This window comes from Pseudomonas sp. Irchel 3H9 (assembly GCF_900187495.1).
GTDB classification, from domain to species: Bacteria; Pseudomonadota; Gammaproteobacteria; order Pseudomonadales; family Pseudomonadaceae; genus Aquipseudomonas; species Aquipseudomonas sivasensis.
The window spans coordinates 115344-172773 of sequence record NZ_FYDK01000006.1; the positions used below are offsets into that span (position 1 = coordinate 115344).

Sequence of the window (57430 nt, forward strand, 5' to 3'; positions counted from 1 at the left end):
GTACAGCCCCCACGATTCCTTTGCCTTCGTCGTGCCCGACGATGCCGACCACAAGATCTACCTGCTGGACCGCTTCTTCGACCCGCCCATGGACATCTATCAGAACCGTCTGACCACGCCGTTCAACATCTGCGCCCATGCGCGCGCCACGGTGCTGATACACGAGATCACCCACATCAAATCGCTGACCGAAGACCTGGCTTACTTGGACAGCATGCGGCCCTTCCCGGACCTCATCAACGTTGCCATCAACGGCGCCACGCTGATGAAAACCGACCTGGATAACCTGCGGGATAACGCACTGTCGATCTCCACACCTGCCAGCATGCTGTTCAGAACCTGGGATGCGTTTTCCCAGCAATGGGAGGATTTCGGCAGCCGCCGCTTGACCGCGCCGTTGCGCGATAAAGTCCTGAGCACCACCGGCGCCCGCACACTGGAGGAGGCGCGATCGGTGTTTATGAGCAACAGCGACAAGCGTATCGACACGATTCTGGCCAACGCCGACTCGGTGACCTGCATGATCAGCGAGCTGGGGCGCAGTCTGGATGCGGGAGCCTGAGCAGGCTCCCGGCGGGGTAGATCAGTCTTTCTGGTCGCGCAGGATATTGCCAGAAGCGCCGTCGATACGTGCTTCATAAACGGTGCCGTCGGACTTGCGCCCTTTGACTTCCCAATAACCGTTGTCGTCGGCTTCAGCGGCGTAGACCTCGACATAGCCTGCCTTGGTCTTGGCCACCTCGATGGCCTTCTCGATGGTGATCCAGCCCGCACCCGGTTTATCGGCCAGCGCGGCGCCGGCGCTGAGCAGCGCAGTGGTTGCACACAGGGCGACTAAGGTTTTCTTCAGCATTTTCGTTCTCCATTGTAGGAATGTCCTGAATTTTTTAGGCGCCTCCAAACGAGAATAAGTTCCAATTGATGTGCAATCGCCATGATGGATGTTCTCGCGATGCACCCTGGGGGTTAGAATGTGGGAAATCAGGATGAGTTAATGAGCGAAAAGTCCCTTTCAGAAGCCGAATATGACGCCATCACCGACGCCGCTGCGCATTGGTGCATGCGTATGCATGCAAGTGATTGCACCCCCGGTGAACGTCAGGCTTTTGCCCAATGGCACGATTGCGACCCGCTGCACGCCTTCGAATACGCCGCGATGCTGGAAATCTGGGACGTCGCCGACCATCTGCCCCGCCACGAACCCACCGCCTTGGTGGTGCCGTTCAAACCGCGCAGTCGGCTACGTACCTACGCCGCTGCGGCAGCCATATGCCTGGCAGCCTTACCGGTGGCGGCCTTTACCGGTTGGGAAGCGGGCTGGCTGCCCAATGCCTACGAGCGCTTTGAAGCCGCCGATGGTTTGCGCCAGGTGACGTTGGGGGATGGCAGTCAAGTGGAGCTGAACCTCGGCACTGAACTGGTCTACAGCAACTACAAGGACCAACGTCGGGTCACGCTGAAAAAGGGCGAAGCGTTTTTCAAAGTCAGCCACGACCGTGAGCATCCGTTCGTCGTGCGTGCCGGCGAAGGCCAGGTGCAGGTGACGGGCACGCAATTCAATGTGTGGAAATATGGCGATCAGGTGCGGGTCATGCTGCTTGAAGGCGCAGTCCAGATTTCCAGCGACCGGATCCACGGCAGCGTGCCGCTTACCCCCGGGATGCAGGCCAGCTATCAACTGGGCGACGCCACACCGCGCGTCGCCACGATCAGCCCCAACGACAGCGCGCTGGCCTGGCGCCAGGGCAAGCTGATCCTCGACAACCTGGCCCTGGTCGACGCGTTGCCGCTGATCAACCGCTACCTAAACAAACCGGTGATGCTCGCAGATGCCAGCACCGGGGCGATTCGCATTGGCGGGATCTACAACATCAATGAAGTCAACAACCTCATCCCCTCCCTGCCCAAGGTGCTGCCGGTCTACCTGACCCAGAACCAGGATGGCAACCCCGTGCTCAACTCCATTCCGCGTCAATCCCCCAAAGGCTGAGCCTGATCCACATCCCCGGGCCTCTTTGCGCCCGCAGTGTCCATTTTTGAAACACACGGCGCCTCTGAAGCGCCCGTACTGTGCGGATTCATCGATTTGTCATGGGCGGTGTTACAGCGGTGATACAACAGGGTGAATCGTTTGTGGTACGGCCGCGTGCGCGTGCCGTGACCGCAGGTGTATCAGCCATGAAACAGCACTGACATCACTTTGCCCTCGATTTACTCCAACCTATTGAAAACAAACACTAAATAAAAAGCGGCACGGCTTCTGCTCTATCCCTTACAGCGCTGTTTAGGGTCAGCGCGAAGAATAGGGAATGCCGCCGTGATCACACTCACTCAAGGTCCGATGAACGTACTGCTGATCAGCTGTGTACTCAGCGTCGGCATCAGTGTTCCAAGCTTTGCAGGCGATGGCGTGATCGTGACAGGGCGCAACGTACAGGCTCACATGTACGGTCGCGCCGCCTTCGGTAAAGACCCCTACCCCACCACCGCCAACGCCAATCCCAGCCGCGACATCATCGGTGCAACCGGCGAGCTCAGTGATATGGATATCGGCGGCATCAGCAGCGGCTCCAGCATCGTCGGCGCGATTCCGACGAACAACACCTTGACCGGCCTGCATGCCACGCAAAACAGCATGTCCACCCTGGGGGCCGGCTCTGCCGCCGGCCACGGTGCGGGCAGCAGCATGGGTGGACAGATCAGCGACTCGATCCAGCGCGGCATGGCGCCGCTGAACAACATCGGCAGCATGATGGGGGGCAAGTAATGAACCGCTCCCTGCTCGTTCTCGCCCTGCTGGCCGCCGCTCCGGTCTTCGCCGACAACACCGCGGTGATCAACAACAGCGGTCAACAATACGAAGGTGTCGTGTCGATCAACCAGGCGGCCGGCAACCAGCAACAAATGTCCAACAGCCGTGCCATTGCGCTCGGTGGCCAGGCCACCAACGTCAACATCCAGCGCCAGAACGGCAGCGTCGACCCGTCCCTGAACGCCAAAGCGGCGATTCATGGCACCTCTTTTACCAACGGCAACGGTGTGCTGGGTATCAACCAGTCGGCCGGGGCCAATAACCAATCAGTCAATGCCGTGCGGATCAGCATTAACCCTGGCCCGCAAAGCATTGATGACAGCGTCCTGTTGCAACAGAACTCGACGCAGTTGACCGACTCAGGGCTCACCCCCACCACTGGCAGCCGCCAGGTCGCTACCAGCGACCAGGCCTTCACAGGCAGCCGAGGAGTGATTCAGGTGAACCAGAGTGCCGGGGTGGGGAACCGAGTGGCTAACACCCTAGGCATCACTATCAAGTAAACGCTTGGTAGTACTCGTTAGACCGTACCAACACTTAACCAACTAATTAGAAGCAAGGAGAAACACCATGAAACCTCAAATGGCTCTGAAACCAATGGTTTTCGCTCTCGCCGCACTCATGGCTGCTGCTGCTCAGGCAGGTGGTGGTTGGCACCCTGCGCCTCAACCAACCGGCGTTGTTGCCTCTGTCGTTACAGACGTACAAAACAGCGGCGGCAACAAGTTTGACGACACCAAAACCGAAAACAATGCCTCTGCCGACAACTCGGTAAACGGCAACAGCGGCAACACCGGTGTTAACGTTCAGTCGGGCAGCGGTAACCAGGCAGACAACTCCGGCGCCATCTCCAGCGCCAAGGGTGACTTTGCAACAGTATTCGCTGTCGTCGATGTCAATCAAAACAGCGCGCTGAACAACTTCGTCAACAAAGGCACCCAGAACAACGCCTCTGCGGATAACTCCCTTAACGGTAACTCCGGCAACCTGGGTTACAACGGCCAGGCCGGTCAAGGCAACCAGGGTAAAAACAACCTGGCAATCACCACTGCTGATGGCAAAAACATCGCAGCGGCCGCCAACACCGAGCAAAACTCCCTCGCCAACAGCTACCTGAACACTGCCGCTACCAGCTACGGGTATGGCCATGGCAAGGCTCAATACGTGTCCAACAACTCCAGCCTCGACAACTCGGTTAACCGCAACTCCGGCAACGTGGGTGTGAACCTGCAATCCGGCTCGGGCAACCAAGGCAGCAACAGCCTGTCGATCGGTCAAGGTTGCACCGTCTGCTCCAGCGGCGTGCGCTTCTGATCCAACGGGGCCTTGGCAACAAGGCCCTTTTTTATTCCAGTGTCCAGCAGGTCACACGATCATGCGCCTCGCGACCCTCACCCTCCTGATGTTACTCACCGGCCCAACGTGGGCAGGCAACATGGCGATCTCCGCCCTGCCTGGCGGTGCAGTGATCTACAAGAAGGTCGAGAGTATTCGTGAGCGCCGGTTCGCCAACCTGGTGGAACAGAAAACCGATTTCAGCTGCGGTGCTGCGGCACTCGCCACCATTCTGCGCCAGGGTTACTGGCTGGACGTGGACGAAGATCACGTCATCAAAGGCATGTTGGTCAATGCAGACCAGGACCTGGTACGTACCCAGGGCTTTTCCATGCTGGACATGAAGCGCTACCTCGAAAGCATCGGCATGCGTGCCCGGGGCTACAAGATCGGACCAGAGACCCTGGTCACCGTGAAGATCCCTGTGGTGGTGCTGCTGGAAATTCGTGGCTACAAGCACTTCGTGGTGATGCAGCGCGCGGACAAGGACTGGGTCTATATCGGCGACCCGGTATTGGGCCACAAGCGCTATTCGCGTGACGACTTCCTCAAGGGCTGGAATGGCATCGTCTTCGCTGTGCTGGGTGAAGGTTACGACAAGGCCAATGCCTTGCTCGACCCGCCTACTCCGCTGACCGCCAAGAACCAGTTGAATGAGTTCAGGCCCGTAGGCGATGCCGAGCTGATGGACTTCGGTTTTATCCAGAGCGACTTCTTCTAAGAAGCGCAATAAGGGGCAGGACGCTCCAGGAGCAGAAGATGAACACTTCCCGTTGGCTGACGGTCATGTGTCTGGCAGCCTCAATGCCCGCTTATGCTTCATCGGGGTTCAAACCGATCGAACTCAAGGATTCGGAAATGGCCGACCTGCGCGGCCGCTACGTCATGCCGGGGCGCATCATTAGCTTCGGCATTGTCATGAGCAGCACGTGGACCAACGCCGTGGGTGACACCATCACCGGCAAGGCCAGCATGCAGGTCGACTCGTCGACCATCACCCCACAATTCTACGTACAGACCACCGGCTCGACCGGCAACGGGACCAACCCGAACACCGGTACCGGCACAGTCACAGGCGGCGCCGGGCTGGGCAGTGGCCAAGGCGTGACCCAGAGCGTGCGAACCGCTGGCGATGGCAACACCGCCTATAACAACGTAGGCATTACCGTCGAGAACGGCTTCGCGCCTTCCAACGCGGTGCAATCGGGGCAAGTACTGGTCGCCGGCGGTACCGTTACCGGGGACAGCGCAGCAGGTCGAGTCAGTGTGTCGGCCAACAATGGCGGCTTGCAGATGGCGATCCAGGCCAACCATAACCAAGGCAACAGTTTGCAGCAGATCGGCGGCGGTACTGTGCTGCAAGGTACGGTTTTGACCGGCAACACCAACTTCGTCAACAACATGACCCAGCTCAACGTCGTGATGAATAACAACGGTTTGAACAACGGTGCGCTGAACTGCAACTTGGACCAACTCAAAGGCCTACGCACCCTCGGTTATTGAACTACGCTGACCCTCGACACTTACGCATTAGAAAAGGACGGCTTATTTCATGCATCGATCGTTATCGCTTCATGCGGTGGTCTGTTTAAGTACGCTCTTGCCTGCATCCGTTCTGTATGCCGCGCCAGACGCCGATATAGAAACGCTCAAACAGGAACTTCTAGAACTCAAGCAGCGGTATGACGTTCAGCAAAAAGCTTTGGCGGTACTGGAACAACGGGTACGACAGGTCGAAGATCAACCGTCGGCACCGGCGCCCAAGCGCCTGGCCAAATCCCCGGCAGACTTTCAGAAAGCCAGTGGCGCGACGGTCGCAGGCACGGGCGCCGCAGCAGCATCCGGCGGCGCCGGTGGCGGCGGCGGTAGTTCCTACGGCCAGTCCCTTAAGGACGACTCGGCCCCTGCGCAAAGTGTGAGTAACCTCTATAACGAAGCCAGCGGCTTTTTCGGGAATGGCAAGTTCAGCTTTGAAACCGGCATTACCTATGCCCGTTACGATGCTCGCCAGTTGACCCTCAACGGCTTCCTGGCGCTGGACTCGATTTTCCTCGGCAATATCAACCTGGACCGGATCAAGTCCGATAACTGGACCCTGGACCTGACCGGGCGCTACAACTTCGATAATCGCTGGCAGTTCGACGTGAACGTGCCCGTGGTGTACCGCGACTCCACCTACCAGTCCGCCGGCGCCGGCAACAACGGCACGGCGACGTCGGAAGCCTCGGTCACGCGCGACCCGACCATCGGCGACGTCAACTTTGGTGTGGCGTACAAATTCCTCGACGAAACTCCCAATCTGCCGGACGCCGTGGTGTCGGTGCGGGTCAAGGCGCCTACGGGTAAAGAACCGTTTGGTATCAAGCTGGTCAACACACCCGGCAACGACAACCTGTTCGTGCCGGAAAGCCTGCCTACGGGTAACGGGGTCTGGTCGGTCACGCCGGGGATTTCCCTGGTCAAGACCTTCGACCCGGCGGTCTTGTTTGGCTCGCTGTCGTACACCCACAACTTCGAGGGTTCGTTCGACGACATCAGCAGTGACGTCAACCAGAAGGTCGGCGGCAAGGTCAGCCTGGGCGACAGCTTCCAGTTTGGCGTCGGTGTGGCCTTTGCCCTCAATGAGAAGATGAGTATGTCGTTCTCGGTGTCGGACCTGGTGCAGCGCAAGAGTCGGCTCAAGCCTAATGGCGGCGACTGGCAGTCGGTGGTGTCCAGTGATGCGAACGCCGGGTACTTCAACGTGGGGATGACGATCGCGGCATCGGATAATTTGACGATCGTGCCGAACCTGGCGATTGGGATGACGGATGATGCGCCGGACTTTACGTTTAGCCTGAAGTTTCCGTATTACTTTTAACTGATCCGACGGTGTATTCCTGAGGCAAAGGAGCTTGCTCCCGATAACGTAATAAAAGGAAAAGCCCCGCAACGATGAGGGTCGTTGCGGGGCTTTTCGGTTTACCCGCCCTAGCGGATCTGGTGTTTGTGCAGCAACCGATAGAACGTTGGCCGGGAAATTCCCAGGACGCGGGCAGCGACACTCAAGTTATCGCTGTGCCGGTTGAGCACATCGCACAGCGCCTGGCGTTCGGCGCGGTGTTTGTAGTCTTCCAGTGTAGACAGGGGTGGCGAAATTGCCTGTTCGCTGATCAATCCCAGATCAATAGCCTCGATCTGCCGCCCTTCGGCGAGTACCAGGCCACGACGCACGCGGTTGGCCAACTCGCGCACATTGCCCGGCCACGGGTGTTGCCCCATCGCCACCAGCGCGTCTTCGCTGAAACTGCGCGGACGGCGGCCGGTTTCCTGGCTGTAGAAGCGTGAGAAGTGGTTGGCCAGCATCGCTACGTCGCCATGGCGCTCGCGCAGCGGCGCAGTGACCACTTGCAGCACATTGAGTCGGTAGTACAAGTCCTCACGAAAAGCCCCCTTGGCCACAGCGGCTTCGAGGTCGACGTGAGTTGCCGCCAGTACCCGCACATCCACGGGGATAGGCTGGCTACCGCCGACGCGCTCAACCTGTTTCTCCTGGAGAAACCGCAGCAGATTGGCTTGCAGCTCCATGGGTAAATCGCCGATTTCATCAAGGAACAGCGTGCCGCCATGGGCCGCTTCGATGCGCCCGACCTTGCGCTGATGGGCGCCGGTGAAGGCGCCCTTCTCATGGCCGAACAGTTCGGATTGGATGAGGTGTTCAGGAATCGCGCCGCAGTTAATCGCGACAAAGGGCTTGGCGTGCCGTTGGGATTGGCGATGCAGGGTCTTGGCCACCAGTTCTTTACCGGTGCCACTGTCACCACGGATCAAAACCGGGGACTCGGTGGGTGCGAGCTTGGCCAATAGCTTGCGAAGTTCGCGAATCGGCCGACTGTCGCCGAGCAGTTCGTGCTCCGGCTCATTTACCGGGGCATTGCCCTTGCCGCGCAAGCGCGCCATGCCAAAGGCCCGGCCGAGGGTAACCTGCACGCGCGCGACGTCAAACGGCAGGGTATGGAAGTCGAAGAACCACTCGCAGACAAAATCACCGACATTCTGCAAACGCAGCACATCCTGGCTGAGCACAGCGATCCACTCGGTGCCGCTGCGGCCAATCAATTCCTTGACCGCTTCCGGGCGCTCCAGGTGATAGGGCTGTAACCGCAGCAAACCCAAGTCACACGACCGGTCGCCCACCGCCTCCAAAGCACAGCTGTCCACCTCCCAACCTGCCGTGCGCAAACCGGGCAATAGCCCATGGCAGTCATCACAAGGATCGACCACGAGCAAGCGGCGTTGCGCAGGTGTAACAACCATGACTATTCCTTGGCGCCAAAATTGTTGATTGCTGGAGGTAAAGTTATTTAGAAACAACGGTTTGTGGCGCTCAGCGCTAACACTAGCAAAATCTTGACGCGGGCCTTGTACCGTTTCGCTATAAGTGCGGGCAAAAAGCCACCCACTGTCGCGTCCATCAAAAAAAGTTGGGCACGGCTAAAACTTTCATTCAGCTTTCAAAACAGCCGCTTACATGACAGTCATCAGGAAAAGTTAAAATTTGTTGCTCTAACATGTGACCCGTACCCCGTCATCGTGCATCAGTACAAGTAACCCGCCGCACGGTCAGCCCAACCGCCGGTACTCACTTGAATGGGCATTTAGAGAGAGACCCACATGAACGCCCCGCTCCGCATCAACGAAGCTCTTTTGATCGCAGACCGTGCTTTTCAGCCCTTTCAGTGCGTGGCCTGGCACGATGGCAACGGCGCCTTGAGCCTGAGCGTCATCGACCGCACCAATACCCGTATTGGCAGCAAACAACTGTCATCGAACACCTACAGCGACCCGGCGCAATTGGAAGACCTGCTGTTGCAGGCCCGTGCCGAACTCGACAAAGATGGCTACCAGTTGCAGTCCTGGGCCATGCCTAAGTAAGTTGCTGCACCAACTTCCGATCACTGCAAGACACTGATCGGAAGTTGGGCAACTGAACTTAAGACGTTTATCGCGCGGCGAGAATAAACCGCTCGATTGCCTCTGCAGCACCGTCATCAATATTACTACCGGTGACCACATTGGCCTGGCGCTTGACGGTTTCTTCCGCCTGCCCCATGGCAATCGATAATCCGGCTACCTGAAACATCGCCGGGTCATTTCCCCCATCGCCGATGGCCGCCGTCTGCTCCAGCGGGACCCCAAGGTGCGCCGCAAGGGTCTTCAAGGCCTCGCCTTTATTGGCCAGCATGGCCGTCACATCCAGATAAATCGGTTGCGAACGCGATACCTGCGCCAGGCCTTGCACCTTGGGCTGTAAACGCGCCTCCAGTTCCACCAACAACTGCGCGTTGTTGCTGGCGGCGACGATCTTGTCGATCCGATCCAGGTACGGCTCGAAACTCTCCACCACCACTGGCCCATACCCCAGGCCATGGGCTTCGCGCGGTTCCATCGGGCCTGGCGGGCCACGGCGCAGCCAATCACCGTCGGCAAATACCCATGGTTCCACGTCCGGCTCGGCCGAGAACATCGCCAGTGCGACCAGCGCCGCCTCCGCCGGCAGATGGTGGGCAACCAGGATGCTGCCATCCGGGTTGATCAAGGTGCCGCCGTTAAAACCGGCTACCGGCACATCGATCCCGAACGTCTCGATCAGGTGCAGCATGGCTTTGGGCGGTCGCCCGCTGGCGAGGCTGAAAAACACCCCCGCCTCGCGCAACGCACTGACCGCATCGACCGTACGCTGGCTCAGACGGTGATCTGGGTGCAGCAACGTGCCGTCCACGTCGCTGAGGATGAAACGGATGGGATGAATCGCGGCATCACTCATCCCAGGGTGTGCCAAGTGCGACCATCGCGGGCCAGCAACGCATCTGCAGCAGCAGGACCGTCTTCACCGGCCTTGTAAGCCTGGATTCCATCGTCTTCCTTCCACGCATCGAGAAATGGCTGCACGGCACGCCAGCCGTTCTCGATATTGTCGGCCCGCTGGAACAAGGTCTGATCGCCGGTCATGCAGTCGTAGATCAGAGTTTCGTACCCGGTCGACGGTTGCATCTCGAAGAAGTCCTTGTAGGCAAAGCCCAACTGAATGTTGGCCATATCGAGGGTCGGCCCTGGCTTTTTAGCCAGCAGGTCAAACCACATGCCTTCGTTGGGCTGGATCTGGATTTTCAGGTAGGTGGGCTTGAGCTCATCAACCTCGGTATCGCGGAACTGCGCATAAGGCGCCGGTTTAAAGCAGATCACGATTTCGGTGTCGCGCACGCTCATGCGCTTACCGGTACGCAGGTAGAACGGCACGCCGACCCAGCGCCAGTTGTCGATCATCACCTTGAGGGCAACGAACGTCTCGGTGCTGCTGTCGGGCGCGACGTTGGCTTCTTCCCGGTAGCCCGGCAACGACTTGCCGCCGATTTCGCCGGCGGTGTACTGCCCACGCACCGAGTTGGCCCGCGCATCTTCCAGGGACCACGGCCGTACCGCGCCAATCACCTTGGCCTTTTCACCGCGCACAGCGTCGGCACCAAATGCGGCGGGCGGTTCCATGGCCACCATCGCCAGCAACTGGAACAGGTGGTTCGGCACCATGTCCCGCAGGGTGCCGGTTTTTTCGAAGAAATTACCCCGGGTTTCCACACCAACGGTTTCGGCGGCGGTGATTTGCACATGATCAATGTAATGGTTGTTCCAGAACGCCTCGAACAGCACGTTGGAGAAACGGCTGATCAGGATGTTCTGTACGGTTTCCTTACCCAGATAATGGTCAATGCGGTAGATCTGCTTCTCGCTCATCACCTTGAGCAAGCTGGCGTTTAGCGCTTCGGCGGTGGCGAGGTCGGAGCCGAACGGCTTTTCGATCACCACACGCCGGAAGCTGTCATCAGTCTCCGTCAACAATCCGGCACTGCCCAGGCGCTGCACCACTTCACTAAAGAAGCGAGGCGCAGTGGCCAGGTAGAACACAGCGTTGCCGGTGCCGCTGTCGGCGATTTTCTTGCCGATGTCGGCGTAGGTGCTGTCGTCGAGGAAATCACCCTCGACGTAGCTAATGCCTTTGGCCAACTGCGCCCACAAGTCCGGGTCCAAAGCGTTCTCGCCATTACCCTTGACCTTGCTGGCAGCCTCGGTGCGAATGAAGTCCTCGAGTTTCTTGGCGAAGTCGGCATCACTGATGGCGTTGTGATCAACGCCCACAATGCGCAGCCCATCGCCCAACAGGCCATCACGACTGAGGTTGTACAGCGCCGGCATGAGCAGGCGCTTGACCAGATCGCCATGGGCGCCAAACAGAAACAGCGTGGTTGGGGGTGCGGGTTCGGCCTTGGGTTTCTTGCCGTTAGCGGTCATTTTTTGGAAGTCTCCACATGACCACCAAAGCCGAAGCGCATGGCAGACAGCATCTTGTCACCGTAGGTGCTCTGCTGGCGCGAGCGGAACCGCGCGAACAACGAGGTGGACAGCACCGGTACCGGCACGGCTTGTTCCATGGCGGCTTCGATGGTCCAGCGGCCTTCGCCACTGTCGGCGACGGAACCCGAGTAGTTTTCGAGTTTCGGGTCGGTGGCCAGGGCGTCGGCGGTCAGGTCCAGCAACCAGGACGAAACCACACTGCCACGGCGCCAGACTTCGGCGATATCGGCAACGTTGAGGTCGAAACGCTGGTCTTCCGGCAGGTTGTCCGAGTTCTTGGTCTTGAGGATGTCAAAACCTTCGGCGAACGCCTGCATCATTCCGTACTCGATGCCGTTGTGGATCATCTTGACGAAATGCCCGGAACCCGCAGGACCGGCGTGGATATAACCCTGCTCGGCGCGCGGGTCTGCGGAGGCGGAACGGTCCTTGGTGCGCGGGATATTGCCCAGGCCCGGTGCCAGTGCGGCGAAGATAGGGTCGAGGCGTTGCACGGTCTCGGTATCGCCACCGATCATCATGCAGTAGCCGCGCTCCAGGCCCCAGACGCCGCCAGAGGTGCCGACATCAACGTAGTGCAGGCCCTTTTGCGCCAACGCCTTGCCGCGACGAACGTCATCCTTATAGTTGGTGTTGCCGCCGTCGATGATCACGTCACCGTCTTCGAGCAGCTCACTGAGTTCATTGATGGTGTTTTCAGTGGGGTCGCCTGCTGGCAACATCACCCACACGGCGCGAGGCTTTTGCAGCCCGGCAACCAGGGCTTTCAAGTCGGCAACGCCAGTGGCGCCCTCCTCGCTCAAGCCTTTGACAAATGCTTCGTTACGGTCGAAAACAACGGTGGTATGCCCATTGAGCATCAGGCGCCGTGCAATATTCCCGCCCATGCGGCCTAGTCCGATAATCCCCAGTTGCATGTGCTGATGCTCCTAACTACTAAATAAATGTGTGACATAGTTTATAGCGCAATGAGGCTAATGAGGGTTAGTCAGGGGCAGATCCATGTAGTTTCATGACAAAAAAGTTGCCATCGTTTCAGCATCACAGCACCAAAAGTCACAGGACCACCAAAAATAAAAAAGTTCCATTGCGCTGAAAAAGAATTCAGAATTGCTTCCGACTGTTGCCGAGAACCTCGACTCAAGCGTTCTGGCACACCGCGACACACCGGCTATTTGCGAGGTAAGCAATGAGCACTGCACAGATGACCCGTCCTCCCCAGACCCTCTACGTCACGCTCCGTCGCGATGAACTGCGCCAGTTGAAAGACGAACGCGAGCAGTTGCAGCAGGAGGTCATGCGCCTGCGTGCTCATATCATTCAAGCCCAGCTGGATCAGCCTTACGGCGCTCAACCTGCGCTCTGCTGAGCCCTGTCATGACTTTGTAAGATAACGGCTACACAAATCTCACAAAGTTTTCACACGCACTTCCCGATACTCCCGCCCACAAGGGCCACCCCAATGCAAGGGTGGCCTCTATTGCGCGCAGCCCTGCGCGTGATTGAAAAACTACCGGGTTGGAGCGCTGGATGGCGATGTTCGAACGCAGCACTAAGTCTGCGAAAGGCTTTGATTGGGCCGGTCTTGGCTGGCTATTCCTGTTTTTCTGGTACTTCTCCGGCATCACACAACTGCTGATCCAGCTCAGCGGCACGTCCGGCTTCAGTGGTTTTCGCCAAGCGTTCTTCATGAGCGCACTGTGGCTCGCCCCCCTGCTCGTTTTCCCACGCCGTACGCGCTTGCTCGCCGCCCTGATTGGCGTGGTGCTGTGGGCCTGCTCCATGGCAAGCCTGGGTTACTTCTTCATTTACCAGCAGGAGTTTTCCCAAAGCGTCATCTTCATCATGTTCGAGTCGAACATCTCTGAAGCCGGTGAATACGCCACCCAATACTTCGCTTGGTGGATCGTGCTGGCCTTTATTGCCCACACCGCCGTCGCGGTTTTCCTGTGGACCCGCGTGCGACCGGTGTACCTGCCGCGCGGCCAAGCCCTGGTGGCGGCAACGGCGATCCTGGTGGCCATTGTCGGATACCCGCTGGTCAAGCAAATTGCCCGCAGCGACACCCTGGACGACGCTATCGACCGCTTTGAATCGCGCATTGAGCCTGCCGTGCCTTGGCAGATGATCGTCGCCTATCGCCGCTACACCGAACAACTCGACAACATGCAAGGCATGCTCGACAGCGCCAGCCAGATTGCGCCCTTGACCAATCTCAAGGACACCATGGCCGGCCAGCCCTCGACCCTGGTGCTGGTCATCGGCGAATCCACCAACCGCCAGCGCATGAGCCTCTACGGTTACCCGCGCAACACCACGCCGGAACTGGACAAGCTGCGCGACCAACTGGCGGTGTTCGACAACGTCATCACCCCGCGCCCCTACACCATCGAAGCGCTGCAACAGGTGCTGACGTTCGCCGATGAAGAGAACCCGGACCTGTACCTGAAAACCCCGTCGATTGTCAGCGTGATGAAACAGGCCGGCTACAAGACTTACTGGATCACCAACCAGCAGACCATGACCAAGCGCAACACCATGCTCACGACCTTTTCCGAACAGGCCGACGAACAGGTGTACCTGAACAACAACCGCAACCAGAACGCACGCCAATACGACGGTGACGTCCTCGCGCCATTCTCCAAGGCCCTGGCCGATCCAGCGGAGCGCAAGTTCATTGTGGTGCACCTGCTCGGCACCCACATGAGTTACCAGTACCGCTACCCGCCGACGTTCGACAAATTCACCGATCGCCAAGGCGTACCGGCAGGCATCAGCGATGATCAATTGCCCACCTACAACAGCTACGACAATGCCGTGCTGTATAACGACTTCGTGGTGTCGAGCCTGATCAAGGATTACGCAAAGACCGATCCAAACGGCTTCCTGCTATACCTGTCCGACCACGGTGAAGACGTATTCGACTCCGCCGGCCACGCCACACTGGGGCGTAACGAAGGCAAACCGACTGCGCCGATGTACACCATTCCCTTCATGGCCTATGCCTCGCCGAAATGGCGTGAGAGCCATGACTGGAGTTTCGCCGGCGATCTGCAACGCCCTTACACCAGCTCGCAGTTGATCCACACCTGGGCCGACCTGGCCGGGCTGAGCTCCGATGAAATCGACCGCAGCAAAAGCCTGGTGAGCGACAGTTTCAAAGCACGTCCGCAACTGATCGGCAACCCGTACTTGCGCCAGCAGAAGGCCCTGATCGACTTCAGCCTGATCAAGCCGAAGAAGGTTGGACCGACCGATGTGGTGCTCCAGGAAGCGCCGGGTTCGTAACAGAAAGATAACAATCATTCTCGTTTAACCCTAAAGTTCCGCTCCTCCTTTCGTCTTTGAGCCAAGGCCTTCCCTTTCCGGGGTGGCCGCAAAGACGACAAGGAGTCTCACGCGATGTTCGCGCCAATTACCCGTTCCATGACCCTCACGCTCGGCCTGTGCAGCGCCGCGCTGAGCCCGGACCTGCTGGCTGAAACCGACCCCGAACAGACCCAACTCGAACTCGGCGCCACCCGCATCACCGCCGAAGGCCTGGGCGCGACCACTGAGCACACCGGTGCCTACACCACCGGTTCGATGAGCACCGCCACCCGCCTCAACCTGTCCGTGAAAGAAACCCCGCAGTCGATTTCGGTGATCACGCGCCAGCAGATGGACGATTTCAATCTCAATACCTTGACCGACGTGCTGCGCCAGACCACCGGTATCAACGTGCAGCACAACGACTCAGACCGCGTGTCCTACTCCTCTCGCGGCTATGGCATCACCAATTTCCAGATTGACGGGATGCTCAACACCTTCGGCTACATGAAGTCCGACGCTGACACCATCATCTACGACCACATCGAAGTGGTGCGCGGCGCCACGGGCCTGACCACCGGAGCGGGCGACCCTTCAGCCACTATCAACATGGTGCGCAAGCGCCCCACCGCCCAGTGGCAGGCGAAAACCGGCGTAAGCGCGGGCAGCCATGACAACTATTACAGCTACGTGGACGTGGGCGGCCCGCTGGCGTTCGACGGCAAGTTGCGCGGGCGTACCGTGCTGGCCTATCGCGACAGCCAATCCTTCCGTGACAACTATGAGCTACAGCGGAAGGTCGGCTACGGCATTCTCGAAGGCGATCTGTCAGACGACACCGTGCTGGCCGTAGGTTTTGATTACCAGAACAAACAAGTCCAGGGCACTTCCTGGGGCACCGTGCCGTACTGGAACAGCCAGGGCGGCAAGGCCGGGCTGTCGCGCTCCACCAACATGGCCGCGCACTGGAGTTCCTGGCCGCTGACGGACAAGACCACTTTCGCGACCCTCGAACATCGACTGGGTGGCGATTGGCACATCAAAGCCGCCTACACCCATCGCCAGAGCGACACAGATGGCAAGGTCTACTATGGCGGCTCGGGTTTCCCTAACGACGACCGCAGCGGCATGACCGCCTGGGCGAGCCACATGCGCGGCACCTCGCGGATGGAAGCCATCGACCTCAACCTGGCCGGCAGCTATCAGTTGCTGGGCCGCGAACACGCCTTGATGATGGGCTACGGCGAGGCCGCGCAACGGGACAGTTCGCCGTTTATGCGCGAGAACATCCCAGCCGGCTACTACAGCATTGAAGACTGGAAATACATGGGCGGGATCGCTAAGTTCGGCGACACCGTCACCGGCCTCAAAGGCGAACACAGCAGCAAGGAACAGAAGGCCGGCTACCTGGCTACGCGACTGAGTCTCACCGACCGCCTGCATGCGGTACTGGGCAGCCGCTATGGCAGTTGGGAACTGAAAAGCGCAGCCCCCCGATACGACGACAACGATCAACTGACCGCCGCCGGCAAAACCAGCCAGACCCACAACGACATGTGGACGCCCTATGCCGGGCTGCTTTACGACATAACACCGGAGTACACCGTCTACGCCAGCTACACCGATATTTTCAAACCCCAAAGCCTCAAGGATGCCAACAAGAAATTCCTTGAGCCGGTGGTGGGCAGCAACTACGAAGTGGGCATCAAGGGTAGCGTGCTGCAAGAGCGCCTGAACCTGGCGGCGGCGTATTTCTGGAGTACCCAGGACAACGTTGCCGAGCGCGATTACTCGGTGCCACGCAACCCAAGGACCGGCGAGGAATATTACAAGTCAGGCGGCAAAGGCAACAAAGTGAACGGCTTCGAACTGGAAGCATCCGGGGAAGTGATGCCCGACTGGAACCTCACGGCAGGCTACACCTACACCCATTCGGTCAACGGTTCGGGCAACCGCAATAACACGGGTCAGCCGCTGAACCTGCTGAAAGTATCCAGCGCTTACCGCCTGCCGGGTACATGGCGCAACCTCACCGTCGGCGGCGCCGTGAACTGGCAAAGCGATTTCTATGATTTCAGCAATCGACCGACCGGTGCGCGCGATACCGATGGCGACCCGATCACCACCCGGGCAAAAATCACGCAGCAGGCCTACACCGTGGTTAACCTCATGTCCCGCTATCAATTCGACGACCATGTTTCAGCGTCGCTTAACGTCAACAACCTGTTTGATAAAAAATATTACGAGCGTGTCGGCTTCTATAACGGCGTGTACTGGGGTGACCCGCGCGCCATTACGTTGGCCTTGGACTGGAGACTTTAAAGCACACAACCCGAAGTTAACGAAATTGTTAACTTCGGACGTTTCTCGAGTTAATTCCCACTTAATAAGATCGCTGCAAAATCGCCCCATGAATCTGCTCAAGGACAGAACGGATAACCGATCACACTTAATGAGAATACCCCGATGAAACTCTCGACTTTGATGCTTGCCAGCCTGATGACCCTAGCCTCCGCCGCCGCTTTTGCAGAAGATGGCTCGGAGCGCGCGAAGGAGTACTACAACAACTTCACCTTCATGCAGCAGAAGGTTCACGGCACTAACGAGCAAACAGCATCCGCCGACGACACGTCTTCCAAGACCAGCACCACCAATCAGGAACAACCGAAGAGTTAATTAATGTTTAGTTAATCCGCAACACCCTGGGCCATTCCGCTCCGTTGGCAAAGGTTTATTGGGCGCCATTTAATGGCGCCCTTTTTTTGCCTGTTATTTATTAAAGCGGCTTGTTCCAGAACAGCATACGGCCATGAGCCGGATCAAACTTTGAATCATCAAAGCCAAACTTTCGATACGCCGACTGAGCGATAGCATTACCCTCAAGCACCTCCAGGGTGATCTTGCAGCAACCGCGCTGGCGGGCAATTTCCTCGACCTTTTGCAGCATTTTCTGACTCAGGCCCAGGCCGCGGAACTCATTCATCACCACCACGTCATGAATGTTGACCAGTGGACGGCAGGCAAAGGTGGAGAACCCTTCAAAACAATTCACCAGCCCCGCCGGCACGCCACCGACGAACGCCAGCACACTGAAGGCATGGGGGCGCTTGGCCAATTCGGCTGGCAGTTGTTCTAGAAGGTCAGCGGGCAGGCTATGGCTTCCGCCCATGGGGTCTTGTGCGTAGTGGTTGAGCACGCGGCCTATGGCTTCAGCGTGCACGGGGTTGGTGTAGCTGGCTTGCAGCACCAGGATATCTGGGGTTTCCATTGCCTTCCTCGATCACGACAACAAGGGAATCGGCTCCCTTTGAGGGGCTCGATTGTAAGCGTGGAGTCGGCGGTAGATGAAGGAGAAAAGCTACAAATATCTGCCAGAAAGCGCGAGGTTCATGCCGACGAAAAAGCGCTGGCGGCAGATTTAGGAGGTTGCCCTGCACGCCTTAGCCGAAACGCTGCAATTGCATCTCCTGCAGCCGGCTCAGGGTGCGGCGGAAGGGAAACTCCAGGTAGCCCTGGGTATAGAGGCGCTCCAGCGGCACTCGGGCCTCGATGAACAGGGGCACCTTGCGGTCGTAGCACTCATCCACCAGGGCGATGAACCGACGCACGCTGTCGTCGTGCACCGACAACTGCGGCAATTCGCGATCACCCGCCACCACCCGCTGGGCGCCGTCTTCGGTGCCTCGGGCAATCCGGCCCGGGCGCTGCTGCGCACTCAGGTCAGGCACCTCGCCGAGTAAAATCGCCTTGAAGCGATCACACAGCAGCATGAAGTCCATAGCGGCCAAGGGTTGTTCGCACAGGTCGGCATAACGACACCAGAGCACGCTGTCACTGGACCGCACCGTCACGATGCTACGGTGACCGACAACGACCGGCTCGTGGCTCACCACCTGCCCTTCTGCCAATTGCGTGAAGACAGCCGCAAGCGCCTCGGGCTGATTCACCCAATAACGCTGCATGCCGACACCTGGATGCAAACGATGGTCTTCACCGCCGTCCACCGCCACCACCCGCATATGCTGCTTGATCGCTGCGATACCCGGCAAAAACCGTTCGCGGTTGAAGCCATCGGAATACAGTTGGTCGGGAGGCTGATTGGAGGTGCAAACCATCACCACACCTTCCTCGAACATCACCTGGAACAACCGACCCAGGATAATCGCGTCCCCGATGTCATTGACGAACAACTCGTCAAAGCAGAGTACGCGCACTGCCTGGCTCAGCTCTCGCGCCAGGGCCTGCAACGGGTCGGCGGTGCCAGTAAGCTCGAATGAACGCTGATGCACCCACCCCATGAAGTGATGAAAGTGCTGACGCCGCGCCGGCACTCGCAGGCTCTGGTAGAACTGGTCCATCAACCAGGTTTTGCCCCGACCCACCGGCCCCCACAGGTAGACACCGGTGACCGGTGCACGCCCTTGGTGCAGAGCCTCATGGCAGGCTTGAAGGGCATCCACCGCCCGCCGCTGGGCATCGTCAGAGACGAAGCCCTGCTGGGCGATGGCGTGTTGATAGGCAGCGAGAGGCGAGTCGAAAGTCATGCACGCACTCCTGACAGGCCGTTTTCTTAACCTTCGAACTTACGCAAGGCTCTTACTGACCACCTCGAACACATCGCTCGACAGCTCGCCCGAACCACGAATGCGCTCCAGCTCGGCCTTCATCAGCGCCTGTCGCGCGCTGTCGTATTTACGCCAGCGGGTCAACGGCGCCAACTGGCGCGACGCAATCTGCGGGTTGAAGCCATTCAACTGGATCACCAGATCCGCCAGGAAGCGGTAGCCGGAGCCATCCGCCGCATGGAAGTTGATCAGGTTCTGCCCGGCAAAGGCGCCGATCAGTGCACGCACTTTGTTCGGGTTTTTAAGCGTGAACGCCGGGTGTTCCATCAACGCCTGGACCCGCGCCAGCCCGCCCGGCAAAGTGCTGCCGGCCTGCACACTGAACCACTGGTCCATCACCAACGGGTTGTCCTTGAAGTTCTCGGCAAACACCGCCAACGCCTGGGCTTTTTCCGCCTCGAACGGTGAGTTCACCAACACCGCCAGCGCGGTCAGACGCTCGGTCATGTTGTCACTGGTATCGAACTGCTCCAGGGTGGCCGCCAACACCTCAGGCTTGCCGCTGAGCATCAGGTACGACAGGGCGATGTTCTGCAAGGCGCGACGGGCAAAGTGCTCGGCCGCTGCCACATATGGGGTTTGCTTGGACAGGTCGCGATTGGCCTGATAACGCAGCCACAGCCCTTCGAACAGGTTGTCGGCCAGTTGCTTGCGTGCAAATTCGCGTGCGGCGTGGATCGCATCCACATCCGCCACTTCGCTGATTTCTGTCAGGTAGGCTTCGCCCGGCAACGAGAGCATTTCCGCGACCATCGCCTGGTCCAGGCTTTCGTCGCTCAGTACCGTACGCAGCGCGTCGATCAGGCGTTGATCCATTTTCAGCGCCTGGCCCGCCTGATGCTGGCCAATCAGTTCCTGCAACACCTGCACCGACAGTTGCTGGCCGGCATCCCAGCGGTTGAAGCCATCGCTGTCGTGTTGCATCAGGAACATCAACTGATCGCGGTTGTACGGGAAGCTCAGTTTCACCGGCGCCGAGAAGCCGCGCAGCAGCGACGGCAACGGCTGTTCAGCGATGTCGACAAACGTGAACGTCTGCTCGGCCTCAGTCACCGAAATCACGCGGGACGTACCACCCGCCGCTGCTTCACCGGCCAGACGCAAGGCGATACCGGCGCCCTTCCCGTCCAGCAAGCCCAGCTCAACTGGAATCACGAACGGCAGTTTCTCGACCTTGTCCGGAGTTGCCGGGCAGCTCTGGCGGAAGGTCAGGCTGTAGGTCTTCGCCGCGGCATCGTACGACTCGCTCACCGCCAGACGCGGTGTACCGGCCTGGCTGTACCAGCGCTTGAACTGGCTCAGGTCGGCGCCGTTGGCGTCTTCCATGGCCTTGATGAAATCGTCGCAGGTCACGGCCTGGCCGTCGTGGCGCTCGAAGTACAGGTCGCTGCCTTTACGGAAGCCTTCGGCGCCCAGCAAGGTGTGGATCATGCCGACCACTTCCGAACCCTTTTCGTAAACAGTCAGGGTGTAGAAGTTGGAGATCTCGATAAAACTGTCCGGGCGCACCGCATGGGCCATCGGGCCGGCGTCTTCGGCGAACTGGTGGGTCCGCAGGTATGCCACGTCCTGGATACGCTTGACCGTGGCCGAGTTCATGTCAGCCGAGAAGCCGGAGTCGCGGAACACGGTGAAGCCTTCCTTGAGCGACAGCTGGAACCAGTCGCGGCAGGTCACGCGGTTGCCCGACCAGTTGTGGAAGTATTCGTGGGCGACGATGGCCTCGACGCGCTGGTGCGCGGCATCGGTGGCGGTTTCGGCGCGTGCCAGCACGGCGCTGGAGTTGAAGATATTGAGACCCTTGTTCTCCATGGCGCCCATGTTGAAGTCGTTCACCGCGACGATCATAAAGATGTCGAGGTCGTACTCACGGCCGTAGGTTTCTTCGTCCCAGCGCATGGATTTCTTCAGGCTGGTCATGGCGTGCTGGCACTTGTCGATGTTTTCTGGCTCGACGTAGATGCGCAACGCTACTTCGCGCTGGGTCATGGTGGTGAAGCTGTCTTCGACGCACCACAAATCCCCGGCCACCAGGGCAAACAGATAAGCGGGTTTCTTGAACGGGTCTTCCCACGTCGCCCAGTGGCGGCCGTCTTCACCGGGGCCGCTGGCAATCGGGTTGCCGTTGGACAGCAGCACCGGGTAGCTGTGCTGCTCGGCGATCACCGTGGTGGTGAAGGTGCTCATCACATCCGGGCGGTCGAGGTAATAGGTGATTTTGCGGAAGCCTTCGGCCTCGCATTGGGTGCAAAACATGCTGCCGGATTTGTACAAGCCTTCCAGAGCGGTATTGGTTTCCGGGTGGATCTTGACCGTGGTATCGAGGGTAAAGGTCGCCGCCGTCGGGTGCACGGTCAGGTGGCTATCAGTCAGTTGGTAGTCAGCGCCCGTCAGTTCCTGGTCGGCCAGGTTCACGCTCACCAACTCCAGCTGCTGGCCATCGAGCACCAACGGCGGCAGGCCCGCGCCACGCTCGGGGTTACGGCGCATCACCAGCTGCGCGTGGACCAGGCTGTGGTCCTCGAACAACTCGAAGGTCAGGTGCGTCTCATCGATCAGGTAGTCCGGCGCCTGATAATCCTTCAGGTAAATCATCTTCGGTTGTTCGGTGCGCATGGGTGGCATCCTTCTACTGGTGCACGGCGAGCTGGTAGGCCGTGTACTTACGAATATTGATAACGCCGGTGTCGAAGATCAGGTATTGGCCCTTGATCCCCAGCAGCGTGCCTTCGGCAATCGGGTTCTTGTCCAGGTTGAAGCTGACGATCTTGGCCGGATACTGCTCCACCGGGTAGCGAATCTCAATCGGCTCGATGTCGGTCACCGGTTGGATGGCTTGCAGGCCAAAGCGTTCCTGCAGGTTTTCCAAGCCTTCGGCGCAGGAGGCGAACAGTTCGTCACGCACCTGCTTGAGGTCTACGGGTTGTGCGTCGCCCTTGAGCAATGCACGCCAGTTGGTCTTGTCGGCCACCTGGCTGCGCAGCACGTCTTCGACGAAGCCAGACTGCTGGCGCGTGGCAACTCGCAGGATCGGCAACGCCTGACTCGCGCCCTGGTCCAGCCAGCGCGTCGGCAGTTGGGTGGCGCGCGTGATGCCGACCTTGATCCCCGATGAATTGGCCAGGTAAACCACGTGGTCGGTCATGCAAAATTTCTCGCCCCAGCCTGGATCACGGCAAGTGCCGGCGTCGTAATGGCAACGCTCGGGGCTCATGATGCACAGGTCGCACTGGGCCAGCTTGGTCATGCACGGGTAGCAATAACCCTGGCTGAAGCTGGTCTTGGTCTTGCGGCCGCAATGGCTGCAATGGATGGCGCCGAGGTACTCCAGGCGGATATGGGTACCGATCAATGGGTTGACCGGCACCTCGGTCTCGCCCAGGCGAAACGCGTATTGAACGGTCGGCTCACCGAGTTGCGCCGACATTTTGCTGACTGCACCGCGACCAATTTCAATCAATGGATCGCATCCGACTTGAACAGGATGTTCGCCACCGGCTCGGATTTGGACGCGCATTCCTGCGGACCCATGTAGCCGGTGCGCTGGTCTTCCGGCAGGTTCTGGATTTCCCAGGCGATCATCGCTTGCAGGGACAGTTCACGCTGTTCGGCGGTGAGCTTGCGGCCATCGGACCACTTGCCGATTTCCACGGCGAGCTTGAGGCTCTCGTAGATGTCCGGGGTGATGTTTTCGATCATTTCAGCAAAAGAGGACATTAGGCTCTTCCTTATCAAATAGACGATTTGCGGCGGCTGTACAGCCCACCCAGCAAACCGGTGAGGCAACCGATAACCAAGCCGCCCACGTGGGCAGCGTTGGCGATTTCGCCGAAGCCGATCATAGAGACCAGCCCCGACATGCAGAGCACCAGCCAAATCAGCATCATCGCCAGCACGCCACGGGGCAGGCGATAAGCCGGATTCGGCGAGAGTAAATGAAAGATCCAGCAATGCCCGAGCAGGCCATACAGCACGCCCGACAACCCGCCAAACAAACCGGGGCCACCGTAAGCGTATTGAGCGTAGTTGGAGACCAGGCTGAACAGCACGGTCAAACCGAGCAAGTTGACACTGCCCTGGCGTGCTTCGATACGCCGTCCCAGTTCCCAGTACCACATGCCGTTCATGGCCAGGTGCAGGATGCCGAAGTGGATCAACATCGGCGTAACCAACCGCCACCACTGCCCCGACGCCAAACTGTCGGCCAGCGGCGTGAATTGGATGTACTCGCCCAGGATGCGGAACGGCAAAAACGTCAGCCAGGCGACGGCTTGCAGGTTGTCCCCCAGCAAGGTCAGTGCGCCGACGATAATGCTCGCCAGCAGCACAGACGCCGTAACCGGGCTGTGACGCACTTGCTGGGCAAAACTCGGACGCGTCATCGGCGCCTGTTCAGGGATATCCAGTTGCTGGTCGGGGTCACCGGCGGGAAACCGCTGGTACAGCACGCGCACGTCGTCGCTGATGGTCTCGGGCACCCACAACACCTGCTCGCCCGCCTCTTCGCTGACGCGATGGGGCACTTGCATGCGTTGCAGCAGTTTGACGAAGCCGCCCAGATCGACACTCAGGGGCAGGCGCAGTACAGCCACGGTACTCATGTGATGACCTCAGGCCGCTCAACATCGACCCATACGAATTTACGTGGATCGAGGCGGGTTTCCTGATCCAGGCGATACGCCACCAGCTTGCCGTACAGCACTGCGCTGTAGTCCAGGCAAGCCAGGTTGTCGCGGATCGGCGCCGGTTTGCCGCTGCGCCAGTAGTGGCCGACGAACAACAACGGCTCGTCGACGCCATAGCGCAGCAGTGAATTTTTTTCAGTGGAGGACAGCGGCGTGCGCGCCACCGGCTCGGGCAGTGCGTCGGGCTGGAACACGATGTCGCCGTAAGTCTTCGGGTCGTCTTCCCAGAACTTGGTGCGGAAGAACGAACGCGTCAGACCGTCGCCACCGGTGAGCGTCAGGCCATCGGGCAGGCGCATGTCGGTGCCGCGCAGCAGGCGGTCAAAGGCGTTGCAGGCAAAACTGCCAGGGACGGCAGCGGCCTGCAGGAAGTGCTGGTCGATGCAGCCATCCGGGAAGGTCGCACGCAGCGGCGTGATAAAGCCGTCGTCCCAGCACGCATGCACCACGCGGAAACGCCCGGCATCGACAAACAGCGGCATGTCGTAGAACCAGCCGAGGAAGTCGTGCCAGTCGGCCGGGTGGTGTTCGAACTGGGTCAGGGTCTCTTGAATCAACCGCGCATGCCGTGGGTTGTGCTCACGCACGAACTGCTTGCCACTGCCCGGTGGCGCCGGCGTGGTCCAGCCCAGAGCGTTGAACTCGTGGTTGCCCATGATGCACAGCGCCTGGCCGGCCTCGGCCATGTCGTGGACGATATGCAGCGCCTCGCGGATGCGTGGGCCACGGTCGATGATATCGCCGAGGAACACCGCCATGCGCGACGGATGGCGCCAGGTGCCGCCCTGCTTGTGGTAACCCATTTGGTCGAGCAAGTGCTCAAGGGTATGAGCGCAACCATGCACGTCACCAATCAGGTCGTAGCTACGCGCGGGATCGAGCATCAGTCGCCTCCACCCCCCAAGCGGCTGCCCCAGCCCAACTTGGTGCGGCACACTTCGTAATAGTTGTGGTCCAGCGGGTGGATCAACCGCAGCTTCTGCGCCTTTTTGCTCACGGTGATGGTGTCACCGGGGGCGCAGGTGAAGTGGTTCTGCCCGTCACAGGAAACCTGCGGGTAGATTTGCATGTCTTTGGACACCACGATTTTCAGCTCACTGTTGCCATCGACCACAATCGGTCGGCTCGACAACATATGGGGATACATCGGCACGATCACAATGGCATCCAGCTTGGGATGCATGATCGGCCCGCCGGCCGACAGCGCGTAGGCCGTGGAACCGGTGGGCGTGGCGACGATCAGGCCGTCAGCCTTCTGGCTGCACACGAACTGGCCGTCGATGTACAACTCGAACTCGATCATCCGCGTGGATTTACCGGGGTGCAGCACCACATCGTTGAGAGCATCGCCCTGGCCGATGGCTTCGCCGTGACGGCGCACTTCGGCTTGCAACAGGAAGCGGTTTTCCACCAGGTAGTGGCCGTCGAGCACCTTGGCCACTTCGACTTCCAGTTCATCGGGGCGGATATCGGTGAGAAACCCCAGGCTGCCCCGGTTGATCCCCAGCACCGGCACGTTATGCCGCGCCAACGCCCGCGCGGCACCGAGCAGGCTGCCGTCGCCGCCCACTACGATGACCATGTCGCACACTTCGCCGAGCATCTTGCGCGACGAGGTTTGCAGGCCGTGGCCAGGAAGAATCTCGGCGATGGTGTCTTCGAGGATCACGTGCAGGTGGCGATCCAGCAGGAATTTTTTCAGCCGGCGGACGGTGTCCAGCACCTGGGTACTGCCCAGGCGACCGATAATGCCGATATTGCGAAAGTGCTCCATGGGGCTCCTGCGGGATATGGGGTGTGGCAAAAAAGAAACGATTATGGGCGAAAGGCCGCCTCAGACAAAATCCTTTGTCATCGCCAAGCCTTGATGACAATGGTTCTCAGGGCTTCTGCTCATCCTGCGCCCGCATTAAAAGGCTATGCTCGGACCATGACCGTATTCCCCGACCTGCACAGCTTACCCCGCCAATTGCGTCACCCTGAGGTGCGCGACCTGGCGTGGGTGGTGCTCGCCCCGCCGATGCTCGCGCAGACGCCCTGGCCGCAGCGCCATCCACTGGCCGGCAGCGACTGGGTGCAGGCGCCCGAGCGTCTGGAACGCTGGCTGCGGCAACTGGACCAGGACAGCCGTGACTTGCAGCACTGGTTAAGCCTGGCCCGCACTCGCCGCCTGGGCCTGTACTACGAGCGACTTTGGCAATTCGCCGTGCAGCATGCGCCGGGCGTGGAGTTGCTCGCCGCCAACCTGCCGATCCGCCGCGCCGGGCATACCCTGGGCGAGTTGGACATGTTGCTGCGCGACCGCGATGGCGTGCATCACCTGGAACTGGCGATCAAGCTCTATCTCGGGCCGCAGGCGGGTAATGGCGAGGACCCGGCGCAGTGGCTGGGGCCGGGCTGCCATGACCGACTGGACCGCAAGTTGGCGCATCTTGCCCAGCATCAATTGCCTATTTCGGCGCGTCCGGAAAGCCGCGAAGCACTGGCGGCGCTGGATATCCAGCAGTTCGATGCGCATTTGTGGCTCGGCGGGTATTTGCTCTACCCCTGGCCTGGACTGGCCGAATCGCCCAACGGCGCCCATCCGCAGCATTTACGGGGGCGCTGGTTGCATCAGCGTGATTGGCAGGATTTTGTCAGCGCCAGCGCGCCAGGTCGCTGGCAACCATTGCCCCGGCATGCGTGGCTGGCGCCGGCGCACTACTCGGCGGATGAAGTGTGGAGTGAAGAACAGATGCAGCATTGGCTGAGGGAGCTCGATCCGATGGCGCCCGCGCAGTTGCTCGTGCGCATGGTGCAGAGCGGCGAGGATTGGGAGGAAGCCGAGCGGTTGTTCCTGGTGGCGGATCTTTGGCCGAATGTGCCGGGGGCTGGCTGATGGAGTGTGTGGTGTCTGTGAGTGCCCCCGATAGCGGCGACACCGCCACTACAAATTATCGATATGCCTATAATCCAACTGCAACCCGGCCGCCAGCGCCTCGGCCCGGCCCAGCCTGATTGGCCCGCGCTCGATATCCACCAGCAACCCTGAACACTCCAACGACGGCAACGCGGCGATGTCCTTGAGGCGTCCATCGGTGATCACCAATAAACGCTGCTGCTCAGCCGGATAACGCCTACGCCGCGCCGTCAGCCACTGCCCGGCCTCGGTCAGTGCGGCCAGCAATGGAGTGCCACCGCCCGCGCCGAGCTGATCCAGCCAGCCTGCCAAGCCTTTCGCCGCCTTCAAGCCCTGCACCTGCCATTTGGGCGCCTGCCCACTGGCGGTCAGCAATGCCATGCGCGCCCGTTGTCGGTACGCGTCATCAAATAGCTGGGCCAGCAAGCCCTTGGCATCGGTCAACGCGTGATGGCGCCGAGTAGAGGCCGATGCGTCGACAATCACCAGCCACAATTGCTGGGCCGAACGGCTGCGCAGGTGAAACAGCAAATCCTCACGGGATTGCGGTCGGCCGCCAAGCAAGGTGCCCGGCCAGTTGATCGAACCCTGTTGCGCGCTGCGCGCCTTGCCCTGCCTGCCTCTGTCCAGTCGCCCTGCCTTGGGCCGGGCATCCGCCCCCGCGTCAGGTCGGGGGCGAATGCCTAGGGCTTTTTTGGCCAGCTGGGTACTTCGCGACGTGCGCCGGTGGGCAGCGGCGGCGCGGGCATGTCACCCCATTGGCCTTGACCCGGCGAAGCCTCGCTGGACTTGGGCGACTGGCCTTCAGGCGGCGGACTGGCAGGCGGCGACTGTTCCTGGCGACGGTGGCGCAGGGCAAACTCGGCCACGGCTTCGATATCCTCCTCGGCAATTTCATCAGCGCCGCGCCACGCCGCATGGGCCCTGGCGCCGCGCAGCCAGACCAAGTCCGCGCGCAAGCCGTCGACGCCCGCAGCAAAGCAACGCTCGGTAATCTGCGCCAGGGCCTGGTCATCCAGCGCGATACTGTCGAGCCGCGCCCGAGCCTGGGTGCAACGCTCGCGCAAGGCCGCCTGGGGCTCGGCCCACTGGGCGCAGAACGCGACAGGATCGCTGTCGAAATCCAGGCGACGGCGAATGATCTGGCCACGCTCGGCTGGCAAGGTCTGCCCACTCAAGGCCACGTTAAAACCGAAACGGTCGAGTAACTGCGGACGCAACTCACCCTCTTCCGGGTTCATCGTGCCGATCAGCACAAAACGCGCGCTATGGCGATGGGAGATGCCGTCACGCTCGATCAGATTGGTGCCGCTGGCCGCCACGTCCAGCAACAGGTCCACTAAGTAGTCCGCCAGCAAGTTGACTTCATCGACGTACAACACGCCGCCATCGGCCTTGGCCAATACGCCGGGGGAAAACTGCGCGCGGCCCTCGCCCAGCGCAGCGTCGAGGTCCAGGGTACCGACCAGGCGCTCCTCGGTCGCACCCAACGGCAAGGTGACGAATTGACCGCTGGCAAGCAGGTCCGCCAGGCCACGGGCCAGTGTGGACTTGGCCATGCCACGCGGGCCTTCGATCAGCACACCGCCGATCTTCGGGTCGATGGCAGTCAGGCACAGCGCCAGTTTCAGGTCGTCGGCGCCGACCACGGCGGACAGCGGGAAATGGGGAATATCGGTCATCCGGTCTCTCTTTAAATTCTGCTGTACACGTAATCACCCTGTCACGAGCCCGCTTCTTGTGGCGAGCGGGCTTGCCCCGCGCTGGGCTGCGAAGCAGCCCCAATAGAAGCGCCGCAGTCTGCCAGGCAGCTCCGGGGCTATGTTTTGGGGCCGCTTCGCAGCCCAACGCGGGGCAAGCCCGCTCACCACAACAGCACCGCCCGCCACAACGGCCCATCTCGCGCTCTAACTGCCTTCTTCTATATCCAGCAACAGGTTTTCCAACGCTTCACGGTACGCCCCCGGCTCTTGCCAAAGGCCACGCTGTTGCGCCTCCAGCATGCGCTCGGTCATGTCCCGCAACGCCGCTGGGTTGTGCTGCTGCACAAACGCGCGGGTGTCGGGGTCGAGCAGGTAGGCGTCAGCGAGCAAGGCGTATTGATGATCGTCGATCAGCGCGGTGGTGGCGTCGAAGGCGAACAGATTGTCCACGGTCGCGGCCATCTCAAACGCACCTTTATAGCCATGACGCTTCACCCCATCGATCCACTTGGGGTTGGCAGCGCGGGCACGGATCACCCGGTTCAGCTCTTCCTTCAAGGTGCGGATCTTCGGCAAGTCCGGCTGGCTGTGATCACCGTGATAGCTGGCAGCCTTATCGCCGCTCAGGGTTTCCACGGCGGCGAGCATGCCGCCCTGGAATTGGTAGTAATCGTTGGAGTCGAGCAGGTCGTGCTCGCGGTTGTCCTGGTTTTGCAGCACGGCCTGCACCTGGCTCAGGCGCTGGGCGAACTGCTCGCGGGCGGCGGTGCCTTCGTCGGCGCCGCCATAGGCGTAGCCGCCCCAGTTCAAGTAGACCTCGGCCAAGTCCTCGCGGCTTTGCCACAGGCGGCCATCGATAGCGCCCTGCACGCCCGCGCCATAGGCACCGGGTTTGGCGCCAAAAATGCGCCAGCCGGCCTGTTTCGCCGCGGCCTCTTCATCCAGGCCAGACGCCAGCAACGCCGCGCGTTCGCTGCGCACCTTGGCGGCCAGTGGGTTCATGTCGTCCGGTTCGTCCAGCGCCGCCACCGCCTGCACCGCCGCGTCAAACAGGCGGATCAAGTTGGCGAAGGCATCGCGGAAAAACCCGGACACCCGCAGCGTCACATCCACACGCGGGCGGTCCAGCAGGCTGACCGGCAGGATTTCAAAGTCGTCTACCCGCTGGCTGCCGGTAGCCCACACCGGGCGCACGCCCATCAGCGCCATGGCCTGGGCGATATCATCGCCGCCGGTGCGCATGGTCGCGGTGCCCCAGACCGACAGGCCCAACTGGCGCAAATGATCGCCGTGGTCCTGCAAATGCCGCTCAAGAAGCAAGCTGGCCGACTGGAAGCCGATGCGCCAAGCCGTGGTGGTGGGCAGGTTGCGCACATCAACGGTGAAGAAATTGCGCCCGGTGGGCAGTACGTCCAAGCGCCCACGACTCGGCGCGCCGCTCGGACCTGCCGGCACGAAACGGCCGTCGAGGGCATCCAGCAAACCGCGCATTTCCGCCGGGCCGCAGGCATCCAGGCGTGGTGCCACGACGATGCGCAGGCTTTCGATAACCGCTTTCACGTCTTCCCAGCCGGGTTCTTCCAACTGTTCAAGGGGCCCTTCCAACGCTTGCTCGATCAGCCGCGCCGCGTACAACTCCAGACGCTCGCGGGTGTCGCCGGCGGTGCGCCACACCTGCGCATCGATGCTCTGCAACACCGCCGGGCGGCGCCCAGTCCACGGTTCGGCCAGGGCGCAGTCCAGCGGGTCGAAGCCCAGCCCAAAGGCCTTGGCCAACACGCGCAGCAAGCTCGATTGCGGGCCACGGCCATCGCCTCGGGGGATGCGCAGCAAGGCCAGCAACGTATCAATGCGCAAACGGCCTTGCGGCGATTCACCGAAGATATGCAGGCCGTCGCGGATCTGGGATTCCTTCAAATCACACAGGTAGGTGTCCAGGCGCGGCAGCCAAATCGCCGCATCGGCGTCGCCATCCAGTTCAAGCTCCTGGTCGATACGGGTTTCGCGCACCAGCTTAAGGATGTCTTTTTGCAGCTCACGGGCACGGCGTGGGTCGAGCAGTTGGGCCTCGTAATACTCGTCCGCCAACAGCTCCAGGTCACGCAGCGGCCCGTAGGTTTCGGCGCGGGTCAGCGGCGGCATCAGGTGATCGATGATCACTGCCTGGGTGCGCCGCTTGGCTTGGGCGCCCTCGCCCGGGTCGTTGACGATAAAGGGGTAGATATTCGGCAGCGGCCCCAGTATTGCGTCAGGCCAGCAGTGTTCCGACAGGCCCACGCCCTTGCCTGGCAGCCATTCCAGATTACCGTGCTTGCCCACATGGATGACGCCATGGGCGCCATAGGTGTGGCGTAACCAGAAATAGAACGCCAGATAGCCGTGGGGCGGCACCAGGTCCGGGTCGTGGTACACCGCACTGGCGTCCACCTGGTAACCCCGCGCCGGCTGGATGCCGACGAACGTCAGGCCCAGGCGTAGGCCGGCGACCATCAGGCGGCCATCGCGGAACATCGGATCGTTATGGGGCGTGCCCCAGCGCTCCAGCACGGCGCGCTGGTTGGCTTCAGGCAGGCGCTTGAACATCGCCTCGTACTCATCCAGGCCCAGGCTTTGATGGCACGGGCGCAAGTCGAGGCTGTCCAGATCGTTGGTGACGCCACCCAGCAAGTCGTGGATCAAGGCGGTGCCGCTTTCCGGCAGTGCCGCTGGCACCGGGTAACCTTCAGCTTGCAACGCACGCAGGATATTCAGCGCCGCCGCCGGGGTGTCCAAGCCCACGCCGTTGCCGATGCGGCCATCGCGGGTCGGGTAGTTGGCAAGGATCAGCGCGATGCGTTTATCCGCATTCGGCACACGCGCCAGTTCGACCCAACGGCGCGCCAGCTCGGCGACAAAATCCATACGCTCGGGCGCTGCGCGGTAGCACACCACGTCCGACTGGCTGCGTTCGCTGCGCCAGGCCAGGTCTTTGAAGCTGATCGGCCGGCTGATAATGCGGCCGTCCAGCTCCGGCAAGGCAATGTGCATCGCCAGGTCGCGCGGGCCCAGGCCTTGTTCACTGGCCTCCCAGCCGGGCTGGTTGTCCTGGGCGCAAATCGCCTGGATCACCGGAATGTTGCGGCGAAATGGGCGCAAATGCGGGGCTTCGGGGCTGGATTGGGCAAAACCGGTGGTATTCAGAATCACCGATGCCTGCACGTCATCCAGCAAATCCTCGACCACCGCGAGGCAGCCGGGCTCTTTCAAACTGGCCACCGCCATCGGCAACGGGTTGAGGCCCGCCGCCTGCAAGCGCTGGCAGAACACATCGATAAAACCGGTATTGGCCGCCTGCAAATGGGAGCGATAGAACAGCACCGCCGCCACGGGATGGTCGGCGTGCCAATCTGCCTGCCAGTCGCTCAGGCGAGCATTGGCTTTGCCGGGATGATAAATCGCCGTACGCGGCAAGGCTTGCGGCTCGGCCCACGGGTAGTCGCGGCCCATATAGCCGCTGGCCAGGCAGCGATAAAAGTCCAGCGCGTTGCCCAGCCCGCCCTGGCGCAGAAACTGCCATAGGCGATCCCGCGCCTCGACGCCGACGGTACTGAGACCGCTGAGTTCCGGGTCCGGGCGATCATCCCCCGGCACCAGGATCAGCTGCACACCGCGCTCGGCCAACTCCACCAAGCGCTCGATGCCGTAGCGCCAATAACCGATGCCACCGTGCAGGGAAATCAGGATGACCTTCGCGTGGCGAAGCACCTCATCGACATACAGGTCGACCGAAGCGTGGTTCTGCACCTGCATCGGGTTGGCCAGGCGCAGGCTCGGGTAGTCATCCGGCAACTGCTGGGCCGCTTCGGCCAGCAGCGCCAGGCTGGAATCACCGCTGCACAGGATCACCAGCTCGGCGGGGGTTTGTCCAAGGTCGGCAATATTGTCGTCCGCGACAAAACCACCGGGCTGAGTCCTGAGCAGGTGCATGGATTAAACGCTGAGCGCGGCGCGCAGTTGCGCTTCGAGGCCGACCGCATCCAGGTCCTGGCCGATCAGCACCAGGCGCGTGATGCGTGCTTCGTCAGCACCCCAGGCGCGGTCGAAGTGTTTGTCAAAGCGGGTGCCCACGCCCTGGATCAACAGGCGCATCGGCTTGTTCGGGATCGCGGCGAAGCCTTTGACACGCAAGATGCCGTGTTGCACGACCAGTTGAGTCAATGCGTCGAGCAGCAGCGCTTCGTCGGCCTGGGGCAGGTCGATGGAGATGGAATCAAACGCATCGTGGTCGTGATCGTCTTCACCTTCGTGGTGATGATCGTGATGACTATGACGACCGTCGATATGCTCTTCGGAGCCGGCACCCAGGCCAATCAACACGTCCAGGGGCACGCGACCGCTGCTGGCCTCGATGATTTTGACGGCTGGCGGCAGCTCTTCGGCGACTTCCAGGCGCACACGGGCCAGGTCTTCCGGGCTGATCAGATCGGCCTTGTTAAGGATGACCAGGTCCGCGCTGGCCAGTTGGTCGGCGAACAGCTCGTGCAGTGGCGACTCATGGTCCAGGTTCGGGTCGAGTTTGCGCTGGGCGTCCACTTGATCGGGGAACGCAGCAAAGGTACCGGCGGCCACGGCCGGGCTGTCGACCACGGTGATCACCGCGTCAACCGTGCAGGCGCTGCGGATTTCCGGCCACTGGAAGGCTTGCACCAGCGGTTTTGGCAAGGCCAGGCCCGAGGTTTCGATGAGGATATGGTCGAGGTCGCCGCGACGGGCGACCAGTTCGCGCATCACCGGGAAGAACTCTTCCTGCACGGTGCAGCACAGGCAGCCGTTGGCCAGTTCGTACACGCGGCCATTGGCTTCTTCTTCGGTGCAACCGATGGAGCACTGCTTGAGGATTTCACCATCAATGCCCAACTCGCCGAACTCATTGACGATGACGGCGATGCGACGGCCCTGGGCGTTGTCGAGCATATGGCGCAGCAAGGTGGTTTTGCCCGAGCCGAGGAAGCCGGTAACGATGGTGACGGGGAGTTTGGCCAGTGTTTTCATCGGATGCCCTTGGGGGCGGGCATACGGGACGATAGGCCCTGCGGCGCGGCGCAGAAGCGGATTTCGTCACCGGATCACCCCGCCCGGTTGAATTAGAAAATCGGTTGCGAGGCAGGTCTCCTGGCTTAGGGCTTGCGGGTCGTTAGACCGGCGCCGGCTGCGCCTTCCCGCCGTTGATGGCAGTGGCGTGGCAGTCGGATGAACCCTTCACAGTTGCGGGGGCAGCCGCGGATTGAACCGCGTTCCCTTCTTAGCTTCGGCCTGGGCCGAAGAACCTCGAAGGTGCAAGGCTACAGGGGCTCGGTGAATTTGACTACCGTCGCTCTGCATGCTTTCCTACATGCCTTGTTTCGGGTGCCCTTCACAGGGTGAAACGGGAAACCGGTAAATCATGGCTACCATGACCAGTCCGGTGCTGCCCCCGCAACGGTAAGCGAGTGAAGCGTCAGATCCACTGTGCCTGTAAGGCATGGGAAGGCGATGCTTTATAGACCCAGTGTCCCTCGCAAGCCCGGAGACCGGCCCGAAAAATCAGATAACAAACCCGCGGTGGGCGGGCGCTGTTCGGAACTCTGCGTGCCTGGCTCGCGGGGTTTTCATGCGCTCGTTTCATCCAGACACCTGAAAGGGACGCGCCATGTCGATCATCAGCAGCACTTCGCACTCCGCCAGCAGCACCTCTACCTTGAGCCAACGCCTGACCGCCGCCATCGGCGCGTCGATCCTCGGCGCGTGTCTGGTGTATTTCGCCGGTTTCTCGCATATCGAGGCGGTGCACAACGCTGCCCACGATACCCGCCACAGCGCCGCGTTCCCGTGCCACTGAGACCTGCCGACATGATCAAGCGTATTGCGCAAACCGCAGGTTTCACCGGCCTGTTGGCCGCGCTGCTGCTGACCCTGCTGCAAAGCTTTTGGGTCGCCCCGCTGATTCTTCAGGCGGAAACCTTTGAAAAAGCCCCGGCGGCAACCGAAGTGGTGCATGAGCACGCTGCCGGCGCTGCTGCCCACACCCACGATGCCGAAGCCTGGGAGCCTGAAGATGGCTGGCAGCGCGTGCTGTCGACCACTGGTGGCAACTTGGTGGTGGCGGTTGGTTTTGCGCTGATGCTGGCCGGCCTCTACACATTGCGCGCCCCCACCCGCACGGCGCAGGGCCTGCTGTGGGGCCTGGCCGGTTACGCGACCTTCGTGCTGGCGCCGACGATGGGCCTGCCACCCGAGTTGCCGGGCACCGCCGCCGCTGATCTGGCACTGCGCCAGACGTGGTGGATCGGCACTGCGGCCTCCACCGCTGCCGGGATTGCGCTGATCGTGTTTGGGCGCAATTGGCTGCTGAAAGTGCTGGGCGCTGCCATCCTCGCCGTACCGCACGTCATTGGCGCGCCGCAACCGGAAGTGCACGCAATGCTCGCGCCGCAAGCCCTGGAAACGCAGTTCAAAATCGCTTCGCAACTGACCAACGTGGCGTTCTGGCTGGCCCTGGGCCTGATCAGCGCCTGGCTGTTCCGCCGCAAACGCGACGATCAATACTCCGCATGACCTACGTGGTCGGCCTGGGTTGCCAGCGGGGTTGTGAAGTTCACACCCTGCTGGCGCTGTTTGATACCGCCCTCGCCGAGGCAGGGATTGATCGCCAATTCATTACCGCGCTGGCCAGTATGGACCGCAAACACGACGAGCCAGGCTTACTGGCTCTGGCACGGCACTTGAACCTGCCGCTGGAGTGCTTCAACGCCGAGCAACTGGCGATTTATGAACACCGGCTAAGCCACAAGTCCGACGTCGCGTTCGCCCATACGGGGTGTTACGGCATCGCCGAAAGTGCCGCCCTGGCCCTTGTTGAACAGCTCGGCGGCGCGCCTGCCCAGTTGCTCATCACCCGCAAAAAAACCGCCCAAGCCACCTTTGCGTTGGCCTGCGCCGGTTAAAACCCCGATAATCGCCCTCCCCGATCATGAGCAATCTTCATGCTCGCCCGTTTTTTGACAGGAATTCTCCATGACCGTCTACTTCATCGGCGCCGGCCCCGGCGACCCGGAATTGATTACCGTCAAAGGCCAGCGGCTGATCCGTAGTTGCCCGGTGATCATTTATGCCGGTTCGCTGGTGCCTGCGGCGGTATTGGAGGGTCATCAGGCAGAACACGTGGTCAACAGCGCCGAACTGCACCTTGAACAGATCATCGACTTGATCAAGACCGCACACGCCAAAGGCCAGGACGTGGCGCGCGTGCACTCCGGGGATCCGAGCCTTTACGGAGCGATCGGCGAGCAGATCCGCCTTTTGCGGGAATTGGGCATTCCATTCCAGATCATTCCTGGCGTCACCGCCGTAGCGGCCTGCGCAGCGTTACTGGAGACGGAACTGACCCTGCCAGACATCGCCCAAAGCGTGATCCTGACCCGTTATGCCGATAAAACCAGCATGCCCGCCGGTGAGGGTTTCGACAGCCTGGCGCAGCACGGTACGACCATGGCGATTCATCTGGGGGTGAACCATCTGGAGAAAATCGTCGCCGAACTGCTGCCGCACTATGGCGCGGATTGCCCGATCGCCGTGGTGCATCGCGCGACTTGGCCGGATCAGGATTGGGTAGTGGGCACCCTTAGTGATATCGCCGAGAAAGTCGCGTCCAAAGGTTTTCGGCGTACGGCGTTGATCGTGGTGGGCCGGGTGCTGGCGAGTGACAGTTTCAGTGAGTCGTCGCTGTATCGGGCGGGGCATGCGCACCTTTATCGACCTTGATTTTTCACTTCACAAAAACACTATAAGCTACTGATAAATATCAATAAATACAGATAAATATGGGAAGGTGTTGCTCCTGTTAGCGGTCGGTCAGCTTCCAATGGGGCAACTGAGCTACCGCTATCGGGAGCAAGCCCCCTCCCACAGTTAATCTTAGTTGTTAGGTTTATTGCGTAAGATTCTGAATTTAAAGCAAAAAAAACGGCGCTCACGGGGCGCCGTTTTTTTGTTCGCAGTGAACGCCTTACTTAGTAGTAGGCGTTTTCTTTCTGCGTGTGGTCCGTCACGTCGCGGACGCCCTTGAGCTCCGGAACGCGCTCCAGCAGGGTGCGCTCGATGCCTTCACGCAGGGTCACGTCCGCCTGGCCGCAGCCCTGGCAGCCGCCGCCGAACTTCAGTACGGCGATACCGTCATCGACCACGTCGATTAGGCTGACCTGGCCGCCGTGGCTGGCCAGCCCTGGGTTGATCTCGGTTTGCAGGTAGTAGTTGATGCGCTCGTTGACCGGGCTGTCGGCGTTGACGCTCGGCACCTTGGCGTTTGGCGCCTTGATGGTCAACTGGCCGCCCATACGGTCGGTGGCATAGTCCACCACCGCGTCGTCCAGGAAGGCTTCGCTGAAGTGGTCGATGTACGCGGTGAAGCTTTTGAGCCCCAGGGCGGTGTCTTCAGGTTTCTCTTCACCGGGTTTGCAGTAAGCAATACAGGTCTCGGCGTACTGGGTGCCGGGCTGGGTGATAAAGACGCGGATGCCGATGCCTGGGGTGTTCTGCTTGGACAGCAGGTCAGCCAGGTAATCGTGGGCGGCGTCGGTAATGGTTATGGCAGTCATGGAAACTCCTCACAGGCTTGCCCGGAGTTTACGCCAAATTATTACGGAGGTACAAAGTCCTAGTGTTTTTGTCGGGTTAGGCTTTGGTTTCGGGGTGGTGGTGTGGATGTGGGGTGTATATCCGTTATTTAGGTGGCGGCTACAATTGTTCCGCCCTGACGGCGGGTCACTTTTGAAAAGAGCCAGAATGCCGGCCCAGCCAAAAGTAACCAAAAGGCTCTTGCCCCACCACTCGGTGCCTCGCCTAGGCGCGGCATGGCCGTAATCCGAGATTGATTTTGGGGGGCGCTTTCAGATCAAAAGCTAGAGCGCGACGGCTTTAGAGCCAACTGGATTTTTGTCTGGTGTACTCGGGTAAAAATGTGGGAGGGGGCTTGCTCCCGATGGCAGTGGGTCAGTTACAGATCTTTTCGCTGACACACCGCCATCGGGAGCAAGCCCCCTCCCACATTTTGATCTCCATGTATCAGATAGGTATCAGCCTGCTTTTGCCCTGCTTTTGCCCTGCTTTTGCCCTGCTTTTGCCCTGCTTTTGATCTGGCCCTTACATCCTTATCGCTGACGAAGTCAGCGGTCTTTTGATCTGCGCTTTTGATTGTGATCTTGGGCGCCCCATCAAACACGCTGGCCGAACGCAGGCTTGAATCCGTGGGTAACCCGGCAGGACGCCGGGTTAGCCGCGCTGGGCCATGGATGGCCCATCGCGGCGGCCCACGGATTCAAGCCGGAGTGCGGGCACACCGAGCCTAGGCGAGGTGCCGAGTGTTGGGGCGAAGCGTTTTTGGTTACTTTTTGCGCTCTTCAAAAAGTGACCCGCTGTAAGAGCGGAACCCATAGCCGCCGTGACCCAAATAACGGATATGCCCCCCCCCCCCCCCCAACCACTCACAAATTCTCATACCGATTCATATCCAGGACCCCCGCCTCAACAGGCGTAGTCTCCCGAACATACTCCGACAAGTCGTGGAAATACTGCCAAAACAGCGGATGACTACGCCTCACCCCCCAACGATCCACAATCTTCTCAAACTGCGCGGCATCCTTGACCTGCTCCATCTGCGCCACAAAAACAGGCACTTCCTGCGCCGGAATATTGAACATGAAGTTCGGATAACTACTGAGCACCCCAGGGTAAACAGTCACCGTATCCAGCCCCGGCTGATAGCGGTACGCCTCACCCAGCAAAAACGCCACATTACTGTGAGCCCTATTACGCAGCAGGCTGTAAACCACACGCGTCCCACTGGCAGTCTCAACACGCAACATCGTCGCCTCAGGCAACTGATCTATCACCTTGAGACCAGCCGCCGGACGCAAGGTCAGCCGGCTAAGCGCCTGTTCAGCATCCTGCAAGGCAGGCTCAATACCGTCACGCGAACAATAAGCACCAGAACAGCGATTGATCGGGTCCGGGCTCGCATTCAGATCGCCGTAACGGGCAATCAACTGGTTGGCAAAGTCCCGCTTGGGATCCTGTTCATTGAGGTGCAAGCCTGTAGGCTTATCGTCATCAATGGCTTCGTAATCCAGCCACAGCTTGATCTTGCCGCTGTTCTGGTACCAGTCGTCCATAAAGTCTTCACGAGAGTCCGCCGGCATCAGGCGCAGGAAGTTCTGCTCGGCACCGTTACGGATCAAGTCGAAGTAAAGGCGAGTCTGGGCCTGGTGCGAGACGTTGCCAAACACATCGAAATTCACCGCCAACTGGTAATAGGTCCGTTCCAGCAACGGATAGTCGAACAGCCACATCGTCTGAGGCACTTCGCCGATCAGGCCTTTGTTGACCGACGCACTGTCAAAGTGGCGGAAGATACTCAGCAAGGCGTTGTCATTGCCCGCCCACAGGCTCGACCAACTGGGTGGCGGCAAATCGGCATAACTGTCCCGGCGCAGTGCTTCGTACTGGTTGCGCTTGTCGCGATAGGCCAGCCATAGGCTCAACACGCTGCCTACATCATCGTTCTGCCCCGGCATGGCGAGCAACGGCGTGGCCTGCCCGCGATAACGCGCATCGGTGATGTACAGGTCGTGGTCCGGGTCCTGGAACAGGGCCCAGAAGTTGTCGCGGATCACATCCGTGGCGATCTGCCCACGGCACACCGGCCCACGAATAAAGGTGCGTACAAAGTACTCGGCGTTATCCAGCATGAACTGGTAGCGCGCCTTGGCGGGGATTGCCTCGAAGGTGTCGAACGGATTGGCGCGACGTCCAGGACCGTAACCCGGCAAGGCGCTGACCTGCCAATCGCCGGTGTAAAACAGCGCTTTGATCCGCGCCATTTTGGCAGCGCTGAACGGATAGGTAATGTGAGTCTTGTGCACGATCACGCCCTGCACCGGCCACAGACGGTAGTACACCCGCGTGCCCGGATCGTCATTGGGGCGACGGGTGCTGATCAGGTCGATGGGCTGCCCACTCGGTGTGCGCGAGCGCACCCACTGGAAGAAATGCCCCGGCTCGCCGTTCTCGAAATAGATGTGGGCCAGGAACAAGTGCTCGAACAACCAGCGGGCCACCAGGCTTTCTCGGGCGCCGGGCTGGTTGAGCAGGTTTTCCCACTGCTGCACCTGCAAGGCTTCCTTGGCACTCGGTGCCAGGCCCTGCTCATCGATCGGCGCGCCGGACGCCAGCCAGCGCTGCAGCGTCTGGTATTGCTGGTCGGTCAGGCCGGTGACCGCCAGTGGCATGCCTTCCTTAGGATGACTGCCTGCGTAGGCGTTGAATTCGCCGGGGGTGGCGCACATGTTTTCGCGGTTCAGGCCCAGCACAATGTCGTCCGGCAGCTTGGCGTTGGGCTGCAGCGGCGCGTTATGCCCCAGTTCCAGCATGCGTGCCATCAACGCGGCCTGGCTGCCTTGGGCGTCCAGCACCGAATAGAAGCCCTTCTGCTGCCAGGCTTGCTTGCCGAATGCGTCATAGAACAAGCGCGTAGTCGGCGCAGCCTGGCTGCGCTCGCCGTCGTACACCGGCACTTTGCTCGCGCCTCGGGCGGCGCCCTCGGCACTGCCCAGGTTGAGCTGGCAGGCGGAGTCATAGCAGGCATGGCAGGCCACGCACTTCTCGGTGAAAATCGGTTGGATGTCGCGGGTGTAGGAGATCGCCGGGGCGAGACCTTCTGCCTGGGCAGTACTGGCAATCAATGCCAGGACGGCGCTGACGATAAGACGAAGTGACATGTATCCGGTCCCGATTCAATGCGTGCGCTGAAAAATTGCCGGTGATTCTACCGGGCCATCGCACCTCACAACGTGAGCGATATTCATGCAAAAGCCGGACATGCCGCAAATCCGCACAGGTTTGCTATGATCCACGCCCTCCGTAATGCCTGACCAGAGTAGTCCCATGTCCGATCGTAGCGCTCGTCTGCAAGCCCTCCACCACGCCCTCAAGGAACGCATCCTGATCCTCGACGGCGGCATGGGCACGATGATCCAGAGCTATAAACTGGAAGAGCACGACTACCGTGGCAAACGCTTTGCCGACTGGCCGAGCGACGTCAAGGGTAACAACGACCTGTTGGTGATTACCCGCCCGGACGTGATCGGCGGCATCGAGAAGGCCTACCTGGATGCCGGCGCCGACATCCTCGAAACCAACACCTTCAACGCCACGCGCATTTCCATGGCCGATTACGGCATGGAAGAGCTGGCCTATGAACTGAACGTCGAAGGCGCACGCCTGGCGCGCAAGATCGCGGACGCCAAGACCGCCGAGAACCCGGACAAGCCACGCTTCGTTGCCGGCGTCCTGGGCCCGACCAGCCGTACCTGCTCGCTGTCGCCCGACGTGAACAACCCCGGCTACCGCAACGTGACCTTCGATGAACTGGTGGAAAACTACACCGAGGCCACCAAAGGCCTGATCGAAGGCGGTGCGGACCTGATCCTGATCGAAACTATCTTTGACACCCTCAACGCCAAGGCCGCGATCTTCGCCGTGCAGGGAGTGTTCGAAGAGCTCGGTATCGAATTGCCGATCATGATCTCGGGCACCATCACCGACGCCTCCGGCCGTACCCTCTCGGGCCAGACCACCGAAGCATTCTGGAACTCGGTCGCCCACGCCAAGCCGATTTCCGTGGGCCTGAACTGCGCCCTGGGTGCCAGCGAGCTGCGCCCGTACCTGGAAGAGTTGTCCAACAAGGCCAACACCCATGTGTCGGCGCACCCGAACGCCGGCCTGCCAAACGAATTCGGCGAGTACGACGAACTGCCTTCGGAAACCGCCAAAGTCATCGAAGAGTTTGCCCAGAGCGGCTTCCTCAATATCGTCGGCGGCTGCTGCGGCACTACGCCTGGTCATATTGAAGCCATCGCCAAAGCCGTGGCCGGTTATGCGCCGCGCCCGATCCCGGATATTCCCAAGGCCTGCCGCTTGTCGGGCCTGGAGCCGTTCACCATTGATCGCAGCTCGCTGTTCGTCAACGTCGGCGAACGCACCAACATCACCGGCTCCGCACGCTTTGCCCGCTTGATCCGCGAAGACAACTACACCGAAGCCCTGGAAGTCGCCCTGCAGCAGGTGGAAGCCGGCGCCCAGGTGATCGACATCAATATGGACGAAGGCATGCTGGATTCGAAGAAGGCCATGGTGACCTTCCTCAACCTGATCGCCGGCGAGCCTGACATCTCCCGCGTACCGATCATGATCGACTCCTCCAAGTGGGAAGTGATCGAAGCCGGCCTCAAGTGCATCCAGGGCAAGGGCATCGTCAACTCCATCAGCATGAAGGAAGGCGTCGAGCAGTTCATTCATCACGCCAAGCTGTGCAAGCGCTACGGCGCCGCCGTGGTGGTGATGGCGTTCGACGAAGCCGGCCAGGCCGACACCGAAGCGCGCAAGAAAGAAATCTGCAAACGCTCCTACGACATCCTGGTGAATGAAGTCGGTTTCCCGCCGGAAGACATCATCTTCGACCCGAACATTTTTGCGGTCGCCACCGGTATCGAAGAGCACAACAACTATGCCGTCGATTTCATCAACGCCTGTGCCTACATCCGCGACGAGCTGCCGTATGCGCTGACCTCCGGCGGCGTGTCCAACGTGTCGTTCTCGTTCCGTGGCAACAACCCGGTGCGCGAAGCGATCCACTCGGTGTTCCTGCTGTATGCGATCCGCAACGGCCTGACCATGGGTATCGTCAACGCCGGCCAGTTGGAGATCTACGACCAGATCCCGGCCGAGCTGCGCGAAGCCGTTGAAGATGTAGTCCTCAACCGCACCCCGGAAGGCACCGACGCACTCCTCGCCATCGCCGACAAATACAAGGGCGACGGCAGCGTAAAAGAGGCTGAGACCGAGGAATGGCGCGGTTGGCCGGTGAACAAGCGCCTGGAACACGCGCTGGTCAAGGGCATCACCACCCACATTGTTGAAGACACCGAGGAATCCCGGCAGTCGTTCGCGCGCCCGATCGAAGTGATCGAAGGCCCGCTGATGTCCGGCATGAACATCGTCGGCGACCTGTTCGGCGCGGGCAAAATGTTCCTGCCCCAGGTGGTGAAATCCGCCCGTGTGATGAAGCAGGCCGTGGCTCACTTGATCCCGTTCATTGAGCTGGAAAAAGGTGACAAGCCGGAAGCCAAGGGCAAGATCCTGATGGCCACGGTGAAGGGCGACGTGCATGACATCGGCAAAAACATCGTCGGCGTAGTGCTCGGTTGCAACGGTTATGACATCGTCGACCTGGGTGTGATGGTGCCGGCGGAGAAGATCCTGCAGGTGGCCAAGGAGCAGAAGTGCGACATTATCGGGCTGTCCGGCCTGATCACGCCGTCCCTGGACGAGATGGTGCATGTGGCCCGCGAGATGCAGCGTCAGGACTTCCACCTGCCCCTGATGATCGGCGGCGCGACCACCTCCAAGGCGCACACGGCGGTGAAGATCGAGCCTAAGTACAGCAACGACGCGGTGATCTACGTCACCGACGCCTCACGCGCGGTGGGCGTGGCCACGCAGTTGCTGTCCAAGGAGTTGAAAGCCGGCTTCGTCGAGAAGACCCGCCTGGAATACATCGATGTGCGTGAGCGCACCTCCAACCGCAGTGCGCGCACCGAACGCCTGAGCTACCCGGCGGCCATCGCCAAGAAGCCGCAGTTCGACTGGAGCAACTACACACCGGTGGTGCCGACGTTTACCGGTGCCAAGGTGCTGGACAATATCGACCTCAACGTCCTGGCCGAGTACATCGACTGGACTCCGTTCTTTATCTCCTGGGACCTGGCCGGCAAATTCCCACGCATCCTCACCGATGAAGTGGTGGGCGAAGCCGCCACCGCGCTGTACGCGGATGCCCAGGAAATGCTCAAGAAGCTGATTGATGAAAAGCTGATCAGCGCCCGTGCGGTGTTTGGTTTCTGGCCGACCAACCAGGTGCAGGACGATGACCTTGAAGTGTACGGCGACGACGGCCAGCCAATTGCCAAACTGCACCACCTGCGCCAACAGATCATCAAGACCGACGGCAAGCCGAACTTCTCCCTGGCCGACTTCGTCGCGCCTAAGGACAGCGGCGTGACCGACTACATCGGTGGCTTTATCACCACCGCCGGCATCGGCGCCGAAGAAGTGGCCAAGGCCTACCAGGATGCCGGCGACGATTACAACTCGATCATGGTCAAGGCCCTGGCCGACCGTCTGGCCGAAGCCTGCGCCGAGTGGCTGCACCAGCAAGTGCGTAAAGAGCACTGGGGCTACGCCAAGGACGAGCAACTGGACAACGAGGCGCTGATCAAAGAGCAATACAGCGGTATCCGCCCTGCTCCCGGCTACCCGGCGTGCCCGGATCACACCGAGAAAGCCCAGTTGTTCCAACTGCTCGACCCCGAGGCCCGCGAAATGCACGCCGGGCGCAGCGGTGTATTCCTTACCGAACACTACGCGATGTTCCCGGCGGCGGCGGTCAGCGGCTGGTACTTCGCCCACCCGCAAGCGCAGTACTTTGCCGTGGGCAAGGTCGACAAGGATCAGGTCGCCAGTTACACCGCCCGCAAGGGCCAGGACCTGGCCGTGACCGAGCGCTGGCTGGCGCCGAACCTGGGTTACGACAACTAAGCCCTGACGGAGGAACATGCCCACACTCAACGCGGGCATGCAGCCCGTGACACTGCGCGTCGCCTCCCCGAACCCGCCTCGGGCAATCGTCTATGCTATCCCTCACACACCTTGTGTCGAGGGACGTATGGACGATCCAGCCAACTACAAGCCCCCTACCTTCTGGCAGATGCTCCACAGTGTGGTGGCCGCTGCGTTTGGCGTGCAGAGCGGCAAGAATCGGGCCCGCGACTTCACCCATGGCAAGCCCAGCCACTTTGTGATCCTGGGCATCCTGTTTACGGCGGTGTTTGCCTTGACCTTGTTTGGAATCGTCAAGCTGGTGCTGCACCTGGCCGGCGTCTAGCGCAGCAACAGACGTAGGCTGAATGGGTAGCGATAGGACTCGGGCTTGCCCTGGGCCGACAGCACGCGAAAATTCACCGACGGTGTCGGCCCCAACAAACGCAGCGCCTGGCCGGCATCGATCAATTGGAACAACGTCAACTGCCGGTCGCGCCCGCCGTATGCGCCAATGTCCAGGCCCTTGGCATCATCATGAACCAACACCATGGCCCAGCCGCCGACAGTGAAATGCCCGGCGACCAGGGACGACAAGCGTCCGTCCAGTCGAGCCTGCAAAATCTCCGGCGAGCTGTTGACCGCGCTGAACAGCACGTCCTTACCCGGTAATCGCCCGCTGGCCTGCAGCGCCTGCATGGCGCCCAGCGCCATCTGATCGTTGGCCGACCACACCAGCGCCGTATGCGGGTAGCGCTTGAACAGTTGCGTCGCTTGCTCGAAGGCGCGCTCGCGGCTCCATTCACCGTAGACCAACTGACGCAGGCGCACCTCGGGATGTTCGGCCAGCGCCCGACGCATGCCCCGCTCACGCAATTGCGCGCCCGGCGTGGTCTTGACGCCGGAAAAGGCCAACAGGTCGAGGGATTGACCGGGCGCAACCGGTCCGTGCTGGCGCAGCAAGTCGCGGAGCATCAGGTAGCCAGCCTCTTCATCGTCAGCGACCAGGCTGCCGATCAAACGGATGCCACTGCGGGTTCCCAGCAAATGCATTTGGTCGGGGGTCAGCGCGCTGTTCACCAACAGCAGCTTGACGCCACTGCCCTCGGCCATGCGCAGGATCTGCGGTGCAACGTATTGCTCATTCACCAGCACCAGGTAATCAGGTCGCTGGTTACCTTGCAGCACCTCACGCGCCTGAAGCAGCGTATTGTCGGGATTACGCTCGCCATAACGCACACGCAATTCCAGGCCGAGGTCCTTGGCGGCGGCCTGCATGAATTGCGTGTAGCTGACCCAGAAGGTTTCCGTCGACACGCCCGGATTGAGAAAGACCACCGACGTTGCATGAGCCATCACTCCATACGTCGATCCCAGCAACCAGACACACGTAATCAACACCTTCAACATAGATGCCTGAGCCTCGAAAATAGGCCGCCATGATAGTAGCAATGCCCAAACCAATCGAGGTTCGATCAACCACCTTTATTGGTGGCTTACCCAAAACACGGCAGTTCCCACCACCAGAATAATCAAGAACAGAATGGCCCACGCATCCACGGTACTGTCGGGTTTACGGGCTTTTGTCGGATTGCTCATCGCATCGCCTCTTGTCGGTTTTATAGGTGATTGCACTAAGACTCGCTCACAGTAAAGTTGATGATTGCCCGCATGACAAATGTGGATATCGCGATAACTGTTCTCATTAGTCATTTTGGTTATTTGCATATACTCAAACATCACTTTTGCGCATAAACGCAAACTGGTATCGTGCGCCGGCTCCGTTGGGAGTGCGCGGCCGTGCGCGCAGATTTGCCGAGAACAGGACCTATATGTACGTATACGACGAATACGATCAGCGCATCATCGAGGACCGCGTCAAGCAGTTCCGTGATCAGACCCGACGCTACTTAGCAGGTGAACTGAGCGAAGAAGAGTTCCGCCCTCTGCGCCTGCAAAATGGCCTTTATGTTCAGCGCTTTGCGCCGATGCTGCGGGTGGCCGTGCCCTATGGCCAACTGACTTCGCGCCAGATGCGCATGATGGCCAAGATTGCCCGCGACTTCGACAAAGGCTATGCCCACATCAGTACCCGCCAGAACGTACAGTTCAACTGGCCGGCGCTGGAAGATGTGCCGGACATCCTCGCCGAGCTGGCCACCGTGCAGATGCACGCCATTCAGACCAGCGGTAACTGCCTGCGCAACGTGACCACCGACCAATTCGCCGGTGTTGCCGCCGATGAGTTGATTGACCCACGCCCATGGTGCGAAATCGTCCGTCAATGGACTACCTTCCACCCAGAGTTCGCCTACCTGCCGCGCAAGTTCAAGATCGCCGTCAACGGCTCGACCTCGGACCGCGCGGCCATCGAAGTCCACGACATCGGCCTGGAGCCGGTCTACAACGCCGCTGGCGAGCTGGGCTTCCGTGTGCTGGTGGGTGGCGGCCTGGGCCGTACCCCGGTAGTTGGCGCGTTTATCAACGAGTTCCTGCCGTGGCAAGACTTGTTGAGCTACCTCGACGCCATCCTGCGTGTCTACAACCGCTATGGCCGTCGTGACAACAAGTACAAGGCCCGGATCAAGATCCTGGTCAAGGCGCTGACCCCTGAGGTATTCGCCCAGAAAGTCGATGCCGAGATGGAACACCTGCGCGGCGGCCAGACCACCCTGACCGAAGCCGAAGTGCACCGCGTCGCCAAGCACTTCGTCGACCCCGAGTACAAGGCCCTGAGCAATCAGGACACCGAACTCGCCGCACTCGACCAGCAGCACCCGGGCTTCGCCCGCTGGCGTACGCGCAACACCCTGGCGCACAAAAAGCCGGGCTATGTGGCCGTAACCCTGTCGCTCAAGCCTACCGGTGTTGCCCCAGGTGATATCACCGACAAGCAGCTGGACGCCGTTGCCGACCTGGCCGACCGTTACAGCTTCGGTCAACTGCGCACCTCCCACGAGCAGAACATCATTCTCGCGGATGTGGAGCAAAGCCAACTGTTCACCCTGTGGGGCGAACTGCGCGAAGGCGGTTTCGCCACGCCGAACATTGGCCTGCTGACCGACATCATCTGCTGCCCAGGCGGTGATTTCTGCTCCCTGGCCAACGCCAAGTCGATCCCGATTGCCGAATCGATCCAGCGCCGTTTCGACGACCTGGACTACCTGTTCGACATCGGCGAGCTGGACCTGAACATTTCCGGTTGCATGAACGCCTGTGGTCACCACCACGTCGGCCACATCGGCATCCTGGGCGTGGACAAGAAAGGCGAAGAATTCTACCAAGTGTCCCTGGGTGGCAGCGCCAGCCGCGATGCGAGCCTGGGCAAGATCCTCGGCCCGTCCTTCGCCCAGGAAGCCATGCCCGAGGTGATCGGCAAACTGATCGATGTGTACATCGAACAGCGCACCGAAGATGAGCGTTTCATCGACACCTACCAGCGCATCGGCATTGACCTGTTCAAGGAGCGCGTCTATGCAGCGAATCATTAAGAACAACGAAGTCCTCGACGAAACCTGGCACCTGCTGCCCAAGGACGCGAGCTTCGACGGCATTTCCAACTGCGACGACCTGATCGTGCCGCTGGCCCTGTGGCGCGAGCATGGCCACGCGCTCAAGGCCCGCGACGGCGGCCTGGGTGTGTGGCTGGACGCCGATGAAGAAGCCGAAGAGATCGGTCCTGACGTGGAACACTTCCAGGTCATCGCCCTGAATTTCCCGGCCTTCACCGACGGTCGCAACTACTCCAACGCACGCTTGCTGCGTGACCGTTATGGTTACAAAGGTGAGCTGCGGGCGATCGGCGATGTGCTGCGCGACCAGTTGTTCTACCTGCGCCGTTGCGGGTTCGATGCCTTCGCGCTGCGCGCAGACAAAGACCCGTACGAAGCATTGGAAAGCCTCAAGGACTTCTCGGTGACGTACCAGGCTGCAACCGATGAGCCGTTGCCGCTGTTTCGCCGGCGTTAAGTCTGCGGACATGAAAAAGCCCTGGCATGCCAGGGCTTTTTTTATGGTTGAAGTTTTATCGACGCCAGCACCTGCTTCTGCCCCATGGAGCATGGCACGCCTTCCGGCTGCGCCCGCACGGCCTCGATCACGCCCAGCAACTGCGCTTTGCTGTGGGCCAATTGCGCTTGCATCACTTCGATCTGTGCCACTTTGCGCTCCAGGGCCTCGATCAACTCGTCGCGCTTGTGCTCTCCAGGCGCAGGCATCAGCGCCTTGAGTTCCTGCAAGGTAAACCCGGCCTGCTGCGCACTCTGAATCAATTGCAGGGTCTGCAAGGCCTCAGGTGCATAACGCCGGTATCCGTTGGACTGGCGTCCGACCTGACTGATCAACCCTTCGCTCTCGTAAAAACGAATGCGTGAAGCGGACAGACCGCTCTGTTTTGCCAGCTCACCAATATTCATCACAACGCCTGCTTGACATTAAAGTTAACTTTAAGCTTAGCCTGAGCCCTCCCCCGCTCAGGAGTCAACTCATGTCACCTTTTGAAGCCCTGCAACTGCCCAACGGCCAAATCATCGCCAATCGCATCGCCAAGGCTGCGATGGAAGAGAACATGGCCGATATCAACCAAGCGCCGTCCCGCGAATTGAAGCAGTTGTACAAGGCCTGGGCAGACGGCGAACCCGGCCTGCTGCTGACCGGCAATGTGATGATCGACCGCCACGCCATGACCGGCCCCGGCGGCGTGGCCCTGGAAAACGAAGAGCACCTGGACAGCTTTCGCGAATGGGCCGATGTAGCCCGTAACAAGGGCGTGCACTTCTGGATGCAGCTCAGCCATCCAGGGCGCCAGACCATGGCCAATCTCGGGCAACAAGCCTTGGCACCGTCTGCCATTGCGCTGGACCTGGGCAGCTTTTCCAAGATGTTCGCCACACCAAAAGCGATGACCGAAGACGATATTCAGGACGTGATCCGGCGCTTCGCAACCAGCGCACGCCTGGCCGAGAAAGCTGGCTTTACCGGGGTGCAGATCCACGGCGCCCACGGCTATTTGCTGAGTCAATTTCTCTCGCCCTTGAGCAACCACCGCAGCGACCGTTGGGGCGGCTCGCTGGAAAATCGCGCGCGCCTGTTGCTGGAAGTGATTCACGCCGTGCGCGCCAGTGTCAGCTCGTCGTTTTGCGTGGCGGTCAAACTCAACTCGGCGGATTTCCAGCGTGGCGGCTTCGATGAAACCGATGCGCGCGCGGTGGTCGAAATGCTCAACCCGTTGCCCATCGACTTGTTGGAATTGTCCGGTGGCAGCTACGAGGCGCCCGCCATGCAAGGCGAAGCGCGGGATGGTCGCACCCTGGCCCGTGAGGCGTATTTCCTAGAATTTGCCGCAGAAATGGCCAGCGTCGCCACCATGCCCGTGATGGTCACCGGTGGCATTCGCCGACTGCCTATCGTGAAGCAGGTACTGGACAGCGGCGTCGCCATGGCCGGTATCGCCACCGCCCTGACCCTGGAACCACAATTGATCAAGCATTGGCGCGAAGGACGCGACCTCAACCCGCAACTCAAACCGATCGATTGGAAGCGCAAGCCCCTGGCCTCACTCGCTACGCTCGCCGTGGTGCGCGGACAGATGCGCCGCCTCAGTCGTGGTCGTTTGCCCAACCCCAAGGTTATCCCCTGGCTGGCCCTGGCGTGTGACCAATGGTTTATCGCTCGGCGCACTCGGCAGTACCGTGCGGCCATGACGCAATCTTCACATTAAAGACGGAGCATTCGCCGTGATCGAGCTGTCCCCTATTGATCAGCAGTTTTTTAACCTCACTGACGATTGGAGTGCTTCATGGCGAAAATCAACCTGGCCCAGCAACTGGCGACCACCCTTGAACAGGCGGGCATCAAGCGCATTTGGGGCCTGACCGGCGACAGCCTCAACGGCCTCACCGACGCCTTACGCACCATGGACAGCATTGAGTGGATGCATGTGCGCCACGAAGAAGTCGCCGCGTTTGCCGCCGGTGCCGAAGCAGCAGCCACCGGCGAGTTGACGGTGTGCGCAGGCAGCTGCGGGCCGGGCAATCTGCACTTGATCAATGGTCTGTTCGACTGCCATCGCAACCATGTGCCAGTGCTGGCGATTGCCGCGCAGATTCCGTCTTCGGAAATTGGCTTGAACTACTTCCAGGAGACCCATCCCCAGGAACTGTTCAAGGAATGCAGCCACTTCATCGAGCTAGTCACCAACCCCGCGCAGATGCCCCAAGTGCTGCACCGCGCCATGCGCTCGGCGATCCTCAATCGCGGCGTAGCAGTGGTGGTGATTCCGGGGGATGTGTCGCTGCTGGAAGTCGAAGACACCCTCAAGCCCTGGCCGGCCCTGCACGCGCCACGCACACTGCCTGCGGAGGCCGATCTGCTGCACTTGAGCGAGATCCTCAAGGACAGTGAAAAAGTCACGCTGCTGTGTGGCAGCGGCTGTGCGGGCGCCCATGCGCAAGTGGTGGCCCTGGCCGATACGCTGGGTGCGCCGGTGGTGCACGCCCTGCGCGGCAAAGAACATGTGGAATGGGACAACCCGTTTGATGTGGGCATGACTGGCCTGATCGGCTTCAGCTCCGGTTACCACGCCATGCTCGACTGCGACACGCTGATCATGCTCGGCACGGACTTTCCATATCGCCAGTTCTACCCTACGGACGCAAAAATCATCCAGGTCGACCGCAACCCACAGGCATTGGGTCGTCGCGCTACCTTGGACTTGGGCATCGCCGCAGATGTGGGCGAAACCATCGACGCCCTCCTTCCGCGCTTGACCCGCAAGACGGATCGCAGCTTCCTTGAGACTTCATTGAAGCATTACGTGAAAGCCCGCCAGGGGCTCGATGACCTTGCACAACCTTCAAAAGCCAACCGGCCGATCCATCCGCAATACGTCGCGCGATTGCTCAGTGAGCTGGCCGACGATGATGCGATCTTTACCGCCGATGTCGGTTCGCCCACGGTCTGGGCGGCGCGCTACCTGAAGATGAACGGTAAACGCCGCCTGATCGGCTCGTTCAACCACGGCTCCATGGCCAACGCCATGCCCCAGGCCATTGGCGCGCAGGCAGCATTCCCGGGGCGGCAAGTGATTTCGATGTCCGGCGATGGCGGGTTCGCCATGTTGATGGGGGATTTCATCTCGCTGGCGCAGCTGAAGTTGCCGGTGAAAGTCATCGTGTTTGATAACTCGTCACTGGGGTTCGTCGCCATGGAGATGAAGGCGGCGGGTTATCTGGACGCGGGCACCGAACTGAAAAACCCGGATTTCGCGGCGATGTCCAATGCCATGGGTATCCTCGGCATTCGTGTGGAGCAGTCCGAAGACCTGGAGCCGGCCCTGCGCCGCGCCCTGGCCCACGATGGCCCGGTGCTGGTGGACGTGGTGACTGCCACCCAGGAACTGGTGATGCCACCGAGCATCAAGCTGGAACAGGCCAAGGGGTTTAGCTTGTACATGCTCAAGGCGGTGATGAGTGGGCGTGGCGATGAGGTAATCGAGCTGGCGCGGACCAACTGGCTGCGCTGATCTAAGCATGTGGGAGGGGGCAACCCCCTTCCCACGCTTTACGCTATTGCCAACTCAAGCCGTTTGTTTTTCTACCCACTGGCCGTAGGCATCGATAAACGCCTGCAAAAACGGCTTGGTCTTTTCCGACACTTTGCCCGACTCATCAAACACACTGCCCGCCCCACCCAGGTAGGCTTCGGGCTGCTGCATGCACCATACATCCAGGAACACCAGGGACTGACGCAGATGGTGGTTGGCGCCAAAGCCTCCGATAGCACCAGGCGACACACTGATGATCGCACCCGGCTTGCCGCTCCAGGCGCTTTGCCCATAAGGACGGGAACCCACATCAATCGCGTTCTTCAACGGGGCCGGCACCGAGCGGTTGTATTCCGGGGTCACGAACAGCACCGCGTCGGATGAACTCACCTGTTTGCGGAAAGTACTGTAGGCTGCCGGCGGTGAATCAGCGTCGATGTCTTCGTTGTAGAGCGGCAAATCGCCAATTTCGACGATGTTCAACTTCAGATTGGCTGGGGCCAGTTCGGCCAATGCCAACGCGACCTTGCGGTTGATCGACTGTTTTCTCAAGCTGCCAACCAGGACGGCAATCGTGTAGACCTTGCTCATTGAGGTTTTCCCGATGTCTGACTAAAGGAGCTTGTAGTTATAGAGGCTTCACGACAGGTTCACCAGAAGGTTTTGAGAATCCTCCAGACGTTTGCCTCGCACCTCTCTGCGTAGGAGGCGTCGTAAAATCCCAGCGAATAGTATTTTTTTTCCGTAGGCAAACTACCCCTCTTTATTACGGTCTACAGAACCGCAAATCGAGTGTTTATCTCCAGAGGTTCTAAACAGATGGCAGCAGTACTTGTCGGACAGTTCCATGCCAGAGACGCGGAAGGCCGCGTTTATTCCGTGCATGAGTTCCAGGAATCCAACCCGGCGCAAGGCGACCTGGCTGGCTCGGCGCCCACCACAACCTACAAGCTGGCCATTGGCGACCGTGTAGAAAAACTGGAAGGCGATGAGTTCAAACTGATCCAGTCGGGCATCATTATTGTCCGCGAATCGCAAACCACCCTCGCTTCATAAGATCTCGCCTTGATGACCTGCTCAGTCCTGGCCATTGCTGGCGTTGACTGGGCTGGGGTGATCAGGGGCTGCGGATTTCCGTCACTTCGATGCCCTGCTCGCCTTGCTTGAGCGTCACCAGCAAGTGCCCCCGCTCCCCTTCCACGGCGTACATCGAGCGCGTGTAGCCCGACGTGTTGTACGCGGGATACGCCTCCACCTGCCTGATCAAGGTCACCCCCAACACCGCCCCCACTTGTTCGCCGACCTGCTCCTGGGCACGGATAAACGCTTCGAGCGCCGGGCTTTCCGGTGTGTTGTTGTCGTGATTATTGAAGAGATAAGCCGCCGCGCACCCCACGGTCACCAGAACCATGAGTTGCTTGGCCGTTACCCCGAAGAACATCGAGGGAATAGGCATTCGAGACCAGACCTGTTTTTGTTGTAGTGCCGGTACCCGGCTTTGGTCGTTGATGATCAGACGAGCCATTTTAGTAAGGTCGTGGCTGAACGCCAGTGGCATAGGCGACTTGCACCGTCTTTTTTGCGCACGACCGCTTGCACCATTGAAACCCCACCACACTGCACATAGACTCCGGCCATGCGTTTACGTCATATCGAAGTGATTCAGGCCATCTTGCAGACCGGACACCTCGGCACGGCCGCCGAATGGTTGCAACTCCCTGTGGGCGATGTGGACGCGGCGCTGAAGGAAGCCGAGCAGCAACTGGGCTTTATGCTGTTTGCCAGCGTGCGCGGGCGCTTGCAGGCAACACGGGAAACCCTCGAACTGCAGGCAGAAATCGCCCATATATACGAAGCGCTGGAACCGGTGCAACGCCTGGCCAGCCGTTTGAAACACCATCACGCCCCGCCCTTGCGTGCGCTCTGTACCCCGCCCCTGGCCAATCAACTGCTGCCGCAAAGTATCGCGGTGCTGCGTCGACGCTTTCAGGACACCCCGTGCAACCTATCGAGCCAGCCCACAAGGGAGATCGTCAGGAGCCTGTTGCTGCATGAGGCCGATGTCGGCTTGAGCCTGCATGACCCGGAACACCCGCAAATCGTCAGCACCGTGCTGGCTCAAGGCAAACTGCAGTTGCTCGCGCCCCACGGCTGGCTCAAGCCCAAGCAGAAGTACATTGCACTACAGGACCTGGCCGGCCAGTCGATGATCGGGTTGGAGGGGCAAGACCCGCTCAGCCGCCTGCTGGACGCCAAGCTGCAAGCCCTACGGCCGCTTCCGGTGGTGCAGACGCGGGTGCAGACCTACCAGATGATGCGCAGCATGGTAGAAGCGGGAGAAGGCTTGGCGATTGTCGACCCCTTCACTGCGTTTGGCGCGCAAGAGGCCGGACTGGATGCGTGCCCGGTGTCGCCGCCGATGATGGTCAGCCTGTACGCGCTGACCCTCAAGGATGGCGTGGGCTCTCCAGCGATGAATGCATTGCTGGAGATTGTCACGCAGAAGGCTGAAAGCCTGCTGCTGAGTTAAGCCTTGTCGACTTCGGCCTTGAACAGCCGATACCAGAAAATCGCCACTTCGCGAGTTTGCGGGTCAATGCCGCGATAGCGCAGGTGGTCGATCCCGCCCATCACATAGCCGCATCGCTCATAGAGGCGGCAGGCGCCGAGGTTGTTGTTTTGGGTTTCGAGCATCATGCCCGGCAGGTTTTTCTTGCGGCTCCAGAACTGCGCTACATCCAGCAAGGCCTTGGCTACACCGTGCCGCCGCGCCGGCAAGACCACCGCCAGTTCATCCACATGGGCAAAGCCATTCCAGTTGGTGCTGACCACGACATGTCCCACCGGTCGATCGTCCAGATAGGCCATGAAGATCGCACTGTCTGGGGCATCGCGGAAACTGGCGAACTCCTCAGGATCAATCCCATAACATTTGCGGTACGGCAGGATACGCTCCAGCGGCCATTGATCGACGCGCTTGCCCATCTCCGGCACGCTGTAGGCGCTGACCTCGAAACTGAAGTCATTGCCCCACACGTAGGCATCAAAACCTTCGTCGGCGACTCGCACACTGAGCCCTGGATACTTCGGGTTCATTACAGCTTGCATAAACATCCTTAACCCTTGATGCAGTCGACGGTGTAACAACGACCACTGCCGTCATCTTCGTGTTGTAACCCGTGAACATCGGCAAAAAAACCGGGAAAACTGCTATCGAACGTACGGGCAAATGCCAGGTAGTCGATGATCGAGCGGGTGCTCTCGGTAAAGCGCTCGCCGGGCATGATCAACGGAATGCCAGGCGGATACGGCACCAGCATCACGGCTGCGACGCGTCCTGGCAAGGCATCAATAGACACTGCTTCCACTTCACCCCTTACCAATTGGTCGTAGGCGTGCGCCGGTTTCATCGCAATCTCCGGCAGTACGGTGTACATGCGCTTGAGGTGTTTGGCGGTGGCGTTGCTGCGGTAACAGCTGTGCAATTGGTCGCACAGGTCGCGCAAACCCAGGCCCTGATAACGCGCCGGCCCTTGGGCAAACACCGAGGGCAAACAACTGGCCAGGCTGACATTCGCGTCGTAGCTGCGTTTGAATTCCAACAACTCGGTGAGCAACGTACTCCATTTGCCTTTGGTGATGCCCATGGAAAACAACACGAGGAAGGAATACAACCCGGTCTTCTCCACCACCAACCCGCGCTCCCAGAGGAACTTACTGACCACAGCGGCAGGGATCCCACAATCGCTCAAGGCGCCGCCGGCATTGAGACCGGGCATGACCAGCGTCACTTTGATCGGGTCCAACAACACATAATCTTCGGCCACATCCCCAAAGCCATGCCAGTCATCCTGCGGCTGCAACAGCCAGTCCTCCGTCGCGACGCGGTCGATGCCCGCCACCGACGGCGGCTGCCAGATCGAGAACCACCAATCTTCAGCGGCGATATGCTGGCGGAGGTTAGCCAGCGCGCGGCGAAAACTCAGGGCTTCGTCGAACATTTCCTGGAGCAACGAACGCCCGGCAGGGCCTTCCATCATCGCCGAAGCCACGTCCAGCGACGCGATGATGCTGTACTGAGGCGAGGTGGAGATGTGCATCATGAACGCTTCGTTGAAACGGTCACGGTCCAACTGACGGGCGCCGCCGTCCTGTACATGGATCATCGAGGCCTGGCTGAACGCGGCCAACAACTTGTGAGTGGAGTGAGTGGTGAACACCAGTGGGCTGTCCGGAGTGCGCGAGGTGCCCATGCCATAGCGCCCGGCAAAGAATTCGTGGAACGCCGCGTAGGCGTACCAGGCTTCGTCAAAGTGCAGCACCTCGACGCTGTTGCCCAATTGCTGCTTGATCAGCTCGGCGTTGTAGCACAGGCCGTCATAGGTGGAGTTGGTGACCACGGCCAACTTCACTTTCGCTGGCCGGCCACGGGTCAACGGGCTGGCGTCGATCTTGGCGCGGATCGACTCGGGGCTGAATTCACTCAGAGGGATCGGACCGATAATGCCCAGCTCGTTGCGCTCCGGGCACAGGTACAGCGGGATCGCGCCAGTCATGATGATCGAGTGCAATACCGACTTGTGGCAGTTGCGGTCCACCAGCACCAAATCATCGCGGGCGACCATCGAGTGCCAGACAATCTTGTTGGCGGTGGAAGTGCCGTTGATCACGAAGAAGGTGTGGTCAGCGCCAAAATTACGGGCAGCACGAGCCTCTGCTTCGGCCAGGGGGCCAGTGTGGTCCAGCAGCGAGCCCAATTCGGGGACAGAGACCGACAAATCCGAACGCAGGGTGTTTTCCCCAAAGAACTGATGAAATGCCTGCCCCACCGGGCTTTTGCGGTAGGCCACGCCACCGCCATGGCCGGGGGTGTGCCAGGAATAATTTGAATCAGCGGTGTGCTGCACCAAGGCCTTGAAGAACGGCGGCAAAAGGCCATCCAGGTAGGTGCGCGCAGCGCGGGCCACTTGCCGGGCCAGGAATGGCACGGTGTCTTCGAATAGATAAAGGATGCCACGCAGTTGATTGAGCTCGCTCATGGCATCGGCCGGGGCGTTTTCCAGGGTGACTTGCTCGCCCAAGGCAAAGATCGGCAGGTTCGGTGCCCGTACCCGCGCCAAGCGAATCAGCTCAACCATGTTTTGCAGCAGATGGGTATTTTCGCCAGCGCCTTCGGCGGCGATCAACATGCAGGCCAAGCCGTGATGGGTAGACGCCACTAGCCGACCTTCGGCGTAGTCCACGGCGGAAAAAACACTGAAGCCCTCTTGTTCCAACTCCCTGGCGATGCCGCGGACCCGGTCGCCGGCAACGGTGTCGGCCTTGATGTCGCGGTGCACGATAAGGATAGGGAACTTCAGGTCTTTGTACATGAGGGCGTGGGAGTCCTGAGGGCTATGCACTCAGGGTAGAAGCTGGGAAGCGATGACGCGAATGAAGATTTTGAAAGCTATGCAGATCAACT

Annotated in this window: 51 protein-coding genes and 2 riboswitches (1 of these 53 running past the window's edge); of the genes, 26 read left to right on the plus strand and 25 right to left on the minus strand. The window is 60.3% G+C overall.

The annotated features are described in order from the left end of the window. Positions 1-562, plus strand: the final stretch of a protein-coding gene (locus CKW32_RS21215; protein WP_095185902.1) for a dermonecrotic toxin domain-containing protein. It extends 4604 nt beyond the left edge of the window; the window shows 562 of its 5166 coding nt (coding positions 4605-5166); its start codon lies off the left edge, out of view; its stop codon occupies positions 560-562. 21 nt (positions 563-583) lie between these two features. Here the strand turns inward: CKW32_RS21215 and CKW32_RS21220 are convergent, their stop codons facing one another. Beyond that, the gene (locus CKW32_RS21220; protein ID WP_016979404.1) at positions 584-853 is read right to left on the minus strand and encodes a PepSY domain-containing protein; all 270 of its coding nucleotides are present in this window, start codon (positions 851-853) and stop codon (positions 584-586) included. 141 nt (positions 854-994) lie between these two features. Here CKW32_RS21220 and CKW32_RS21225 point away from each other — a divergent pair, with 141 nt between their 5' ends. The 7 genes from CKW32_RS21225 to CKW32_RS21255 all read left to right on the plus strand — a co-directional run bounded on the left by CKW32_RS21225 (position 995) and on the right by CKW32_RS21255 (position 7007). Next, entirely contained in the window at positions 995-1990 is a 996-nt protein-coding gene (locus CKW32_RS21225) for a FecR family protein (protein WP_095185903.1), read from the plus strand. A 327-nt stretch (positions 1991-2317) separates the two neighbouring features. Next, positions 2318-2767, plus strand: coding sequence for a hypothetical protein (locus tag CKW32_RS21230; RefSeq protein ID WP_032887045.1), 450 nt, complete (start codon positions 2318-2320; stop codon positions 2765-2767). Continuing rightward, on the plus strand, positions 2767-3315 hold the full coding sequence (locus CKW32_RS21235; protein WP_032887046.1) for a hypothetical protein: 549 nt from the start codon (positions 2767-2769) through the stop codon (positions 3313-3315). The genes CKW32_RS21230 and CKW32_RS21235 overlap by 1 nt, the downstream gene beginning before the upstream one ends. Positions 3316-3382: 67 nt before the next feature. Further along, complete coding sequence (locus CKW32_RS21240) at positions 3383-4126, plus strand: hypothetical protein (protein ID WP_095185905.1); 744 nt, start codon at positions 3383-3385, stop codon at positions 4124-4126. Positions 4127-4187: 61 nt separating this feature from the next. After that, complete coding sequence (locus CKW32_RS21245; protein WP_032887048.1) at positions 4188-4868, plus strand: C39 family peptidase; 681 nt, start codon at positions 4188-4190, stop codon at positions 4866-4868. A 38-nt stretch (positions 4869-4906) separates the two neighbouring features. Beyond that, the gene (locus tag CKW32_RS21250) at positions 4907-5650 is read left to right on the plus strand and encodes a hypothetical protein (protein ID WP_095185906.1); all 744 of its coding nucleotides are present in this window, start codon (positions 4907-4909) and stop codon (positions 5648-5650) included. 49 nt (positions 5651-5699) lie between these two features. Next, the gene (locus CKW32_RS21255; RefSeq protein WP_032887051.1) at positions 5700-7007 is read left to right on the plus strand and encodes an autotransporter outer membrane beta-barrel domain-containing protein; all 1308 of its coding nucleotides are present in this window, start codon (positions 5700-5702) and stop codon (positions 7005-7007) included. A 110-nt stretch (positions 7008-7117) separates the two neighbouring features. Here CKW32_RS21255 and CKW32_RS21260 read toward each other — a convergent pair whose 3' ends face one another. After that, a complete protein-coding gene (locus CKW32_RS21260) occupies positions 7118-8443 on the minus strand; it encodes a sigma-54 dependent transcriptional regulator (RefSeq protein ID WP_095185907.1) in 1326 nt (441 codons plus the stop codon). Positions 8444-8800: 357 nt separating this feature from the next. On the opposite strand from CKW32_RS21260, the gene CKW32_RS21265 reads away from it, so the two are divergent. Then, positions 8801-9061 (plus strand): hypothetical protein, encoded by a 261-nt coding sequence (locus CKW32_RS21265; RefSeq protein ID WP_032887053.1) that lies wholly within the window; start codon positions 8801-8803, stop codon positions 9059-9061. Positions 9062-9128: 67 nt separating this feature from the next. On the opposite strand, the gene CKW32_RS21270 is transcribed toward CKW32_RS21265, so the two are convergent. From CKW32_RS21270 to gnd, 3 genes are read right to left on the minus strand one after another with little or no spacing between them, the layout of a single operon-like run. Further along, positions 9129-9953, minus strand: a complete 825-nt coding sequence (locus tag CKW32_RS21270) for an HAD family hydrolase (RefSeq protein ID WP_095185908.1) — start codon at positions 9951-9953, stop codon at positions 9129-9131. Then, positions 9950-11473, minus strand: coding sequence for a glucose-6-phosphate dehydrogenase (gene zwf, locus CKW32_RS21275; RefSeq protein WP_032887056.1), 1524 nt, complete (start codon positions 11471-11473; stop codon positions 9950-9952). The genes CKW32_RS21270 and zwf overlap by 4 nt, the downstream gene beginning before the upstream one ends. After that, complete coding sequence (gene gnd / locus CKW32_RS21280) at positions 11470-12453, minus strand: phosphogluconate dehydrogenase (NAD(+)-dependent, decarboxylating) (protein ID WP_095185909.1); 984 nt, start codon at positions 12451-12453, stop codon at positions 11470-11472. The genes zwf and gnd overlap by 4 nt, the downstream gene beginning before the upstream one ends. Positions 12454-12725: 272 nt before the next feature. On the opposite strand from gnd, the gene CKW32_RS28345 reads away from it, so the two are divergent. From CKW32_RS28345 to CKW32_RS21295, 4 genes are all read left to right on the plus strand, one after another. Next, entirely contained in the window at positions 12726-12905 is a 180-nt protein-coding gene (locus tag CKW32_RS28345) for a DUF6026 family protein (protein ID WP_256226376.1), read from the plus strand. Positions 12906-13066: 161 nt separating this feature from the next. Further along, positions 13067-14824, plus strand: coding sequence for a phosphoethanolamine transferase CptA (locus tag CKW32_RS21285; RefSeq protein ID WP_032887059.1), 1758 nt, complete (start codon positions 13067-13069; stop codon positions 14822-14824). Between the two features lie 114 nt (positions 14825-14938). Beyond that, entirely contained in the window at positions 14939-17167 is a 2229-nt protein-coding gene (locus CKW32_RS21290; RefSeq protein WP_095185910.1) for a TonB-dependent siderophore receptor, read from the plus strand. 144 nt (positions 17168-17311) lie between these two features. Continuing rightward, a complete protein-coding gene (locus CKW32_RS21295; protein WP_095185911.1) occupies positions 17312-17521 on the plus strand; it encodes a hypothetical protein in 210 nt (69 codons plus the stop codon). A 100-nt stretch (positions 17522-17621) separates the two neighbouring features. On the opposite strand, the gene CKW32_RS21300 is transcribed toward CKW32_RS21295, so the two are convergent. The 8 genes from CKW32_RS21300 to CKW32_RS21335 all read right to left on the minus strand — a co-directional run bounded on the left by CKW32_RS21300 (position 17622) and on the right by CKW32_RS21335 (position 25929). Beyond that, positions 17622-18113: a GNAT family N-acetyltransferase gene (locus tag CKW32_RS21300; protein WP_095185912.1), complete on the minus strand. Its 492-nt coding sequence runs from the start codon at positions 18111-18113 to the stop codon at positions 17622-17624. A 172-nt stretch (positions 18114-18285) separates the two neighbouring features. Beyond that, positions 18286-19389 (minus strand): cell division protein ZapE, encoded by a 1104-nt coding sequence (gene zapE / locus CKW32_RS21305; protein WP_095185913.1) that lies wholly within the window; start codon positions 19387-19389, stop codon positions 18286-18288. Between the two features lie 39 nt (positions 19390-19428). Next, positions 19429-22086 carry an aminopeptidase N gene (gene pepN, locus CKW32_RS21310; RefSeq protein WP_095185914.1) on the minus strand — a complete coding sequence of 886 codons (2658 nt, stop codon included), beginning with the start codon at positions 22084-22086 and terminating at the stop codon, positions 19429-19431. A 13-nt stretch (positions 22087-22099) separates the two neighbouring features. Then, positions 22100-22930, minus strand: a complete 831-nt coding sequence (locus tag CKW32_RS21315; RefSeq protein ID WP_032887068.1) for a DUF2797 domain-containing protein — start codon at positions 22928-22930, stop codon at positions 22100-22102. Then, positions 22927-23187 (minus strand): YeaC family protein, encoded by a 261-nt coding sequence (locus tag CKW32_RS21320; protein WP_032887070.1) that lies wholly within the window; start codon positions 23185-23187, stop codon positions 22927-22929. The genes CKW32_RS21315 and CKW32_RS21320 overlap by 4 nt, the downstream gene beginning before the upstream one ends. Before the next feature lie 14 nt (positions 23188-23201). After that, entirely contained in the window at positions 23202-24071 is an 870-nt protein-coding gene (locus CKW32_RS21325; RefSeq protein WP_032887072.1) for a rhomboid family intramembrane serine protease, read from the minus strand. Beyond that, on the minus strand, positions 24068-25042 hold the full coding sequence (locus tag CKW32_RS21330) for a metallophosphoesterase (RefSeq protein WP_371854021.1): 975 nt from the start codon (positions 25040-25042) through the stop codon (positions 24068-24070). The genes CKW32_RS21325 and CKW32_RS21330 overlap by 4 nt, the downstream gene beginning before the upstream one ends. Further along, entirely contained in the window at positions 25039-25929 is an 891-nt protein-coding gene (locus tag CKW32_RS21335; protein WP_032887076.1) for an NAD(+) kinase, read from the minus strand. The genes CKW32_RS21330 and CKW32_RS21335 overlap by 4 nt, the downstream gene beginning before the upstream one ends. Positions 25930-26085: 156 nt before the next feature. Here CKW32_RS21335 and CKW32_RS21340 point away from each other — a divergent pair, with 156 nt between their 5' ends. Continuing rightward, entirely contained in the window at positions 26086-27033 is a 948-nt protein-coding gene (locus CKW32_RS21340) for a DUF1853 family protein (RefSeq protein ID WP_095185916.1), read from the plus strand. Between the two features lie 48 nt (positions 27034-27081). Here CKW32_RS21340 and CKW32_RS21345 read toward each other — a convergent pair whose 3' ends face one another. From CKW32_RS21345 to cobW, 4 genes are all read right to left on the minus strand, one after another. Further along, positions 27082-27684, minus strand: coding sequence for a VWA domain-containing protein (locus CKW32_RS21345; RefSeq protein WP_095185917.1), 603 nt, complete (start codon positions 27682-27684; stop codon positions 27082-27084). A 53-nt stretch (positions 27685-27737) separates the two neighbouring features. Then, complete coding sequence (locus CKW32_RS21350) at positions 27738-28736, minus strand: ATP-binding protein (protein ID WP_095185918.1); 999 nt, start codon at positions 28734-28736, stop codon at positions 27738-27740. A 225-nt stretch (positions 28737-28961) separates the two neighbouring features. After that, complete coding sequence (gene cobN, locus CKW32_RS21355) at positions 28962-32723, minus strand: cobaltochelatase subunit CobN (RefSeq protein ID WP_095185919.1); 3762 nt, start codon at positions 32721-32723, stop codon at positions 28962-28964. A 3-nt stretch (positions 32724-32726) separates the two neighbouring features. Next, the gene (gene cobW / locus CKW32_RS21360; RefSeq protein ID WP_095185920.1) at positions 32727-33788 is read right to left on the minus strand and encodes a cobalamin biosynthesis protein CobW; all 1062 of its coding nucleotides are present in this window, start codon (positions 33786-33788) and stop codon (positions 32727-32729) included. 92 nt (positions 33789-33880) lie between these two features. Beyond that, positions 33881-34082: riboswitch (cobalamin riboswitch) on the minus strand. A 41-nt stretch (positions 34083-34123) separates the two neighbouring features. Beyond that, positions 34124-34330: riboswitch (cobalamin riboswitch) on the plus strand. A gap of 95 nt (positions 34331-34425) precedes the next feature. On the opposite strand from cobW, the gene CKW32_RS21365 reads away from it, so the two are divergent. The 4 genes from CKW32_RS21365 (at position 34426) to cobM (ending at position 36536) form a co-directional block, all read left to right on the plus strand. Further along, a complete protein-coding gene (locus CKW32_RS21365; protein WP_012723860.1) occupies positions 34426-34614 on the plus strand; it encodes a CbtB-domain containing protein in 189 nt (62 codons plus the stop codon). Positions 34615-34625: 11 nt separating this feature from the next. Continuing rightward, positions 34626-35330: a CbtA family protein gene (locus CKW32_RS21370; protein ID WP_095185921.1), complete on the plus strand. Its 705-nt coding sequence runs from the start codon at positions 34626-34628 to the stop codon at positions 35328-35330. After that, the gene (locus CKW32_RS21375; protein ID WP_095185922.1) at positions 35327-35719 is read left to right on the plus strand and encodes a cobalamin biosynthesis protein; all 393 of its coding nucleotides are present in this window, start codon (positions 35327-35329) and stop codon (positions 35717-35719) included. Before CKW32_RS21370 ends, CKW32_RS21375 begins: the two co-directional genes overlap by 4 nt. A gap of 70 nt (positions 35720-35789) precedes the next feature. Next, the gene (gene cobM / locus CKW32_RS21380) at positions 35790-36536 is read left to right on the plus strand and encodes a precorrin-4 C(11)-methyltransferase (protein ID WP_095185923.1); all 747 of its coding nucleotides are present in this window, start codon (positions 35790-35792) and stop codon (positions 36534-36536) included. A gap of 248 nt (positions 36537-36784) precedes the next feature. On the opposite strand, the gene nfuA is transcribed toward cobM, so the two are convergent. Beyond that, a complete protein-coding gene (gene nfuA, locus CKW32_RS21385; protein ID WP_032887092.1) occupies positions 36785-37369 on the minus strand; it encodes a Fe-S biogenesis protein NfuA in 585 nt (194 codons plus the stop codon). 885 nt (positions 37370-38254) lie between these two features. Continuing rightward, positions 38255-40546: a fatty acid cis/trans isomerase gene (locus CKW32_RS21400; RefSeq protein WP_095185925.1), complete on the minus strand. Its 2292-nt coding sequence runs from the start codon at positions 40544-40546 to the stop codon at positions 38255-38257. Between the two features lie 166 nt (positions 40547-40712). Between CKW32_RS21400 and metH the strand changes: the two genes are divergently transcribed. Beyond that, entirely contained in the window at positions 40713-44423 is a 3711-nt protein-coding gene (gene metH, locus CKW32_RS21405; protein ID WP_095185926.1) for a methionine synthase, read from the plus strand. A 127-nt stretch (positions 44424-44550) separates the two neighbouring features. Beyond that, positions 44551-44769, plus strand: a complete 219-nt coding sequence (locus CKW32_RS21410; protein WP_032885836.1) for a DUF2970 domain-containing protein — start codon at positions 44551-44553, stop codon at positions 44767-44769. On the opposite strand, the gene CKW32_RS21415 is transcribed toward CKW32_RS21410, so the two are convergent. After that, entirely contained in the window at positions 44766-45833 is a 1068-nt protein-coding gene (locus tag CKW32_RS21415) for an ABC transporter substrate-binding protein (RefSeq protein WP_095185927.1), read from the minus strand. The genes CKW32_RS21410 and CKW32_RS21415 overlap by 4 nt on opposite strands. A gap of 422 nt (positions 45834-46255) precedes the next feature. Between CKW32_RS21415 and CKW32_RS21420 the strand changes: the two genes are divergently transcribed. Both CKW32_RS21420 and CKW32_RS21425 read left to right on the plus strand, forming a co-directional pair. Continuing rightward, entirely contained in the window at positions 46256-47914 is a 1659-nt protein-coding gene (locus CKW32_RS21420; RefSeq protein ID WP_095185928.1) for a nitrite/sulfite reductase, read from the plus strand. Further along, the gene (locus CKW32_RS21425; protein ID WP_032885833.1) at positions 47898-48392 is read left to right on the plus strand and encodes a DUF934 domain-containing protein; all 495 of its coding nucleotides are present in this window, start codon (positions 47898-47900) and stop codon (positions 48390-48392) included. The genes CKW32_RS21420 and CKW32_RS21425 overlap by 17 nt, the downstream gene beginning before the upstream one ends. Before the next feature lie 41 nt (positions 48393-48433). Here the strand turns inward: CKW32_RS21425 and CKW32_RS21430 are convergent, their stop codons facing one another. After that, a complete protein-coding gene (locus CKW32_RS21430; protein WP_095185929.1) occupies positions 48434-48838 on the minus strand; it encodes a MerR family transcriptional regulator in 405 nt (134 codons plus the stop codon). Positions 48839-48909: 71 nt separating this feature from the next. Between CKW32_RS21430 and CKW32_RS21435 the strand changes: the two genes are divergently transcribed. Then, positions 48910-50142 (plus strand): NADH:flavin oxidoreductase/NADH oxidase family protein, encoded by a 1233-nt coding sequence (locus CKW32_RS21435; RefSeq protein ID WP_095185930.1) that lies wholly within the window; start codon positions 48910-48912, stop codon positions 50140-50142. Between the two features lie 78 nt (positions 50143-50220). Then, complete coding sequence (poxB, locus tag CKW32_RS21440) at positions 50221-51945, plus strand: ubiquinone-dependent pyruvate dehydrogenase (protein WP_032885830.1); 1725 nt, start codon at positions 50221-50223, stop codon at positions 51943-51945. A 54-nt stretch (positions 51946-51999) separates the two neighbouring features. Here poxB and CKW32_RS21445 read toward each other — a convergent pair whose 3' ends face one another. After that, on the minus strand, positions 52000-52557 hold the full coding sequence (locus tag CKW32_RS21445; protein ID WP_032885829.1) for an NADPH-dependent FMN reductase: 558 nt from the start codon (positions 52555-52557) through the stop codon (positions 52000-52002). Between the two features lie 228 nt (positions 52558-52785). On the opposite strand from CKW32_RS21445, the gene CKW32_RS21450 reads away from it, so the two are divergent. Next, positions 52786-53022: a hypothetical protein gene (locus CKW32_RS21450; protein WP_032885828.1), complete on the plus strand. Its 237-nt coding sequence runs from the start codon at positions 52786-52788 to the stop codon at positions 53020-53022. Positions 53023-53083: 61 nt separating this feature from the next. On the opposite strand, the gene CKW32_RS21455 is transcribed toward CKW32_RS21450, so the two are convergent. After that, positions 53084-53422: a hypothetical protein gene (locus CKW32_RS21455; RefSeq protein ID WP_095186028.1), complete on the minus strand. Its 339-nt coding sequence runs from the start codon at positions 53420-53422 to the stop codon at positions 53084-53086. 180 nt (positions 53423-53602) lie between these two features. On the opposite strand from CKW32_RS21455, the gene CKW32_RS21460 reads away from it, so the two are divergent. Further along, complete coding sequence (locus CKW32_RS21460; RefSeq protein ID WP_095185931.1) at positions 53603-54496, plus strand: LysR substrate-binding domain-containing protein; 894 nt, start codon at positions 53603-53605, stop codon at positions 54494-54496. Here CKW32_RS21460 and CKW32_RS21465 read toward each other — a convergent pair. Beyond that, positions 54493-55062, minus strand: coding sequence for a GNAT family N-acetyltransferase (locus tag CKW32_RS21465; protein WP_032885825.1), 570 nt, complete (start codon positions 55060-55062; stop codon positions 54493-54495). The two genes, CKW32_RS21460 and CKW32_RS21465, sit on opposite strands and share 4 nt — an antisense overlap. A 20-nt stretch (positions 55063-55082) precedes the next feature. Beyond that, positions 55083-57338 carry an Orn/Lys/Arg decarboxylase N-terminal domain-containing protein gene (locus CKW32_RS21470; RefSeq protein ID WP_032885824.1) on the minus strand — a complete coding sequence of 752 codons (2256 nt, stop codon included), beginning with the start codon at positions 57336-57338 and terminating at the stop codon, positions 55083-55085. Positions 57339-57430 lie beyond the last annotated feature (92 nt).

Coding starts and splice junctions, on each gene's coding strand:
- CKW32_RS21235 (WP_032887046.1), top strand. CDS start 2,767: ATGAACCGCTCCCTGCTCGTTCTCGCCCTGCTGGCCGCCGCTCCGGTC.
- cobW (WP_095185920.1), bottom strand. CDS start 33,788: ATGAAAACACTGGCCAAACTCCCCGTCACCATCGTTACCGGCTTCCTC.
- CKW32_RS21465 (WP_032885825.1), bottom strand. CDS start 55,062: ATGAACCCGAAGTATCCAGGGCTCAGTGTGCGAGTCGCCGACGAAGGT.
- CKW32_RS21435 (WP_095185930.1), top strand. CDS start 48,910: ATGTCACCTTTTGAAGCCCTGCAACTGCCCAACGGCCAAATCATCGCC.
- CKW32_RS21285 (WP_032887059.1), top strand. CDS start 13,067: ATGGCGATGTTCGAACGCAGCACTAAGTCTGCGAAAGGCTTTGATTGG.
- nfuA (WP_032887092.1), bottom strand. CDS start 37,369: ATGACTGCCATAACCATTACCGACGCCGCCCACGATTACCTGGCTGAC.
- CKW32_RS21455 (WP_095186028.1), bottom strand. CDS start 53,422: ATGCCTATTCCCTCGATGTTCTTCGGGGTAACGGCCAAGCAACTCATG.
- poxB (WP_032885830.1), top strand. CDS start 50,221: ATGGCGAAAATCAACCTGGCCCAGCAACTGGCGACCACCCTTGAACAG.
- CKW32_RS21430 (WP_095185929.1), bottom strand. CDS start 48,838: ATGAATATTGGTGAGCTGGCAAAACAGAGCGGTCTGTCCGCTTCACGC.
- CKW32_RS21250 (WP_095185906.1), top strand. CDS start 4,907: ATGAACACTTCCCGTTGGCTGACGGTCATGTGTCTGGCAGCCTCAATG.
- CKW32_RS21350 (WP_095185918.1), bottom strand. CDS start 28,736: ATGACCGATATTCCCCATTTCCCGCTGTCCGCCGTGGTCGGCGCCGAC.
- CKW32_RS21270 (WP_095185908.1), bottom strand. CDS start 9,953: ATGAGTGATGCCGCGATTCATCCCATCCGTTTCATCCTCAGCGACGTG.
- CKW32_RS21375 (WP_095185922.1), top strand. CDS start 35,327: ATGACCTACGTGGTCGGCCTGGGTTGCCAGCGGGGTTGTGAAGTTCAC.
- CKW32_RS21470 (WP_032885824.1), bottom strand. CDS start 57,338: ATGTACAAAGACCTGAAGTTCCCTATCCTTATCGTGCACCGCGACATC.
- zapE (WP_095185913.1), bottom strand. CDS start 19,389: ATGACTTTCGACTCGCCTCTCGCTGCCTATCAACACGCCATCGCCCAG.
- CKW32_RS21245 (WP_032887048.1), top strand. CDS start 4,188: ATGCGCCTCGCGACCCTCACCCTCCTGATGTTACTCACCGGCCCAACG.
- CKW32_RS21425 (WP_032885833.1), top strand. CDS start 47,898: ATGCAGCGAATCATTAAGAACAACGAAGTCCTCGACGAAACCTGGCAC.
- CKW32_RS21370 (WP_095185921.1), top strand. CDS start 34,626: ATGATCAAGCGTATTGCGCAAACCGCAGGTTTCACCGGCCTGTTGGCC.
- CKW32_RS21320 (WP_032887070.1), bottom strand. CDS start 23,187: ATGTCCTCTTTTGCTGAAATGATCGAAAACATCACCCCGGACATCTAC.
- CKW32_RS21450 (WP_032885828.1), top strand. CDS start 52,786: ATGGCAGCAGTACTTGTCGGACAGTTCCATGCCAGAGACGCGGAAGGC.
- CKW32_RS21410 (WP_032885836.1), top strand. CDS start 44,551: ATGGACGATCCAGCCAACTACAAGCCCCCTACCTTCTGGCAGATGCTC.
- CKW32_RS21420 (WP_095185928.1), top strand. CDS start 46,256: ATGTACGTATACGACGAATACGATCAGCGCATCATCGAGGACCGCGTC.
- CKW32_RS21220 (WP_016979404.1), bottom strand. CDS start 853: ATGCTGAAGAAAACCTTAGTCGCCCTGTGTGCAACCACTGCGCTGCTC.
- zwf (WP_032887056.1), bottom strand. CDS start 11,473: ATGACCGCTAACGGCAAGAAACCCAAGGCCGAACCCGCACCCCCAACC.
- CKW32_RS21335 (WP_032887076.1), bottom strand. CDS start 25,929: ATGGAGCACTTTCGCAATATCGGCATTATCGGTCGCCTGGGCAGTACC.
- CKW32_RS21400 (WP_095185925.1), bottom strand. CDS start 40,546: ATGTCACTTCGTCTTATCGTCAGCGCCGTCCTGGCATTGATTGCCAGT.
- CKW32_RS21415 (WP_095185927.1), bottom strand. CDS start 45,833: ATGTTGAAGGTGTTGATTACGTGTGTCTGGTTGCTGGGATCGACGTAT.
- CKW32_RS21340 (WP_095185916.1), top strand. CDS start 26,086: ATGACCGTATTCCCCGACCTGCACAGCTTACCCCGCCAATTGCGTCAC.
- CKW32_RS21290 (WP_095185910.1), top strand. CDS start 14,939: ATGTTCGCGCCAATTACCCGTTCCATGACCCTCACGCTCGGCCTGTGC.
- cobN (WP_095185919.1), bottom strand. CDS start 32,723: ATGCACCTGCTCAGGACTCAGCCCGGTGGTTTTGTCGCGGACGACAAT.
- CKW32_RS28345 (WP_256226376.1), top strand. CDS start 12,726: ATGAGCACTGCACAGATGACCCGTCCTCCCCAGACCCTCTACGTCACG.
- gnd (WP_095185909.1), bottom strand. CDS start 12,453: ATGCAACTGGGGATTATCGGACTAGGCCGCATGGGCGGGAATATTGCA.
- CKW32_RS21445 (WP_032885829.1), bottom strand. CDS start 52,557: ATGAGCAAGGTCTACACGATTGCCGTCCTGGTTGGCAGCTTGAGAAAA.
- CKW32_RS21325 (WP_032887072.1), bottom strand. CDS start 24,071: ATGAGTACCGTGGCTGTACTGCGCCTGCCCCTGAGTGTCGATCTGGGC.
- CKW32_RS21255 (WP_032887051.1), top strand. CDS start 5,700: ATGCATCGATCGTTATCGCTTCATGCGGTGGTCTGTTTAAGTACGCTC.
- CKW32_RS21295 (WP_095185911.1), top strand. CDS start 17,312: ATGAAACTCTCGACTTTGATGCTTGCCAGCCTGATGACCCTAGCCTCC.
- CKW32_RS21225 (WP_095185903.1), top strand. CDS start 995: ATGAGCGAAAAGTCCCTTTCAGAAGCCGAATATGACGCCATCACCGAC.
- CKW32_RS21365 (WP_012723860.1), top strand. CDS start 34,426: ATGTCGATCATCAGCAGCACTTCGCACTCCGCCAGCAGCACCTCTACC.
- metH (WP_095185926.1), top strand. CDS start 40,713: ATGTCCGATCGTAGCGCTCGTCTGCAAGCCCTCCACCACGCCCTCAAG.
- CKW32_RS21300 (WP_095185912.1), bottom strand. CDS start 18,113: ATGGAAACCCCAGATATCCTGGTGCTGCAAGCCAGCTACACCAACCCC.
- cobM (WP_095185923.1), top strand. CDS start 35,790: ATGACCGTCTACTTCATCGGCGCCGGCCCCGGCGACCCGGAATTGATT.
- CKW32_RS21265 (WP_032887053.1), top strand. CDS start 8,801: ATGAACGCCCCGCTCCGCATCAACGAAGCTCTTTTGATCGCAGACCGT.
- CKW32_RS21460 (WP_095185931.1), top strand. CDS start 53,603: ATGCGTTTACGTCATATCGAAGTGATTCAGGCCATCTTGCAGACCGGA.
- CKW32_RS21240 (WP_095185905.1), top strand. CDS start 3,383: ATGAAACCTCAAATGGCTCTGAAACCAATGGTTTTCGCTCTCGCCGCA.
- pepN (WP_095185914.1), bottom strand. CDS start 22,086: ATGCGCACCGAACAACCGAAGATGATTTACCTGAAGGATTATCAGGCG.
- CKW32_RS21260 (WP_095185907.1), bottom strand. CDS start 8,443: ATGGTTGTTACACCTGCGCAACGCCGCTTGCTCGTGGTCGATCCTTGT.